Source organism: Acetobacterium sp. (assembly GCF_030652775.1).
GTDB lineage: Bacteria > Bacillota > Clostridia > Eubacteriales > Eubacteriaceae > Acetobacterium.
Window position 1 is genome coordinate 1 of sequence record NZ_JAUSPS010000086.1, and the last position, 48,788, is coordinate 48,788.

The 48,788-nt window shown below is 45.7% G+C and carries 41 protein-coding genes, 3 pseudogenes and 1 riboswitch; of the genes and pseudogenes, 32 read left to right on the plus strand and 12 right to left on the minus strand.

Annotated features, from left to right (window positions below):
- Both Q7J41_RS15465 and Q7J41_RS15470 read left to right on the plus strand, forming a co-directional pair.
- On the plus strand, positions 1–1,452 hold a 1,452-nt coding region (locus Q7J41_RS15465; RefSeq protein ID WP_304889336.1), incomplete at its 5' end, for a diguanylate cyclase domain-containing protein.
- Between the two features lie 462 nt (positions 1,453–1,914).
- Positions 1,915–3,102 carry an anaerobic nitric oxide reductase flavorubredoxin gene (locus Q7J41_RS15470; RefSeq protein WP_304889337.1) on the plus strand — a complete coding sequence of 396 codons (1,188 nt, stop codon included), beginning with the start codon at positions 1,915–1,917 and terminating at the stop codon, positions 3,100–3,102.
- An 83-nt stretch (positions 3,103–3,185) separates the two neighbouring features.
- Here Q7J41_RS15470 and Q7J41_RS15475 read toward each other — a convergent pair.
- Positions 3,186–3,398, minus strand: a pseudogene (locus Q7J41_RS15475) (sulfite reductase subunit C); the annotation flags it as partial.
- A 94-nt stretch (positions 3,399–3,492) separates the two neighbouring features.
- Positions 3,493–5,049: a hydroxylamine reductase gene (gene hcp / locus Q7J41_RS15480; protein ID WP_304889338.1), complete on the minus strand. Its 1,557-nt coding sequence runs from the start codon at positions 5,047–5,049 to the stop codon at positions 3,493–3,495.
- A 412-nt stretch (positions 5,050–5,461) separates the two neighbouring features.
- Between hcp and Q7J41_RS15485 the strand changes: the two genes are divergently transcribed.
- The 11 genes from Q7J41_RS15485 (at position 5,462) to Q7J41_RS15535 (ending at position 17,137) form a co-directional block, all read left to right on the plus strand.
- Positions 5,462–7,447 carry a GAF domain-containing protein gene (locus Q7J41_RS15485; RefSeq protein WP_304889339.1) on the plus strand — a complete coding sequence of 662 codons (1,986 nt, stop codon included), beginning with the start codon at positions 5,462–5,464 and terminating at the stop codon, positions 7,445–7,447.
- 49 nt (positions 7,448–7,496) lie between these two features.
- Positions 7,497–8,093 (plus strand): Yip1 family protein, encoded by a 597-nt coding sequence (locus Q7J41_RS15490; RefSeq protein WP_304889340.1) that lies wholly within the window; start codon positions 7,497–7,499, stop codon positions 8,091–8,093.
- 63 nt (positions 8,094–8,156) lie between these two features.
- The gene (locus Q7J41_RS15495) at positions 8,157–8,630 is read left to right on the plus strand and encodes an HAD family hydrolase (RefSeq protein WP_304889341.1); all 474 of its coding nucleotides are present in this window, start codon (positions 8,157–8,159) and stop codon (positions 8,628–8,630) included.
- A gap of 135 nt (positions 8,631–8,765) precedes the next feature.
- Positions 8,766–9,623: a proline iminopeptidase-family hydrolase gene (locus tag Q7J41_RS15500; protein ID WP_304889342.1), complete on the plus strand. Its 858-nt coding sequence runs from the start codon at positions 8,766–8,768 to the stop codon at positions 9,621–9,623.
- 91 nt (positions 9,624–9,714) lie between these two features.
- Positions 9,715–10,281, plus strand: coding sequence for a glycerol-3-phosphate responsive antiterminator (locus Q7J41_RS15505; protein WP_304889343.1), 567 nt, complete (start codon positions 9,715–9,717; stop codon positions 10,279–10,281).
- 306 nt (positions 10,282–10,587) lie between these two features.
- Complete coding sequence (locus tag Q7J41_RS15510; protein WP_304889344.1) at positions 10,588–12,087, plus strand: FGGY-family carbohydrate kinase; 1,500 nt, start codon at positions 10,588–10,590, stop codon at positions 12,085–12,087.
- Between the two features lie 31 nt (positions 12,088–12,118).
- A complete protein-coding gene (locus Q7J41_RS15515) occupies positions 12,119–13,006 on the plus strand; it encodes an SDR family NAD(P)-dependent oxidoreductase (protein WP_304889345.1) in 888 nt (295 codons plus the stop codon).
- A gap of 118 nt (positions 13,007–13,124) precedes the next feature.
- The gene (locus Q7J41_RS15520; RefSeq protein WP_304889346.1) at positions 13,125–14,582 is read left to right on the plus strand and encodes an NAD(P)/FAD-dependent oxidoreductase; all 1,458 of its coding nucleotides are present in this window, start codon (positions 13,125–13,127) and stop codon (positions 14,580–14,582) included.
- On the plus strand, positions 14,579–15,883 hold the full coding sequence (locus Q7J41_RS15525) for an NAD(P)/FAD-dependent oxidoreductase (protein WP_304889347.1): 1,305 nt from the start codon (positions 14,579–14,581) through the stop codon (positions 15,881–15,883). The genes Q7J41_RS15520 and Q7J41_RS15525 overlap by 4 nt, the downstream gene beginning before the upstream one ends.
- Complete coding sequence (locus Q7J41_RS15530; protein WP_304889348.1) at positions 15,880–16,287, plus strand: DUF1667 domain-containing protein; 408 nt, start codon at positions 15,880–15,882, stop codon at positions 16,285–16,287. Before Q7J41_RS15525 ends, Q7J41_RS15530 begins: the two co-directional genes overlap by 4 nt.
- Positions 16,277–17,137 carry a class II fructose-bisphosphate aldolase gene (locus Q7J41_RS15535; RefSeq protein WP_304889349.1) on the plus strand — a complete coding sequence of 287 codons (861 nt, stop codon included), beginning with the start codon at positions 16,277–16,279 and terminating at the stop codon, positions 17,135–17,137. The genes Q7J41_RS15530 and Q7J41_RS15535 overlap by 11 nt, the downstream gene beginning before the upstream one ends.
- A gap of 198 nt (positions 17,138–17,335) precedes the next feature.
- Here Q7J41_RS15535 and Q7J41_RS15540 read toward each other — a convergent pair whose 3' ends face one another.
- Positions 17,336–17,704, minus strand: coding sequence for a hypothetical protein (locus Q7J41_RS15540; protein WP_304889350.1), 369 nt, complete (start codon positions 17,702–17,704; stop codon positions 17,336–17,338).
- 481 nt (positions 17,705–18,185) lie between these two features.
- Between Q7J41_RS15540 and Q7J41_RS17820 the strand changes: the two genes are divergently transcribed.
- Together Q7J41_RS17820 and Q7J41_RS15545 are read left to right on the plus strand one after the other, a co-directional pair.
- A complete protein-coding gene (locus Q7J41_RS17820) occupies positions 18,186–18,308 on the plus strand; it encodes a hypothetical protein (RefSeq protein ID WP_370651028.1) in 123 nt (40 codons plus the stop codon).
- 1 nt (position 18,309) lies between these two features.
- A complete protein-coding gene (locus tag Q7J41_RS15545) occupies positions 18,310–19,647 on the plus strand; it encodes a D-serine ammonia-lyase (protein WP_304889351.1) in 1,338 nt (445 codons plus the stop codon).
- A gap of 130 nt (positions 19,648–19,777) precedes the next feature.
- On the opposite strand, the gene Q7J41_RS15550 is transcribed toward Q7J41_RS15545, so the two are convergent.
- Positions 19,778–20,986: a copper amine oxidase N-terminal domain-containing protein gene (locus Q7J41_RS15550; protein WP_304889352.1), complete on the minus strand. Its 1,209-nt coding sequence runs from the start codon at positions 20,984–20,986 to the stop codon at positions 19,778–19,780.
- Positions 20,987–21,065: 79 nt separating this feature from the next.
- Positions 21,066–21,149, minus strand: a riboswitch (cyclic di-GMP riboswitch).
- Between the two features lie 289 nt (positions 21,150–21,438).
- Between Q7J41_RS15550 and Q7J41_RS15555 the strand changes: the two genes are divergently transcribed.
- The 3 genes from Q7J41_RS15555 to Q7J41_RS15565 all read left to right on the plus strand — a co-directional run bounded on the left by Q7J41_RS15555 (position 21,439) and on the right by Q7J41_RS15565 (position 26,104).
- On the plus strand, positions 21,439–21,945 hold the full coding sequence (locus Q7J41_RS15555) for a hypothetical protein (protein WP_304889353.1): 507 nt from the start codon (positions 21,439–21,441) through the stop codon (positions 21,943–21,945).
- Positions 21,946–22,184: 239 nt separating this feature from the next.
- Complete coding sequence (locus Q7J41_RS15560) at positions 22,185–23,345, plus strand: zinc ribbon domain-containing protein (RefSeq protein ID WP_304889354.1); 1,161 nt, start codon at positions 22,185–22,187, stop codon at positions 23,343–23,345.
- Positions 23,342–26,104, plus strand: coding sequence for a hypothetical protein (locus Q7J41_RS15565; RefSeq protein ID WP_304889355.1), 2,763 nt, complete (start codon positions 23,342–23,344; stop codon positions 26,102–26,104). The genes Q7J41_RS15560 and Q7J41_RS15565 overlap by 4 nt, the downstream gene beginning before the upstream one ends.
- Positions 26,105–26,214: 110 nt before the next feature.
- Here the strand turns inward: Q7J41_RS15565 and Q7J41_RS15570 are convergent, their stop codons facing one another.
- The 7 genes from Q7J41_RS15570 to Q7J41_RS15600 all read right to left on the minus strand — a co-directional run bounded on the left by Q7J41_RS15570 (position 26,215) and on the right by Q7J41_RS15600 (position 33,590).
- Entirely contained in the window at positions 26,215–28,230 is a 2,016-nt protein-coding gene (locus tag Q7J41_RS15570; RefSeq protein ID WP_304889356.1) for a sensor domain-containing diguanylate cyclase, read from the minus strand.
- Between the two features lie 282 nt (positions 28,231–28,512).
- Complete coding sequence (locus Q7J41_RS15575; protein WP_304889357.1) at positions 28,513–29,202, minus strand: PolC-type DNA polymerase III; 690 nt, start codon at positions 29,200–29,202, stop codon at positions 28,513–28,515.
- Positions 29,203–29,389: 187 nt separating this feature from the next.
- Positions 29,390–30,448 (minus strand): DUF3089 domain-containing protein, encoded by a 1,059-nt coding sequence (locus Q7J41_RS15580; protein ID WP_304889358.1) that lies wholly within the window; start codon positions 30,446–30,448, stop codon positions 29,390–29,392.
- Between the two features lie 265 nt (positions 30,449–30,713).
- Positions 30,714–31,148 (minus strand): pyridoxamine 5'-phosphate oxidase family protein, encoded by a 435-nt coding sequence (locus Q7J41_RS15585; protein WP_304889359.1) that lies wholly within the window; start codon positions 31,146–31,148, stop codon positions 30,714–30,716.
- 107 nt (positions 31,149–31,255) lie between these two features.
- On the minus strand, positions 31,256–32,152 hold the full coding sequence (locus Q7J41_RS15590; RefSeq protein ID WP_304889360.1) for an AraC family transcriptional regulator: 897 nt from the start codon (positions 32,150–32,152) through the stop codon (positions 31,256–31,258).
- A gap of 110 nt (positions 32,153–32,262) precedes the next feature.
- Positions 32,263–33,015, minus strand: a complete 753-nt coding sequence (locus Q7J41_RS15595) for a CPBP family intramembrane glutamic endopeptidase (protein ID WP_304889361.1) — start codon at positions 33,013–33,015, stop codon at positions 32,263–32,265.
- Entirely contained in the window at positions 33,012–33,590 is a 579-nt protein-coding gene (locus Q7J41_RS15600; RefSeq protein ID WP_304889362.1) for a TetR/AcrR family transcriptional regulator, read from the minus strand. The genes Q7J41_RS15595 and Q7J41_RS15600 overlap by 4 nt, the downstream gene beginning before the upstream one ends.
- Positions 33,591–33,740: 150 nt before the next feature.
- On the opposite strand from Q7J41_RS15600, the gene Q7J41_RS15605 reads away from it, so the two are divergent.
- From Q7J41_RS15605 to Q7J41_RS15630, 6 genes are all read left to right on the plus strand, one after another.
- Entirely contained in the window at positions 33,741–34,283 is a 543-nt protein-coding gene (locus Q7J41_RS15605; RefSeq protein WP_304889363.1) for a hypothetical protein, read from the plus strand.
- 23 nt (positions 34,284–34,306) lie between these two features.
- Positions 34,307–34,957 (plus strand): EAL domain-containing protein, encoded by a 651-nt coding sequence (locus Q7J41_RS15610; protein ID WP_304889376.1) that lies wholly within the window; start codon positions 34,307–34,309, stop codon positions 34,955–34,957.
- A gap of 269 nt (positions 34,958–35,226) precedes the next feature.
- On the plus strand, positions 35,227–37,380 hold the full coding sequence (locus tag Q7J41_RS15615) for a 3'-5' exonuclease (RefSeq protein WP_304889364.1): 2,154 nt from the start codon (positions 35,227–35,229) through the stop codon (positions 37,378–37,380).
- Positions 37,381–37,591: 211 nt separating this feature from the next.
- Positions 37,592–37,888: a hypothetical protein gene (locus tag Q7J41_RS15620; protein WP_304889365.1), complete on the plus strand. Its 297-nt coding sequence runs from the start codon at positions 37,592–37,594 to the stop codon at positions 37,886–37,888.
- A gap of 29 nt (positions 37,889–37,917) precedes the next feature.
- Positions 37,918–38,160, plus strand: a complete 243-nt coding sequence (locus tag Q7J41_RS15625; RefSeq protein WP_304889366.1) for a hypothetical protein — start codon at positions 37,918–37,920, stop codon at positions 38,158–38,160.
- Entirely contained in the window at positions 38,160–40,139 is a 1,980-nt protein-coding gene (locus Q7J41_RS15630) for a S8 family serine peptidase (protein ID WP_304889367.1), read from the plus strand. The genes Q7J41_RS15625 and Q7J41_RS15630 overlap by 1 nt, the downstream gene beginning before the upstream one ends.
- A 341-nt stretch (positions 40,140–40,480) precedes the next feature.
- Here the strand turns inward: Q7J41_RS15630 and Q7J41_RS15635 are convergent, their stop codons facing one another.
- Positions 40,481–43,003: an HD domain-containing phosphohydrolase gene (locus Q7J41_RS15635; RefSeq protein ID WP_304889368.1), complete on the minus strand. Its 2,523-nt coding sequence runs from the start codon at positions 43,001–43,003 to the stop codon at positions 40,481–40,483.
- An 843-nt stretch (positions 43,004–43,846) separates the two neighbouring features.
- On the opposite strand from Q7J41_RS15635, the gene Q7J41_RS15640 reads away from it, so the two are divergent.
- The 8 genes and pseudogenes from Q7J41_RS15640 to Q7J41_RS15675 all read left to right on the plus strand — a co-directional run.
- The gene (locus Q7J41_RS15640) at positions 43,847–45,862 is read left to right on the plus strand and encodes a M13-type metalloendopeptidase (protein WP_304889369.1); all 2,016 of its coding nucleotides are present in this window, start codon (positions 43,847–43,849) and stop codon (positions 45,860–45,862) included.
- 225 nt (positions 45,863–46,087) lie between these two features.
- Positions 46,088–46,450 carry a VOC family protein gene (locus Q7J41_RS15645; protein ID WP_304889370.1) on the plus strand — a complete coding sequence of 121 codons (363 nt, stop codon included), beginning with the start codon at positions 46,088–46,090 and terminating at the stop codon, positions 46,448–46,450.
- 188 nt (positions 46,451–46,638) lie between these two features.
- Positions 46,639–46,785, plus strand: a complete 147-nt coding sequence (locus Q7J41_RS15650) for a hypothetical protein (protein ID WP_304889371.1) — start codon at positions 46,639–46,641, stop codon at positions 46,783–46,785.
- Positions 46,781–46,975, plus strand: a pseudogene (locus tag Q7J41_RS15655) (N-6 DNA methylase); the annotation flags it as partial. The gene Q7J41_RS15650 and the pseudogene Q7J41_RS15655, both read left to right, overlap by 5 nt.
- A gap of 150 nt (positions 46,976–47,125) precedes the next feature.
- On the plus strand, positions 47,126–47,311 hold the full coding sequence (locus Q7J41_RS15660; RefSeq protein ID WP_304889372.1) for a hypothetical protein: 186 nt from the start codon (positions 47,126–47,128) through the stop codon (positions 47,309–47,311).
- Positions 47,308–47,793: an N-acetyltransferase gene (locus Q7J41_RS15665; protein ID WP_304889373.1), complete on the plus strand. Its 486-nt coding sequence runs from the start codon at positions 47,308–47,310 to the stop codon at positions 47,791–47,793. Before Q7J41_RS15660 ends, Q7J41_RS15665 begins: the two co-directional genes overlap by 4 nt.
- A gap of 126 nt (positions 47,794–47,919) precedes the next feature.
- Positions 47,920–48,195 (plus strand): annotated as a pseudogene (locus tag Q7J41_RS15670) (hypothetical protein); the annotation flags it as partial.
- A 251-nt stretch (positions 48,196–48,446) separates the two neighbouring features.
- Positions 48,447–48,788 (plus strand): NYN domain-containing protein (locus Q7J41_RS15675; RefSeq protein WP_304889375.1); only part of this gene is annotated, 342 nt, incomplete at its 3' end.

Below are 48,788 nucleotides of genomic sequence, written 5' to 3' on the forward strand. Positions count from 1 at the left end.
GATTGGTCCATTCTAAAAGGACGGTCCATTCTGATTGTTGATGAAAATATCAAGGACGGAACGGCAGTGAAAAGCTTTTTGAAATCTGCAGGTGTTACCAGTACAACGGTTTCCAATGGCGTTCAGGCGATACTGGAACTGATAAAACCCGCAAATCACTGGGATGGGATTTTTATTGCCCAGGATCTCACCGATATTAAGTCAGAGGATCTGAAAATTGCCTTAGGTGCCATATCAACCACCCAAGAGATCCCTTTATTTCTGATGACGTCACAGATTTTCTTTGACCCGGAAAACAAAAATGGTGAGCATCGATTTTCAGCTTATATCAACAAACCGATTGGAAAAAACAAGTTATTATCAACGTTAACAAATATTTTAGCTGCCAAAGAATACGACTTGCTGATACAAGATCCAGAGAATCTGGAAATACCGTACCCGAAATTACAAAATAATGGTGATCGCAATCGTTTGATTGAAGAGGCGCATAACGCCTGTAGTCTGAATACGATAACAAGTGAACCGGATGAGGATCAGGCATATGTCAGAAAAAGACAACAGGTTTTAATTGTTGATGATTCGCCAATGAACACAAAATTATTAGAAACAGCATTAAGTGATGACTTTGATACGTTTGTAGCTCATTCTGGGAAAGATGCCCTGATGATAGCAAATTCAATAAATCCACCGGATCTGATTTTGCTTGATATAATGATGCCGGAAATGAATGGCTACGAGGTCTGTAAAACACTCCATCTGGAACAGAAAACTAAGGATATTCCGGTTATTTTTCTGACTGCCCTGAGTGAATCTGACAATGAAGAATATGGTCTAAAATTAGGTGCCATTGATTACATCACAAAACCTTTTAGCATCCCTATTGTCAAAGCCAAGATTAAAAATCATCTGGCCCTTAAATACTATCAGGATATTCTGAAAATCAATACCGATATCGATCAGTTAACAAAAATTCCCAATCGCCGCCGATTTGATGAAATGTTTGACATTGAAACCAGAAAAGCAAAACGGACGGGCAGTTTTTTAAGTGTATTAATGCTGGATATTGATCATTTCAAATTTTACAATGATACCTATGGTCATTTAGAAGGGGATGAATGTCTGCGACAGGTGGCGTATGCCATAAAAACAACCTTAAAAAGACCAGGCGATATGGCGGCGCGATGGGGTGGGGAAGAATTTACCTGCTTGCTGCCGGATACTGATGCCGAAGGGGCAGCTGAAGTAGCCGAAAAGATCCGGAAAACAATCATGGAATTAGGAATTGCGCATAAGGCATCCCCGGTAGCATCGGTAGTGACCGTATCCATTGGGGTAGTGACCTTAAATCAAGGAGATCAAGACGGTTATGAGCTGCTCTTAAAACATGCTGATGAAACCCTTTATCAGGCAAAGGCACAGGGGCGAAACCGGATCAATCAGTGGGTTGACTGATAACAGCAAAACGGAAAAAATGTTTGTCTGTGTTAATATAATTTTAATTTAAAACTGAGACATGATATAATTTCTTTTAAACACGATTTACACATAAAAAAAGCGAGAGTAGAGTGCTGTTTACCCGGTTCCGGTATTTCCTCAAAACCTCTTTACCTACGGGGTGATTATCTGGTTGGGTATACGGGATCATTTTAAGTCGAAATCAGGCGGAGGGAATTAGCCTTACTCACACGCTAGCAGAAAATGAAAACAATTCGAACAGATAAATCGCATTAATATAAAATGATCCGAGACTTTTGCTTCACAGCTCCTGGCTGTGCGGCAGAAGTCTTTTTTTGTCTGGCAGTTTGGACTATTGAAAAGAGTATCGATGAGAATTAAGGGTATATAATTAACTGGACGTTGGATTGAGATGCAAAGTTCATCCGTATTATGTGATGATTTGAAAGGAAATAGATAATGAAAAAACTAATAAAGAATAATGTGAGCTGGGTCGGAAAAGTCGATTGGGAGCTGCAGCAGTTTCATGGCAATGAATTTTCTACCAATCATGGCTCCACCTATAATTCTTATTTAATTCAGGAAGAAAAGACGGTTTTAGTCGACACGGTCTGGATGCCCTACGCCAAAGAATTCGTGGAAAATTTAGCCCAGGTGATCGACTTGGATGAGATCGATTATATTGTCGCCAATCATGGCGAAATGGATCACAGCGGCGCTCTGCCGGAACTGATGGAGCGAATCCCGGATGTTCCCATTTACTGTACTGAAAATGCCGTTAAGTCGTTAAAGGGTCAGTATCATCAAGACTGGAATTTCAATATTGTGAAAACTGGCGATAAGCTGGACGTCGGTAATGGCAAAGAACTGATTTTTGTGGAAATGCGGATGCTCCATTGGCCAGACAGTATGGCCAGCTATCTGACCGGAGATAATATTTTGTTCAGCAATGATGCCTTTGGCCAGCATTATGCGACCGAAAAATTGTTTAATAATTTGGTCGATCAATGCGACTTGTATCAAGAAGCGATGAAATATTATGCCAATATTCTAACTCCCTTTAACGCCATTTTGCGTAAGAAACTGGACGAAATTATTACCTTTAATCTGACCATTGATACGATCGCCACTAGCCATGGCGTCATCTGGAACGATAACCCGATGCAAATTGTCGAGAAATATGCCCTGTGGGCCGCAGATTATCAGGAAAACCAGATTACCATAATCTATGACACGATGTGGAACGGCACCAAAAATCTGGCCGAAAAAATTGCTGAAGGGATCGGCTTGACAGATCCGGACGTTGAAGTAAAAGTCTTCAACCTGTCAAAGAGCGATGAGAATGATCTGATTACCGAGGTCTTTAAGTCAAAGATCGTGCTGATTGGTTCACCGACCATCGGTGGCAGCATTCTCCACTCCATAGCCGGCTTTGTTCATTTGATGAAAGAGCTAAAGTTTAAAAACAAAAAAGCCGCCGCCTTTGGCTGCTACGGTTGGAGCGGCGAGTCCACCAAGGTGTTAAATGAATGGCTGGAAGGTGCCGGATTCGAAATCATCAACGAGGGTCTCCGCAATCAGTGGAACCCCGATGATTCTCAACAGATATCAGCCATCGACTTTGGCAAAGAAATTGCCAAAGCTTAGATTTTTATTTGCGGAATAAAAGATTAATAAAAAAACGACTTAATCGAAAGATTAGGTCGTTTTTAGTTGGTTCATGAAAAAAATCAAGTGTAGTGAATGCCGCTCCAGTAAACAGGGCCTTTGACGAAGGTGCGGGGATCCAGCTCGACGCCTTCCAGGGCCCGTTTTTTATATTCTTCAAAACCGGTGCGGTCAATGATGTAGCCGATGTGTTCTTTGCCGCCGGGTGTTTCACGGCCGATGTATTTTTTGAAAATTCTGTAGGTGTTATTGATAATTTTGATAATGGCGTATTCGGTAAATTTTCCACCGAAAGCGCATCTGCCGATTCTTTCTTGCAGACTTTCAATTTGTCAGATGATGTTAAAATTTATTTATAAAAGATACGGATTAGCCCAGTAATTTTGCCAGGTCAGCTTCTGGTGTGGTGATTGGTCCAATGTTGTAGTTTTCAACCAGGACGTTTAATACGTTTGGTGAAATAAAGGCTGGCAATGATGGTCCCAATAAGATATTTTTGATACCCAGGTGTAACAGGGTCAGCAGGATGCAAACGGCTTTTTGTTCGTACCAGGACAATACCATAGAGAGTGGCAGATCATTAACGCCACATTCAAAGGCACCGGCCAAAGCAACAGCAACCTGAATGGCTGAGTAAGCATCATTACATTGGCCCATATCCATCAGTCGTGGCAAGCCGCCAATGGTGCCCAGATCCAGATCGTTAAAGCGGAATTTGCCACAGGCCAGGGTTAAGACAACCGTATCAGCCGGTGTTTTTTCAACAAACTCGGTGTAGTAGTTACGTCCGGTTTTAGCGCCGTCACAGCCGCCAACCAGGAAGAAGTGTTTGATATCGCCAGCTTTGACTGCAGCGATGACTTTGTCAGCAACGCCTAAAACAGTGCCATGACCAAACCCGGTTAATAGGGTTTTTCCGCCGTTAATACCGGTCATTTCTTTATCTTCAGGATATCCGCCCAGTTCCAGCGCTTTGGCAATCACTGGGGCAAAATCTTTTTCTTTGCCAACGTGGATCATCCCCGGGTATTGAACCATATCGGTGGTAAAAATACGGTCAGAATAAGAATCTTTTACTGGCATAATACAGTTGGTGGTGAACAGAACTGGAGCGGGTACAGTAGCAAATTCTTTTTGTTGATTTTGCCATGCGGTTCCAAAGTTTCCTTTTAAGTGAGGATATTTTTTCAGTTCCGGATAAGCATGGGCGGGTAACATTTCGCCATGAGTATAAATGTTAACGCCTTTGCATTCAGTTTGTTCCAGCAATAATTTTAAATCATGTAAATCATGACCGGTGATAATGATAAAAGGACCTTTTTCAATGGTTAATGGAACTTCAGTTGGTACTGGAGTACCATAGGTTTCAGTATTAGCTTTGTCCAGTAGAGCCATACATGCCAAGTTGATTTCGCCGGTTTTGAGTACCAGTGGCAGGAGCGTATCCATGCCCAGATCTGAGCCCACAGCATCTAATGCTTCGTAGAAGAAGGCATCAACGATCGGATCTTTATAGCCTAAAATAGCGGCATGGTGAGCATAGGCAGCCACCCCTTTAACGCCTAACAGGATCAGGGTTTTTAAAGAACGGATATCTTCATTGTCGTCCCAAAGTTTTGCCATATCATAATCTTCAGCAGTTGGATCGAGATCCTCTTTCATTTTGTCGACACAAGCTACCAATACTTTTAAACTTTCATCGTCAAAACTGACATTGGTAACGGTGGTGAATAAGGCTTTTTTGATACAGGCATCGGTGGCTTCAGTAGCGGCTGTTTTTTTAACAGCTTTGGCTAGTCCAATACAGGCACCGACTAACTTATCCTGATCTCCTGCAACGACAGGTGTTTTACCACAGACGCCGCTGACCTCACATCCGGTTCCTTTGGCAGTTTGTTCACATTGAAAACAAAACATATCTTTCATCTTTTACCTCTCTCGTAACTTTATTTGTTAACCCGTAACAACGGGGAATAACCTTTAAAAAACACCTTCACTTATTGACTACCCTGATGAGATGAACGCTAACAATTTATTAACTAATGTTATTATTTTAATCATCAATGAATATGATTTAATCTATTCATTGATGAAATAATAGCAAATTAGTTGATTGCTATTCTGAGCCGTCGTGTTTTTCCAAACTGATGATGACATAATGGTACTACATGTTATTCGCTTTGACAGTTGCAAATGCAACATAAAACAAAAATAATTAATTTTTTATTGATGTCTTTTATTCAAATATTCTATTGATATAGAATTCCCATCTTTTATTCTGAAATCGATTGTGATATGATTTGTTTAACTAAGTTAATCATTAGAAAAGAGGAACACCATGAGTCTGAAAATGAGCAACCTGCTGGACATTGAAAAATACCTGTTGCTGGAACTGGTTTATTTTCATTTGCCGCCCCAATACAAAAATCGGATTACCCGGGAAACCCCGATGAAGCTCGATGAATACATCGATCTGATGGAGCAGTGCGGCTATTCGACCTATCCTGGTTTTATCAGCCGCTCTGAGCATGGATACCAATATAAAAAACGCCGGCAGGCTCATTTTAAGCGGATTTACGCATCCAGCGACAATCTCGGTGAAGTGGTCGTTACCGGCTATGTTAACGATAATTATGGCTCATACGGCAACACCGCTGATAAAAATAAAACCAGTTTTGTGGCCATTGCCCTGGCAGACCGTGAAAATAACGGGGCGGTTATTTTTAGCGGCTGTGAACAGATAGATCTCACCAGCATTGTGCTGGACTGGGGCGGCTGTCTAATTGCTTCTCTGGGCGTGGTCACCGGCCATCATCACAAGGCTATCGATTTTTATGACCACTACATGGCCGGGATTCTGGGGGAACGTAATATCCTTGGGCATTCCAAGGGCGGCAATCTGGCCACCTACGTTTATATCAACCGGCTTGATGAAAACACCAATGCCTATTGCGTTAACGCGCAGCCCTATTGCTGGTATACCATGACTGAAACTCAGAAGGAAGCCTTAAAAACGGATCGGTTTGAATATATTGTACATGCCAATGACCCCACCCGAAAGGCCAGTTATGTCTCTTATATCAGTCGAACAGCCCCTCTTAACCGCTATGCAACCCGGCGTTTTATTGATATTCACGGTTTTGCCGAGGTGAATTTTGACGAATTTGGAAATCTGGAAGGCGCCCGGGTTATCCGGGAAACCGTCAGCCACCTGAAATCCCGGTTTTTCAACGATTATGCGGCCGAAAAGCGCCTGACCCATGACGAATGCATGGCACGATTTCAGGAAAAACTAAACGAAATCACTTCTCTGCCGCGGTTGTTCAGCACTACCCTGGACGAGATCCTGCTGGTGACCGAGGCTCGGGCGGCGATTATCTGGTTTCGGGATGAAGATGACCGGGGTCCCTTTATTTATCCGCTGATTATCAAGAGTCCCGGCGCTGAAGATCTCTATCAGCTGAAACTGCGGCCGGGACAGGGCATTGCTGCCCAATCGGTCTTTGCAGGATTGCCACTGTATATCAAGGATTCGCGACAATACCGGCTGTCAGTTGGTAGTCTGAATCAGGCTCTGGGCATTACCATTACCTCAGAAATTGCCGTGCCGCTGGGGGTTGACGAAGCAGAGGTGTTTGGCGCCCTGGAATTGGTCAATAAACTTGACGGCGTCTTTTCGCTGGAAGATTTTGCCCTGGTCAATGACATGACGCTGGCGATGCTGGATGTTTTTAAAAAGTCCGGTCAGTCGCTAGATAATTACCGTGATTTTTCGCTATTGCAGATCCGTCAAGGCGGTAAGCGGATTTTTGCGGTGGAAAAAAACGGGTTCAAGGAAAAAGCTTTTGCATCTCAGGCAGAAAAGAACGCTTTTCTTAAAAAAATCTCGGGACTGTCATTGGAACCCAATGAACGGCTGATTTTTAACCGGATCACCTTTACCAGAGACAAGCAGGAACAGCTAAAACGGCTACGCAAACAGGAGTATGCAATTATCTTTGAGAATCCACACCTGCGGTATGCCAAAACCAAGGTCAATGCGGTACTGCGTACGCTTTTGCTCCAGCTCCGCGAGAACCGGGTAAATCTGAACAAAGTGGCTAAAATGATGGGGCTTCATGATAAACTTAAAACCCGGATCAAAGATCTCAGCGATGCCGAGTACATCCGATTGGAATATGGTATGGCTCGGATCCGGCGGCCCAAACTGGTCATCGTCAACACCCCGCCCCAGAGACTCAGCCCTGACGCTTATACAGTTTTGTGTAGCCGGTTGAAAAAAGATTGCCAAAAGAAAGCAGTTACAGTGATTGTCTTAAATTGAGTGAGAAAAATGAAAACACAGAATTCAATCCATGAGAAGGGGAGCAGAAATGAGAAATACTGTCGATTTAATCATCCATCCAAAACGGTTTTTTGAGAATTCCAGAAAGTGGGAAATTTCGATCATTGCACCGATTATTATTCTGATTTTGATCGGAATAGTTGATGGGATTGTAGTAGCCTGTCTGGTGAATAATACCACCATTTATGAAATGTTCAATCCTGAAGCCCCGGTCATATCGGCCACGACGATCTTATTTTCCATGATTATGGGCAGCTTTAGCGTTTATGCTCTTATTATTATCCAGACTGTTGTGTTTAATCTGATCATGAAAAAAATGGGTGGTACTGGTACCCGCAAGCAGGCCTTTTATATTCTGGGACTGGCCAGTTTTCCTGCATTGGTGGAGGGATTGATTTTTTTGTACTTTCCGCAGACCTTCGGGCTGTTTCAGTTTGAGAACTTTCATTTTGTATCCCTGCTGATCTACAATTTTCTCAATGTTTTCAATATCTGGGGGATCTACCTGCTGATTGTGGGCTTTGCCAAGGTCTATGATGTTTCCTATAAAAAGGCCTCAGTTCTGTATTTACAGTTTTTAATCAAAATGATCCCACTGTTTATTATTTATTTTATTGCGTCATAGCATGAGGTATCGTTGTTAAAAGGCAATCAAAAAAGAATAAGAAGAGAAATAGCGAGGTAAAATATGATAAATCTGAAAATTCCCGGTCATGAGCCCATCACGGTGGCGCATGTGACCTTTGACTATAATGGTACCCTGGCGGTGGATGGTTTTCTGGTGGCGGGGCTTAAAGAAAGACTGGTAGCTTTAGCCGAGCGGGGGGTTGCTGTGCATATCCTCACCGCTGATACCTTCGGTCTGGTCCGAGAGCAATGTCAGGATCTGCCGGTGACCATTGAGATTTTTTCAAAGGATAACATTTCAAAAAAGAAAAAGGCCTTTGTTGAAAAGATTGGCGGAGCAACCAATATAGCCATCGGCAATGGCAACAATGACCGGGAAATGTTTGCCGAAAGCCGCTTGTCGATTGTGGTGATGGGAACAGAAGGCTGCTGTGTAAAGTCGCTGCTGGCCGCAGATATTGTCGTGAACAGCCCACAGGATGCCCTGGATTTATTACTGAACACAGACCGGATGATCGCAACACTGCGAACCTGAAATCAAGTTGGACTATTCAGAGGATCGTTAATTTGAAGAAAAATAGGGTAAGTGTAAACGGAGACTTTAAACGGCCGTGAAGCTTATGTCACTTATTCAATGATAAAATCACTAAGAAAAAAAGGAGAAGTCAATATGAGAGAAGATTATATCAGTTATCAGGGCAAGAAAATATGGTATTCAGTTTATGGCGAAGAGTCGCAGCAAACGCCGCTTCTGGTGGTTCATGGTGGACCAGGATTTTTGAGCATTCCAGATGTGATTTCTGACTTCAGTGATGACCGGCCGGTCTATTTTTATGATCAGTTGGGCAGCGGGAATTCGGAAAAGGCAGATAGTAAGAACGATTATTCGCTGGAATACTTTGTCTCCGAGCTGGATGCCATGATCCAGGGCTTGCAGCTGAGTGAGTTGATTTTACTGGGACTTTCCTGGGGATGCGGTCTGAGTGCGGCCTATATGTTGGACAAAAAACCGCAGTTTGTCAAAGCACTGATTCTTTCGGCTCCCTATCTGAGCACCCCGCTGTGGGAAGAATGCGCCATGGAAAACATTTCAAATCTGCCGGAAACGATGCAGAAGATTATCATCGAAGCCGAAAAAAATCAGGAATTTGGCGCCGACTATGAGATCGCCTCTGAGGCCTATTACCGAAAATACCTCTGTCGCCTTGATCCCTGGCCAGATAGCGTGATGGACTCTTTTGGTAAACTGAATATGGATGTCTATTTGACCATGTGGGGACCCAGCGAGTTCAGTGTCAACGGAAAACTCAAGCAGTTTGATCTGATGCCGCAGCTCCATGAAATCCCGGTGCCGGTGCTCTTGACCTGTGGTGACAGTGATGAAGCCGGAGTCAAAATGGTGAAGGATTTTCAAATGGCATTTCCACAGGGATCGATGGCAGTGATACCCCGCTCAGCGCATCTCCATCATATTGAACAGCCGGTGATTTACAAAACCATCGTCAGTGAGTTTTTAAAAGATAAGTAACGCTTTAAAATTATCGATGTAAATTGTCGTTTAAAAAAATGTTGACGGTTTCATTCCCCTTGTGCTATGATCTAGGCAATGAGGAGATAAAATGAGTTGGATTGATTTTTCAGAATTTCAGGTTATTCCTTCCATCCGCAGGCTGGGTGATCTGGAAATCGCTCTAAACAGCGATGCGCAGGTTATTTTGCTCACCGAAGCCCATATTGCCAATCTGCAGGAGCTGGTCAAGCTGGTTCACGCTAAGGATAAAAAGGCACTCGTCAATCTGGAGCTGTTGGGCGGGTTTGGAAAAGACCATGTAGGTATGAAACTATTAAAAAACTATTACCATGTGGATGGGGTCATGTCAACCGACAGCGGCAAGCTGGGGATGGCAAAACAATGTGGCCTGGTAACCTTTCAGCGATTTTTTCTTCATGATTCGCGATCTTTTGAGACGGCGCTTAAAATTATTGAGTGTTCTCGGGTCGATGGCGCCGAGCTTTTACCGGCGATTATGGCTTTGGATTGTTATCAAACACTAACAGCGGTGGCAAAAATTCCGTTATTGGCGGGCGGCTTTATCCGGGATCGGGAGATGATGGAAAAGATCAAAAGATGCGGTTTTAAGGGCTTGACGGTCAGCGACAAGTCGCTGTGGTATAGTAATTTTTGATCTAGGGAATTATGATTTAAAATAAAACAAAATAGAATGTGCCGGATGGTAATTGTGTGAGTCCTGCTTAATAAATGTGATGATTGTATCGCATTTATTAAGCAGGACTTTTTTTCGTGAGAAGTGGGGTTTCAGGCGGGTACTACCCGCCCCTACGAACAGGTGATTGACGGCGTTGCATAACAAAGAACAGCGTGACGCATTATCCCGTAGGGGCGATTATCAATCGCCTGCAAACGTCAGTGTCAAACCAAACGTTGATCAATTAAATTATTCAAAATTTTAAATAAAGTTGGAGGTTACAAAATGGGAAAATATTTACTGGGTCTGGACAATGGCGGAACCATGATTAAGGCCGCACTGTATGATTTAAAAGGTAATGAGGTGGCTATTTCCAGTTCTAAAACAGCCATGTATCAGCCGGAACCGGGCTTCACCGAGCGTAACGTGGAAGAAATGTGGCAGGCTAATGTTAAAGCCATCAAAGGGGTGATCGCCAAAGCTGGCATCAACGGCAGTGAGATCATCGGGCTCTCTGCTACCGGTCATGGCAACGGCCTCTATCTGGTTCGGGCAGATGGCAGCCAGACCACCAACGGCATGATCTCCACTGATGTCCGGGGTCGGGAATATGTTATCAAATGGCAAAAAGACGGCACTCATGACAAGATCTTACCTAAAACCATGCAGAGTGTTTTTGCGGGACAGCCGACCACCCTGTTGCGCTGGTTTATGGATCATAAACCCGAGGTGCTGGAAGAAACCCGCTGGATCTTCATGTGTAAGGACTATATCCGTTTCCGGTTAACTGGCGAAGCCTATGGAGAAATTGCCGATATGTCCGGATCCAGCCTGATGAACGTCCGGGACGTGAAATATGATCGGGAGCTGCTTGAAGATATGGGGCTGGAAAGTATCTACGATAAATTACCACCACTGCGTTATTCCGGCGAAGTCTGTGGCACCATCACCAAAGAAGTGGCCGAACTGACTGGTCTGGCTGAAGGAACCCCGGTGGCCGGTGGCTGCATGGATATTCACGCCTCGGCGATGGCAGTGGGGATCACTGACGAAGACAAGATGTGCGTGGTGGCTGGTACCTGGAGCATCAACGAATATATCAGCAAGAAACCAGTAGTGGACAAGGATCTGTTTATGACCTCCATTTATCCGATTCCCGGCTATTGGATGATCCTGGAAGGTAGCCCGACCTCGGCCAGCAATCTGGAATGGTTTTTAACCGAAATCCTCCGGGACATTGACCTGAAAAACCAGGACGTTTATGAATACTCCAACAATTGCGTCAACTGTGTGGCTGATGAAGATTGTGGAGTGGTCTTCCTACCTTTCCTTTATGCCAGCAATGTCAATATCAACGCCAAGGCCTGCTTTGTCGGGCTGTCCAGTTACCACAACCGTGACAATATGCTGCGAGCCGTTTATGAAGGAATTGTCTTTAGCCATAAGTATCATATTGAAAAATTATTAAAATATCGTAAAGCCCCCAAGAGTATCCGGATCGCCGGCGGGGTGGCTAAATCCCGGGTTTGGGTACAGATGTTTGCAGATATTCTGCAGGTGCCCATCGAAGTCACCGAATGTACCGAACTGGGTGCGCTGGGCGCAGCCATCTGTGCCGGAGTTGCCACCGGCGCCTATGAAAGCTTTAAAGCGGCCTCGGATGTGATGGTGGAAATCGCCTTTACTGCGGTTCCCAACCCTGATAAGCAGGCCATGTACGAAAAGAAGTACAATCGCTATCTGAAGGTTATCAATGCCCTAGATGGGATCTGGGACGAGTATTAAGGAAGGCAGTTCGCCATTACCAAGGAATGTAATGCATCATTTCATAGGGGCGATTATCAATCGCCCGGAAACGTTGATCTCAAACAAACGCTTGCTGGCGGGTACTACCCGCCCCTACGAACCGTTCATCGACAAATATGAAAAAATGGAGACTAAGAATATGGATTTAAAAATTAATGGAAAAAACGCCATCATCACCGGGGGTTCCCGGGGGGTGGGGCGGGCGATTGCTCTGGGGCTGGCGGCTGAAGGGGTCAATGTGGTGGTCACAGCCCGAAAAGTGTCAGAAGAATTATTGAAAGTGGTGGAAGAAGCTAAATCCATGGGGGTAAAAGCCTATCCTTTGGGGGCAAGCATGAGTAACGCCGATGATGTGGGGCTGATGATGAAAGAAGCCGAAGCGCTGCTGGGCGATCTGGATATTCTCATCAACAACGCCGGGATCTGGCTGACCGGTTGGATTCAGGATATTCCCTTGTCTGACTGGGAAGAGACCATGGATGTGAATCTGACAGCGCCCTTTCTGACATCACAATATTTTGCCAAAGTCAATCTGACCAAACAGCGACCCGGGCGGATCATCAACATTAATTCCCAGGCGGCCTTTAACGGTTCCACTACTGGCCACGCTCACTACGCCGCTAGCAAGGCCGGGATGGTGGCACTGACCATTTCGATGGCTCGGGAGCTGTCATCCAAAGGGATTACGGTTAACGGCGTCGCTTTGGGGGTGGTGGACACCGACATGATCCGCAACAACATTGAAGCTAACCCTGGTTATTACGAAAGCCGAATTCCCATCGGCCGGGTTGCCCAACCGGAAGACGTGGCCAACATCGTCGTCTTTATGGTTTCGGAACCGGCATCTTATCTTACCGGCACCACCATCGATGCCACTGGCGGAATGCTGATGCGGTAGGGTGTTTAAACGGAACATGGGTTGCAAGACGGACGTCTGCGGGCGGGTACTACCTGTCCCTACGAAGCAGAATAAACAACGGCTTAAAATACACACACCATTACGAGAGGAAAAGAGAATGAATCATTACGACATCATCATCATTGGGGGCGGTATTACCGGTACCGCCATTGCCCATGAATGTTCGAAATATAAATTGACGGCCGCTCTGCTGGAGCGGGGCACTGATATCGGTATCGGGGCTACCAAAGGAAACGGCGGGGTGGTTCACCCGGGTTATGATCCGACCCCGGGCAGCTTGAAAGCGAAAATCAATGTCTGCGGTGCCAATCTTTATCCCCAGCTGGCCAAAGACCTGAACTTCGGTATTATCAATCCGGGGATCTTTGTGATCGGCTTTACTGATGCCGATGAAGCGGTGCTAAAACACAAGCTGGAATTTGGAATCAAAAATGGTGTTAAGGATCTGGCGATTATCAATGCCGAGCAGATGCGCAACCGTGAGCCCCACCTGGCCACCGACGCTAAGCACGCACTTTATGCGCCCACGGCCACGGTGGTCGATCCCTTTGAGGTGGCCATCGCCTTTGCCGAAAATGCTAAAGCCAACGGCGTGGAAATTCTGACCAGTCAGCTGGTGAGCGCAATTGAAAAAAGAGCGGACGGTAGTTTTCTGATTGTTACCCCCAATCAGCAATTTACCTGCACCTACATCGTTAACGCCGCCGGTAACCATGCTGATGATGTGGCCAGTTTAGTGGGGATTTCCGAATACCAGATGAAACCGCGACATGGCGATCTGCTGGTGCTGGATAAGGACATGATTAGTAAGCCTCAAACGGTGATGTTTCCCTGTCCCGGGCCGGATACTAAAGGGATTGCCTGCATTCCTACGGTTCATGGCAACACCATTGTCGGTTCCACCGCCACCATGATGGATGACAAGGAAGCTGTCAACAACTATGCCCCGGGGATTCAAGCTTTGATTGACGGGGTGCATAAGATTTTGCCGGAACTCGACGCCAGTAAGATCATCCGCACCTTTGCCGGGTTGCGGCCGGTGGTGCTGGACAACAACAATGATTTTTTCATCGCCGAATCGAAAACCGTCACAGGCTTTATCCACGCCGCCGGGATTCAGTCGCCGGGGGTGGCCTCGGCTCCAGCGATTGCTGAACAAGTTCGGGATCTGCTGGATAATGCCGGTCTTGAAATGAAACCAAAACTGGATTATAATCCTTACCGGGAGAAAAAGACTGTCTTTGCTGATTTGTCCATTGCCGAACAGGATGCGCTGATTCATCAGAACCCAGCCTATGGACGGATTGTCTGTCGCTGTGAAACCGTCACCGAGGGTGAGATCATCGCCGCCATTCAAGGGGTGATTCCGGCTCACACCCTGGATGCGGTAAAACGCCGAACCCGAGCCGGGATGGGACGCTGTCAGAGCGGTTTCTGTCAGTACAAAGTCATTTCCATTCTGAGCCGGGAGCTGGGGTTGCCAGTGGATGATATCTGTCTGGAAGATATAGGCTCGCAACAGCTCTGCGGATCGGTCAAGGGAGGTGTGAAATGAAACAGTTAAATTATGATGTAGTTGTCATCGGCGGTGGCCCGGCCGGCATGGCGGCAGCCTTGAAAGCCAAAGAAACGGGTGCCACCGTTGCCATCATCGAACGCAACGATGAACTTGGGGGGATCCTTAACCAGTGTATTCACAGCGGTTTTGGCCTCAGCTATTTCAAGCAGGAGCTCACTGGCCCGGAATACGCTGAGCTATTTATCAAGCAGGTGGCGGCTGTCGACATCGCCGTCTATTTAAAAACCATGGTCATCGATTTATCTGGGGAACGACAGGTTAAAGCGATGAATGAAGAGGGCATGCTGCAAATTGATGCCGCGGCGATTGTGCTGGCCATGGGCTGTCGCGAACGCACCCGGGGAGCCATAAAAATTCCCGGCTCCAGACCGGCCGGGGTGCTTACTGCTGGGCTGGCTCAGCGCTACGTAAACATCGAAAACCGTAAACCAGGGGAACGAATCGTTATTCTCGGTTCTGGCGATATCGGTCTGATTATGGCGAGACGGCTGACCCTTGAAGGCATGCAGGTTTTGGGGGTATATGAGTTGATGCCTTATGCCAATGGGCTATACCGGAACATTAAAAACTGCCTGGATGATTTTGATATCCCCTTGCATTTATCAACCACGGTCACAAATATCATCGGCTACCCCCATCTGGAAGCCATCGAAGTAGCTAAGGTTGACGAAAACTTCAAAGTATTTGAAGAAACCCGAGAAGTGATCCCTTGTGATACCCTGCTACTGTCGATTGGTTTAATCCCCGAAAATGAGCTGTCCCAAAAATCCGGAGTCAGCCTGAATCCCCGAACCAACGGCCCGCTGGTTAACGAAGCGCTGGAAACCGATCAGCCGGGGATCTTTGCCTGTGGAAATGTCCTTCATGTTCACGATCTGGTGGACAATGTTACACTGGAAGCAGAACAAGCTGGAACCGCTGCCGCCGCTTATGCTCTGCAGCAAAATATCGAGATAGGGGTTAGTGAAAACAGACCAACTGAAACCAAACCTTCCGAAATAAAAACAGCCATCCCCCTGAGCCCGGGAGAGAATGTGGGCTATACCGTGCCGGCAAAAATGACCATCCCTTCATCAAAGGAAGCCCGGATTTTATTCAGGGTGCGAAAACCCTTAGAACAGGCCGAGGTCGTGATTCAATCCGGAGCAACGATCCTTTATCAAGGCAAACCCCGGGCCTTTAAGCCCAGTGTGATGGAAGAGGTGGTGCTGAACCCAGCCGATATTAACGGTTCAGAGCAACCCATCACCGTATCAGTCCGGGAGGTGAAAAAATGAGTCATAATCAGAAAGAAATAAAAACAGAAGAAATAAAAGTTTGCTGTACCACCTGTCCCAAGGAATGCGTGATTGCGGTTCATCTAAAAAAGGGAATTCTGGATAGTGTGGAGGGAGAAGGCTGCAAAAGAGGCGAAAAATTTGCACAAAAGGAGATCACCACACCAGAAAGAACCTTAACCAGTACAGTTGTGGTGGAATGCGGCGAAAAAGCGTGTCTGCTACCGGTGAAAACGGCCGCCCCCATCCCCAAAAAAGACATGGGTCTGGCGATGGATGCCATCCGTAAAACAAAGCTCACCGGATCCTGTTTGATGGGGGATGTGGTCATCCCAAACATCTGCGGCACTGGGGTGGATGTGGTGGCCTGCCGGAGTATCAAGGAGGAAAACGATGCGTGTTAATCTTAGTAAAATACTACAAGATGCCCAAGACAATGGTTACGGGATCGGGGCGTTTAATACTCCCAATCTGGAAAGCGTCCAGGCGGTGATTGCTGCGGCAGAAAACTTGAATCAGCCGGTGATCATTATGCATGCCCAGATTCATGAAAGCCTGATCCCCCTGGAAGTCATTGCTCCGGTGATGATCCGGTTGGCTGACCAGTCAAAAGTGGAGGTCTGCGTCCATCTGGATCATGGGGAAGACCTGGGTTATCTGCTTCACGCCATGAAAATGGGCTTCACCTCGGTGATGTATGACGGGTCAAGACTGACCTATGAAGAAAATCTGACCAACACTCGGGAAATTGTTCGGGTGGCTCATTATCTGGGGGTATCAGTAGAAGCCGAGCTGGGTCGGGTGCTGCGGCCAGAGGGCGGGGGAACCCCAGATCCCGAGGAAGCAGCCCTGACTCCGGAAGAATGCTACACCAATCCCCAGAGCGCCCAAGCCTTTGTGGAGGCCACCGGGGTGGATGCGCTGGCGATTGCCTTTGGCACCGCTCATGGTGTATACGAGGCTGAGCCCTGTCTGGACTTTGAGCGGATTAGTGCGATTCACGAGCTGGTGGACGTCCCGCTGGTGATGCACGGCGGATCCGGGGTCAGTACCCCTGACTTCCGGAAAGCCATCGCTGCAGGGATTTCGAAAATTAATTATTTCACTTATATGTCGCTGGCCGGTGGTCAGGCAGTTAAAGCCTATTTCGATCAGAATCCTGGCCGAGACCTGCGCTTCGATGAAATCGCTGAGATCGGCCGGGTCGCTATGCAGGCTGATGTGGAACAGGCGATTGAGGTGTTCCGGGGCTAAAGTGCTGTAATTTCTATTATCTCATGCTTGTTCACGGAAACAATTGAATCAAACTACCATATTAAAAAAATCCATTTGATTTGAGTCTCACAGTTGTAACAACGATGATCTCATATCAAATGGATTGATGATTGCGGCGAATTATTTTCGATATTTCGCCTAAACTGGATGAGTAATAACACTAAAAATAATCAGTCGTTATTTTTTACCATCTGAATCGGCCATAAAACTATGCATATCCGTAACATTATCTTTTGACAGATCTTCCGCCTCGCTATAAATGGATTCATCAGTTTCTTCAAATGCTTTTTCTTTTTCACCTAATTTGGCAGCTTGTGTATAAACGCCGTCGGTTTGATCGGATGATACCGGGGAGTATTTTATTTGCTCATCAACTTTTGGGTTTTGATCGCCTGAATCAGCCATAAAATTGTGCTGATCTTCGGTATTCTTGCTACCTAAATCTTCAGCTTCCCCATAAATAGTGTTTTCACCACCCTGAAGAGCTTTATCTTTTTTACCAAAATCTTCGGCATCACCATAAATGCCCTTATCTTTATTTTCCATGTTTCTACCTCCTTAATAATTTTATTTTGATTAAAACGAATGATGCGTTCGTTTTAATCGGTTAGCTACTGAATCGGATCAGTTAATATTTATGAATATGATTATAGGTTACTTCTTAAACCGATTTTTATCATCGTTTAATTATTACCCCGCAAAAAAGGATTTAAACATGATTCATGAAGATATAAGAAAAAAATAATGGTAAATCTGAAATAAATTTTTCTGATTGGTCAGGAGCAGTTAAAGCGTCAGGAAAAAATATTGAGATGATCGCCTCAGAAAGCTGCCTTAATTATTTGACAAGGCAGTTTTTTTCTAGTACTGTGTAAATTATAATAGTCATATTATGGGTCGATGAAACTGCCTTGGCCTGGACAGTGCTCTTCAATTTTCTGCAGCCAATTGTGGGAAACGCTTTTATCCATGAATTTTTGCCGAGTGAGCCCCAGAAAATCTCGGTCAATATTAAATATTATTCAGTATAAATGAGATTTTGATCCACACTGGTTATCAAAATCTAAACAATTTTTATAAGTATTTTAAGGAATTTACAGGTGAAACCCCTGCTGCATATGTGCAGAATTTAATAAATAAGCGAGGTTGAAATGACCAATAAACATAATATTGAAGCGGCAGTGGCGCAGACACCCATCATCGAGCGGGTGAAAAAAGAAGAAGAACTGGTTTGGATTAATCCGCAGTATCAGCAAGTAAAGGATCCGCCCGTTGAAGCGGAATTAACGATGGCCGATATTGATGAAGCTGAATCCCGGTTATTGCGTTTTGCCCCATTGATTTTAAAAGCCTTTCCGGAAACAGTCAGTCGTAACGGGTTAATTGAATCGGAGTTGCGACGCATCCCGGCCATGAAAAAACGGATTAATGAAAAGTATCAGGCAAAACTAGCGGGTGAATTGCTGTTGAAAATGGACAGTCACCTGGCGATTGCCGGGTCGGTAAAGGCGCGCGGAGGCATTTACGAGGTTCTTAAGTATACTGAAGACCTGGCGATTGCCAATGGCAGGCTGACTATAGGTGACAACTATGACAAGCTGCTTTCAGAACAGAACCGCCAATTTTTCAGTCAGTATACCATTCAGGTGGGTTCCACCGGAAATCTGGGGATGAGTATTGGCATTATTGCTGCTGCACTCGGATATGAAGCCATTGTCCATATGTCGGCCGACGCCAAACAGTGGAAAAAAGACCTGTTATGCGATCGAGGTGTGACTGTAATGGAATACGATTCGGACTATGGCAAGGCCGTTGAGGCCGGGCGTCAATTATCTGAGCAGAACCCCAAAAGCTATTTTGTTGATGATGAAAATTCTCGAAATCTCTTTCTTGGCTATGCAGTAGCCGCCAAACGGTTGCAAGCACAGCTTATCGAACAAAATGTAACCGTAAATGCAGAGCATCCCCTGTTTGTCTACATTCCTTGTGGGGTAGGCGGTGCCCCAGGGGGCGTTGGTTTTGGTTTAAAACAAGTCTTTGGAGAACATGTACATCTGTTTTTTGCCGAACCAACCCAAGCGCCTTGCATGCTGGTGGGGATGTCTACCAGGCTGCACAATGACATTTCGGTGGTGGATATTGGCCTCACTGGACTGACGCATGCTGATGGACTGGCAGTGAACCGGCCATCCGGATTTGTCGGAGGTGTTATGGAAACTTTGCTTAGCGGCATTTTCACCGTTTTAGATAAGAACCTCTACCACTACATGCGTGACATGCTAGAAACTGAAGCAATCTTTCTGGAGCCCAGTGCCTGTGCTGCATTCACAGGTGTGATCAACCTCGGTCACTATGAGGCGACCCGACACTATCTCAGTGTCCAGGGATTGGCGGATAAGATGGCGTTTGCCAACCATGTTGTTTGGGCAACGGGTGGCAGTCTGGTTCCTGAAGTTACTCGAAACGAGTACATCAAGACCTTTCTGTAAAGACTGTGCGATACATTTATAAAAGACCAACCTGAACTAAGTAGTTCAGGTTGGTCAAAGAAGAAGAAAATCTATATCAGCAAAATTGCTTTTGCCAGATATCTTTATTCAGATAACATGATTAAATTAATTAAATAACGGGTTCTAGTTCCGGTACAACGGGGTCCGGAGTCAGTTCAACAACCGGGGTTTCAGCAGCAGGATCGGTCGCGCCATCATCAACTGGAGTTTCGGTGACTGGATCAGTCGTGCCATCATCAACCGGAGTTTCAGTGACCGGATCGGTCGTGCCGTCATCTACTGGCGTTTCGGTGACCGGATCAGTGGTGCTGTCATCAACCGGAGTTTCGGTGGCCGGGTCGCTGGTTTCGTCAACCGGGACATCGACATCGATGATTTCATTGTCGCTGTCATAGGTTACATCCAGATCCAGGATTTCAGCCAGTAGATCCAGGGGAATGAAGGTGCGGCCGCAGGTTACCTGGACACGATCGGTGATGTCCACCGGGGTGCCATCGATAGTTGCGGTCACGCCAGCAGCGGTGATTTCGATCACGGCAGTGTCTTTGGTGATGGTCAGCGTTTTGGTTTCTTCATTAAAGACTACTTCGGCTTCCAGTTTTTCAGTGATGGCCTTAACTGGAACCATAATGTCGCCGCCTTTGATGTAAACCGGAGCGTCAAATTTAATCAGCTGATTGTTGATGGTAATACTGCCGGCATCTAGGGCTTTGGCATCTTCCATCATCTTTTCAATCAGAGCCGAAACACTTTCAAACTGAGCTAGTTCTTCATCGGTATACATGGTTTTCACCACCATATAGCGTTGGTTAATGATCTGTTTGATCTGTGACTGAAGTCCGGCCAGCTCGGTTTTGAGACTGTCTAGCTCGGCTTGCAGCGCTTCTGCACCGGAAGTGTCGCCAGCCGCCAGAAGGGCTGCTATTTCGGCTTCCAGGGCGTCTTTTTCTTCAGCTAAAACGCTCTTCTGTTGGGTCAGTTCTTTTTTCTGTTCGTTCAGTTCCTGCTTGAAGACCTGTTGCGGTTTGATCGGTTTTTTTCCGGGTTTGCTTACTTCTGGGGAGGTTACTTCTTCGGTGACCCCATCTTCAACGGGTTCGGTGATTGGATCAGTAACCGTTGTGTCTGTGCTGTCAGTAATGCCGGTTTCAACCGGAACCACCACCGGTTCAGAAACCGGAGCAGGGGCGACAACAACTTCCTTTTTAGGGGATGCGTTACCGCTTGATTTGTCTGAATTCTTTGGCGCCGCCAAAGCAGTTGCTGGTGCGCAAAGCGCCAGCGCCAGGACCAAAACGAGAATTAATCTTTTTTTCATAAAAAGACTCCTTTCTTGCTGATCTCCATAAAAAAACTGTATGCCTAAAAAGGCATACAGTATCATAAACTGCGCCCTCTTCGGCAACCCGGCTGTCGTAGCAAAATGCCTTAGACCCGTGGCTTTGCGTCCCTGACTTTCATCAGGTTTGCTATTATCGGAGATGTTATTGTTTACATTGTAAAACAGATAGCCACCGATTGCAAGGGAAAATTCAAGTTTTTGAATATTCGCCAATGACGAATCTGTTTTTTTTCAATACAGTTGGCTTGCGGCTAATTCAGGTCAGGTATACTTAAAGAAAACTGAAAACAGGGGAGTCCCGCCTTAATAGCAGGTGCTTGACACCAGACTGACACAGATCCGTATTATTATGAGCTCAGAAATAAAAAAGACGCAACGAAGCGATTAACCGTTTCGCAGACGCCAAAAATCATAAGGAGATGTGTAAAATGAAACGTTTATCAAAATTACTAACCGTCCTTCTGCTGGCTTTCACCTTGGTCGGTTCCGTGGGCGTTGTGATGGCGGAAGAAAATGATTTCGGTTCGGCTGGAGCGCTGGCCGATGACAACCTGACCCTGGAGGAAATGCTGACCTATGCGATTCAGGATGAATACGCTGCCGAAGCAGAATATGCTAAAATCATTGCTACCTATGGACAGGTTCGACCGTACTCCAACATTGTCAACGCAGAAACCAAACACATTGCCGCACTGACACCGCTTTTTGAAGCCAACAGCTTTGAGACACCGGTGAATGACGCAGCCAGCCGGGTTATACTGCCAGCATCCCTGAAAGAAAGTTATGCTATTGGTGTCCAGGCTGAGATTATGAACATTGACATGTACAACCGTTTTCTGACTCAAGAATTGCCAGACTCCGTCCGCACCGTCTTTGAATCACTAAGAAAAGCATCCGAAAGCCATCTGGTTGCCTTTCAGCGTAAAGCTAAATAATCAGTCCGAATTTTCCGGTACCTTTAAAAACTGAATAAAAACCAAACCGAAAAAAGAGAAAGGGCACTGACCTTTCTCTTTTTTTTGCTTTGTTTATGGGGCACCAATCCTTTTTCGAACTGGCATTTTATGTTACAATAGGCTTAATAAGGATAATCGACAGGCATAATGAGAGACAGTGAAAGTTGTGGAACCTGACCTGAGGCTGATCGGATACAGTTATATAAAAGGAGAAAAAGATGACACGATATTGTAGAAATTGCGGGAAAGCGCTGGATGGTGAGTGCAAGTTCTGCGTGCATTGCGGGGCTAAAATCATTGCAGCTGAGGATCTTGAGCAGTCGCAAAGTCCGATTGCTCAAGATGAAAACGTTTGCTCGTTTTGCGGTAATCCACTACGGGATAACCTGAAATTTTGCACCGCCTGCGGAAACCCGGTATCATCCCGGAAAATAGACACGACTGAAAGAGCAGGTATCAACCCGGCTTTTAACCAGAAAAAAGATGCCATTTTCGGCATTATGGCGACCCTCCCGGCTGGTAATGCCACTCAGATCATTCCTTCCGCTGCGATGGCGACCGACTGGTCTGGGGAGATGGTGCTTCAGTCTGGAATGGATCTCTTTGGCAATGCCCGGATCCTTGCCGCAGTGCCCGGGATGACCCAGACCTTGAAGGGTGGCATCAAAGGTTTGGGCAGCGGCCTCAAAGAGACAATCACCCATCCGATAAAGCTGGTGCCGGCATTGGTGCTGGCCATGTTCTGGTTGCTGCAGCTATTGCTCCCCAGTTTGGGGGTGTCTATTCCCTTCGGTGGATTTTGGGGCTGGCTGACCTTCGCTCGGGGCGGCCTCACCGGCGGAGTCGCCGGGATGATCGGTGGGATGCTGGGCAAAGGGGTGTTTGCCGGGATGGTGACGGCGCTGTTGCTGCCGCTATTCTCCGGTAAAAATCCGATCAGCAGCGGCAGAACAGGAATCCGGCGATGGATTGATGCGCTGCGGCCCAAAGACCTGGCTGGGGTGTCGCTGCTGCTGTTGGGGTGGGGCATGGGTCTGATCGCCAATCGTTTTCTGACCGGCACCAATTCGCTGCAAAACAGCATGCTGGGGATTGTCATGACCCTGTCGTTGCTGCGGATTATCGGCAGTCAAAGTGGCTTTGTTACGAACCTGGCCACCGCTCTGGTCAAGCAGACGCTGGGCAATCGTCTTAGTGAAGGACTGCTTCCGGCGGCCAACCGGTTAATCGCCGGCATGGCCGCCGGTACAGCGCTGGGGGTGCTGCTTTCACCCCTGCCGATTACCTGGCTCGATTACGCCCTGGGCGGCCTGCTGGCCCTGATTGGGCTGGTGTTGCTGATTCTTGAATCCCAGCAAAAGGAGGGCCAGCGGTCATGAGAAAAGGACGCTTACATCAAACAAAATTGTTTAAAAAAATGCTGATGATTTTTACGTTGCTGCTTTTTACCTCCAGTTTTTCCCCGGTACAGGCGGGTGTTCAGGAAGGAAAGTGGGTGCTCTCGGATGTCGTCGTGCAGGACCGTACCAATGATCTCAATCAACAGTATCAAGACTCAGGATCCGATAGTTACGTCCGATATGCTGACCGAAAGGTGACGATGTATCAGGGGGGGGCTAACTCAGACGGCAATAATATCACCAGTTTTAATTACAGCAGTGAGATTGGCTGGGAGGAACCAGCGGCTGAATTCAGCTCCGAAAAAATCCGCGAGATCAAGCTGACTGTCACCGGCAGCGTCACCGGCATATCAGATGGACAGCAATACGTGTCAGATAACATTATGTCGGCGCCACCCGGTCATGAGGTGCCGTATTTGTCAATTGCCTACCATCTTATCGGTACCTATGCACAAAATGGCTACTTTACAGATGATGCCGGCAATTGGGACATGACAATGGCAGACGCATCGGGTGGCGCCATCACCAGTCTTTCAAAAGAACTGTCGATTGATGCGGATAATATGCGGGCGATCCCGGGGGATCGGCTCCAGTTTGTCGTCCAGTCCAATCGTCTCAGCGTGGCTTATGTCTATGTATTCGACGGGACGGGCGGGTTCCAGAGCATTACCACCGATGCCAGTGAAGGCGCCGGAGAAACACCCTTCACCGTGTCAACTGCCATTGTGATCGGTCTGGTCGGGCTGGGGGCGGCGCTGGCCGGGGCGGCCGGGGCGGCCACTACCAGTGGTAATGCAAATAACTCCGCTGGTCCGGATGGTTCTGCAGATGAGGAACCCGGTTCCACCTATCAGATGATTGTCTACAAGGACTTCGGTAACAAGATTCGTTATGATCAGCCGGCGGCCTTTGTCTATGCCCGGATGGCCGAGATCAAGGCCGACGGCACCGAGGTTGCCCGGCCGGATCTGACCGAGCGCATTCAGATCGCTTCGGAAACCGCCGGGCTGATGGTGGGCAACCCCACCCTGGCCGGGGACTATATGGGTGTCGCAGTGGCAGCAGAGTCTGCCGGCGGCGGCCGGGCAAACCCCCGGGAAGGGGTGATTGGCTTCAAGTTTGTCGGCAAGGGGGGCGTTTTTTTGAACCACATGCGCTTTCAGCTGGTCGGGGAACCGCTGGTAGCCCTCGATGGTGAGAAGCTCTTTGTGCTGGGCACCTCCGGCCGGACCTTTGAGTTGGGTTATGAACTGGTCGATTTTATGAAAGAACCGACGGTAAGCGTCACTGTGATGCAGGACGATCCACCCTTTACCGTGGATCTGGGAACCACCCAGAACGTCAACGAAGCAGCCAAAAGGGTGATCGTCGCCACCGACTGTGATGTTGAAAAACCGGTTGAAGTCTTCTTTGATTCTTTTGCCTGTGAGATCATTGCCGAAAACGACAAGGAATATGCCCGGACCGTTTTTTACGTGGTGATGTGCTACGAAGGGATTTTGCCGGACTTCCTCGGAAAACCCCATGAAATTAGGGCTTATCGGGTTAGTCTGGAAGATGACGCAATGGTAGAAACCCTGTTTGATGTTAAATTGGGACAATGGAGCGAGGACGAGAAAACCCTAGTCTTTGTGGCACCACAACAGCTTGATGTTTTGCTGACTGACGAAGCGGGTGTCTTTGAACGGATCGGTATCGATATCCGGCGGGATGAGGACTTTGTCCGTAACGACGCCGTCCGCTACATTGCCAAAGCCGCGACCAATCTGCCGGCCGAAAACCCGATTCCAGGAACGATGGAGCTGTCCGCTGTGTTAGCGGACAAAACGGTTGAAAATTCAGTCAAGATCGAGATGATCCCGGACATCGAACTGTTCAAAGCCCAATATGAGGCTAATTTCGAAAAGGAATATCAGGTCTGTAAAAAGGTGATCGAAATCTATATTCCGTCGCCGTTTAAAGAGCGCAAGCTGGCCGAACTGGAACGGGCCCGATCGACCCTGGGGATTGCCGATTTTCGGATCTTCCGTCGTCAAATCTGGAGTTATGCGCAAACCTGCGTGATGCAGGAAAAGGCCTCCTATCTCCAGGATGAGGCCTGGTATGACGAGGCCATTGCCACGGCAGAGCTGATGGTCTACATCGGCGATATCGCCTTTGCGTTGGCGATGGGACCCATCGGCGGCCCGATTGCAGGGTTTGTCGCCGACCATATCAAGAGCAGCTTTATTGAGGTCTGCACGCTGTACATCGAAGGGTCGAATAAGAGTTTCTGTGAGCTGCTCTGGGATTATGCCGGCAAGCGGTTTGAACAGAGCGCCGGATCGGCCGATGGTCTGATTCCGGTTCCCAAGGCCACTGAACCCGGCAAGCTGGCCTTATGGCTGGCCCTTTACACCCTTTACCGGATTGGCTTTCATATGCAGTTTGACAAGGATGACGGCGGTAATGCCATTGGCCTCTCGGAAGCGATCAAACGGGGGCTGCTGGATTTTGTCGGCAAAGGTGCCGGTACCTTGCTGGGAGATTATCTGACCGAACAGGGCAAGGGCCGCTGGGTGGAAAGGATCTCGGTTACCGATGCCGACCAGAAAATCGTGGACGATGTGGTTTCCAAGGGCGCCAAAAAAGGGCTGGATGCCCTGGACAAGGCAGCTGGCAAAGCCGACGATCTGGTGGGCGAGGCAGTAAATGTACTGCTGGCCTTTTTGGAAAAACTCAGGGCTGGCCTGAGCTGACGACAACTTGAGTTATGGATTAAGCTAAAAATCGAGGTTTTACGCTGCAGTCAATTTATAACCATAAAAAACGGCAATATTCAGCTTTTTGAATTCCAGAATTATTTTTCTTAGCGCAGAATCGTGTTACGGCCGGATTTTTTGGCCTGGTAGAGGAGCCGATCGGCGGTTTCGATCAATTCACTGATGCTGGTACCATCCCATTGGGCGATACCGCCGCTGATCGTCAAATCAACAGAATCGTGATAGAAGTGGGTATCTTTGATTTTGGTACGGATTCGTTCGGCCAGCCGGTAGCCCTCGTCGAGGGTAGAGTCCGGCATCACAATCAGAAATTCTTCACCACCATAGCGCCCCAGAAAATCTGTCTTGCGCAGGTTTTCCATCATGATCTGCACGGTTTCGACCAGCACCTCATCCCCGGCCTGATGGCCGAAGCGATCGTTGACAGACTTAAAATGATCTAGGTCAATCATAATCACCGTGAAGGTGGCATATAGCAAGGGGGTGTTGGCGTGGATATCCTCCAGAATGCCAAAGATACAGCCCCGGTTGCAGGCGCCAGTGAGGGCATCAGTATGGGACTGTTCCAACAGGATCGACTCCTGCTTTTTCAGGTTGAGATTGGATTCTTCCAGTTTTTTGAGGATCTTTTTTGTTTTGCTAATGTCTTTGGCGTTTAAAATATAACCGATGACGGATTCATCCTCGTCCCGAAAGGCCGAGATCGAGGCGATCACGCTGGTTTTTTGGCCGCCACCTTTGACTATTGTTCCTTCCAGATTTTGCAGATGGGGGGTAGTCGTCAACTTTTCCTGGATCTCGCTGTGAGAATAACTGATGTCAAAGAGGATCGCAATCGGTTGGCCAATAATAGTGTCGCAGGGTTTCCCCAGAAAAAGTCGGGTATACTGGTTGATCCGGCGGATCTTCAGATCATGATCCATAATGATCAGAATATCGCCCACCGAATCGATGACGTTTTCCAGATATTTTTTGGTCACTAGGGTGGACTTCAGTTTCTGGGACAGATCGTTGAAGGACTGCGCCAGCTGGCCCATCTCGTTGGTGCCGGTGACCGGCATCTCAAAATCGAGATTGTCACCGGTAACCGTTTTGATCCGGTTAGTCAGGCGGATCAGCGGTTCGGTGAGGGTTCGGGTCACCAGAAAATAAATCAGCAGCAGGCTGAACACCGTGTAGACCAGAAAGACCAGCATCGCCGAGATCCGGGTACCGTTGATCTGGCGGATGATAGCGTCGTAATTATAGGTAATGGCTATGACTTTCTGGGAGTCGTTCATGCCGCCAGGAAAGGTGTTCGCATAAATATATTCCTGATTAAGCAGCCCATTGTCACCAAAGATTGAGTGGTCGGTACCGCTGGCAATAACCATGTTGATGATGGCGATTCTGGCGGGGTCAGTTTCCGCCTCGCCGTTGCCCAGAATGATGCGGTTTTTGTCATAAATCATAATATCGGCGATTAAGGGATTGTTGTCCTTGACGGTTTTCTCCATGTCGATGTAGTTAAGCTGCGTAACATACTGGGAAAGAGCACCCGCGGAGATGCCTACCTCCAGCACATAGCGATGGTTTGCGGTGGGGATATAGCCCCATTTGCGGAGTTCGCCGGTTTTTAGGTCAGTCGTGACATGGGAGATCTCCGGGTCATGACCCAGCCGCAGTGCAGTGAGGGTCTGGTAAAAATCCGGTACGGTTTTAAAATCGATGCCCATGGCGGAGGGGAAGGTAGTGCGGATAATGACCCCGTTTTCATCGATGATATAAAGATCAAGCTTGTCCTCGAAGGTCTGCTTGATGGCCTCCAGATCGATGGCGGAGACATCACCGCCCCGGGCTTCGTATTCAGCATAAAACTGTTGAAGACTCTCGGCCATCATGTCATCGTAATAGGTGGACACCAGTTCATAGCTCTTTTCGGTATTGATGATGGTGTCGACGATGTTGATCCGGGACTGGTTGACGGCCAACTGCGTATTGTTCAAGATGCCATTTCGGATGCTGTTGTAATTAATCACCGCAAAAAGAAAATAAATAGGCGTGATGATGCAAATAAGCAATATCATCACCGAGTATTTAATGGAAAGATTGCTAAATTTCATGATTACCTTCCTTTCCTGATGCGAGCATATTTAAAAAGAGCCAGTTGTGCGGGTCGACTGGCACCGGATAGAATGACTGGTTAGAATTATAATAAAAGAATTATAACATAGATACCCATTTTTGGTGTGATTATGAACGAAAATGAATAATTAGAACAGTAATGGAAGATGAATTCTATTGGAAGAATGCTGCACATATAGGTGCCAGCTTTAAAAAGGCCGGCGGCGCCAAAGCAGCCGCAGCCTCTATTGATGGGAAAATTATAAAATAGCTGGTTGGAATTATAAGGAAATCCGGGCAAATTGGTCAATGGGGGCGGACAGATTTTGACATTTCTTTTTATAGGGGGAGTGTTTGAGATTAAACTCCGTGGCCAGGATCAGGGTATCCAATTCTTCCACACAGGCAATTGAACCGTCATGATACTTCAGCGATTGGTAGAGATTATTGCTGACCAGACAGTCGGAAAGGGCTCGGTGGGCATTGGTGTTCTGGATGGCACATTTTTCACACAGGGAAGTCAGCTGATTATTGAGCACTGAGCGCTGACGTTCTCTGAATAGCTCCCGGATATCGATAAAATCATTGGTCAAATCATGTCCGATATTGGTTTTGCAGTGGTCATATAAAAAATTTACATCTGAATTAACCTTATGGCCAATTAAGATATTGTCACCGGTAAAGGATACAAAAGCATCCAGCACCGTTGCAACGGGTTTGGCATCGCTAAGCATGTGATTAGTGATACCGGTCAGATTGCTGATATAGGAACTGATGGGGTTATTTGGTTTGATCAGCATCTGAAAAACAGAGGTGATTTTATTGTCACGAACCTTGACAGCGCCGATTTCAATAATTTCGCAATTCCTGGGACTGAATCCGGTGGTTTCGATATCAATGATCACGTAATTATCCGGAAATTCAATCAGGCTGCTACCCTTTTTTTCTCTAAGTGTTCCATATTTATTCATTGACTGTTCTCCTAACAAGTTACTCTCTTTCTGTAGAGGGTCGTTCTTAATTGCTACTGCGTTATATTTATAACCAATTCAATGGTGATTATTCATAACAAATCAGGTAAATGATAAAAAATAAAAAAAAACTCAATTCTGCCGACCCAGAATTGAGTTTTTTTATTAACGTTACTTTAGCAATTGCTTATTTATGTTCTTTCAGGTAGTTGGCCGACCGTTCTTCGGCGTTCGCACGGATATTGAAATAGTAGAACGGAAAATCAAAGGTGTGGAAAACGCCCCGGCCAAAGATGCCGCCGCCGGGTGCATATTGATCGACACTAACCGTGCTGCAGATCAGGACATTTTTGGTGTTATCCACCTGGGCATCAGCAAAGTCCATGACCTTAACAGGGGTGCCATCGGCATTTTTGACCACGGACCCATCGGAATTTAATTGCAGGGAACCGAGATTATCAGAGGCCGGCGCAACCGTTTCTTCGGTAGTCCAGCTGATTGGGTTGATCACACGGGCGGTTGGTAGTACCACGCCATCAGTTCCTTCAATGGTGGGAGCCTGGGTGTTGTAGGAAATAATAACCCCGGTGTCGCCAGAGCCGCTGGCAAATTTGAGGTTAGGGTTAGCGGCCAGGTAATCATCAGTGATGGAATAACCAAGCACATAGGCGGCTACCATCCGTTTGTAAACATCCGGGTGTTCTTTCATATAATCCTGAAGGATATAGATCATTACGTTGGAACCCTGGGAATGACTGGCCAGAATAAAGGGTCGGCCATTGTTGTAATGCTCGATATAGTATTCAAAGGCGGCGGTAGCATCAGTCAGCGGCACACCTTTAACAATGTCCTGCTGTTCCTCTACGTCCATGGACAGGGTGGAGCCGGCGTCATCCTGACGGTAGTAGGGAGCAAAGATATTGGCTGAGGTTTCAAAGGCGGTGGCCTGCCGGTCAAAGGCTAGTTTGGACTGCTGAAGCATGACCGGATTGTCAATTTCGCAGATAATCGGATCATCGGCATTCACCTTGGCCCAGGCGGAGGGGTACAGGTAGAACATATCTACATCTTTGGTTATTTCAGCTGGAACATTCAGCCAATGTGCACTTTGACTGTAATCAGTGGGTACGATGGCATCCGAGGTTTCAGTCTGGGCACCATCTTTTTTAGCGGTGGTGCATCCGGCAACCGCTAGACCACAGATGATTACTGCCAGGGAAATCGATAGGATTATTTTTCTTTTCATGTTGTTCTCCTTTGTTTTAAATTGTAATAGTATTTAACGTTTTCAGTATAGAGGAAAATGCGTAAAAAGTATAGAGGCTTAATCATAAAACTAAGGGAAAATACTTCTGATTATGAAAATTACTGGAATTTGTGTAAACAATGTTAAGACGTTTCGATTTCAGACTAACCAAAAATGAGATGGATGAAAAAAGCAAACGTAAAAAAACCGGGTTTAACACCCGGCTTTGCGTTGGACAGTTCTAGTTGCTTTTTTATTAACCTTATTATAAGGCAATATCCACTTTTGGTGCGAAATTGGTATCCATTGTCCAGGTCACGCCGATTCCATCAGTCATTCTGAAGACTGCAAAGGTCTGATAAAAATCTGACAGCTCGCCGCTTTCCTTCCAGGGTTTTAAAAAAGTCCGGCTGGGATGGCTGGCAATTTCGTCTTTGAGAGCATTGTCATTAACAATTTCCAGTTGTCCCCGAACCTGCAACTGCCGTCCGGTCTTAAAATCATTGAAACAGCATTCTACCTTGGGGTTTTTACTTATCTGCGCATAGACGTCTTTCATCGTGCCAGAATGAAAGACAAGCCCATTTTCATCGGCTCTGAAGAGTAGCATCCCCCGGACTCGGGGCTGATCACCGTCCGTGGTAGCCAGATAAAACGCCGGATTCGAACGCATCAATTCTAACATTTCCTGTTTGTTCATTTTAATCACCTCATCATAATTTTGGTCTTAATTTCTTATGAATACTATATCGATAAATTAAGATGATTACTTTCAAAATACATGCATAGCTTTGCAAGATCCTGCTGTTATGATTTTTGATAGAGCTGCTGGTAGTCGGTGGGGCTGAGCTTGGTATGCTTTTTGAAAGTGGCAGAAAAATGGGCAGTACTGCCAAAACCGCAATCCTGGGCGATTTGAGTCATGGTTTTTGATCCACTGCGCAAAAGCTTCTGCGCCTTCTTGATGCGGAGTTCCAGAAAAAAGTCGATAGGCGAAGAACCGGTTTCATGTTTGAAACGTCGGGTGAACTGGGATGGGGAGAGCCCCATCTTCCGAGCCAGGGTTGCGACGGTCAGCTTGTCACTAAAATGATCTTCCATATAGTCGATGACCGCTGCCACATCAAGCCTTGTTGCCATCGGCTGACCCAGTTCACCCCCGGGATATACCCCCCGCAGCAGGCCATGGGTGATCAGTTCCGCCAGTACATTGAGGTAGGGTTGGGTACCTCTTTGAGAATGGTCACATTCATCGATGAACCGTTTGATGTCGGTCATGGTATCCGGTGCCACCGGAAATTGCTGCCAGAAATAGGGTTGGGTCGGTTCCGTAGCGCAGTAGTTCTGGCGCAGTCGTTCATAAAAATCCCGATCGATGAAAAGCGCCGCATAACGGGTGAAGGTATCGGTTTCTTCTTCCTCATGGGGAAGATCTGGTGATAAACAGGCGCCCAGATAATGCCCTTCTGGCAGGTGGATAGCAGTTTTCAGGAAATTCTGTTCCTCTGAAAAAAAGACGACAAATGAGTAGGAGGGGTGGGTATGTCCGGCTCGGATGGCGTATTGACAAAAGCCTACGCTGGGGATGAAAATTCCCAGCTGATCGGATACAAAGGCATCAACATATTGCAAATCTGCTTCAGAAACCGTGCCGACCAGTTCTTGAATCTTTGCGAGCTCATTTTTAGAAAGGGATTTTTTCATCGTGGTCACCTTTATTCTTTGTTATCATTTTGCAGGCATTTAAAACACCTAAAATTTAAAAGACTATGGTCTTTTGAGAAGGCTGGATGTTCTATCCGGAAATCCAGGCATTAAGCGACGGACTCCACTTTTTCAAACTGCAGTTTGCGCCATAAGAACACGCCATATAGACACAGGATGAGCGTCTGAACCATCAGTAGCGTCATATTTAAAGTAGTTCCCGCCTCCAATGTGATATTGGCAATAAAATCGTGGAGACCATGCCATACAATTACCGGAATAATGCTTTTGGTAAGCACCACAATTTCAGCACAAATCAGACCAAACAGCCCGGCAAAAATAATCAGAATTATTACATAAAGGGGGTCGCTGCCGCTGAGGGCGGTAAAGGCATGGCCGATGCCAAACAACAGCGAAGAGGCAATGATCGCATATTTCACGCCTTTTGTCTGGAGAATTTTAAACATTAGGCCGCGGAAAAACAATTCCTCGTTGATTCCGACCACGGCGGCAAAGATAAATAAAAGTCCGACTTGTGAAAGCGAAAGACTGAGATCAAAACCATTCAGAAACGGTAGCAGCTCAGCAACTAAAAGCGGTAGAAAATAAAGAACAACATGACTGCTGTTAGGGTCTGGTTTCCTAAAACCAAAGGCCTCAAACCCAAGTTTTGAATGAGCTACCAGTAGCAACCCCAGCAGAATTGAGATCCCAAAGGATAGCGTTTGAGTAATCAGCATCTGAGTCTCACTAAGCCCTGAAACAACACTGATGACGCCAGCGGCAGTGGCAAAAAAAATCGGTAGTAGTCCCAAAAAAATGGCGCTGCGCAAAGGGTGTCGGCTTGAAAAAAATAATCTCATGATTGTTCCTCTTCTTTCTTGGTAAATAAATCTAAATAGCCTTTAAACGCATCCATCAGGATTGCTTCGATTTCCTGATGACTGAATTGGCAGTGATTGGTTGCCACCAATGAGGCAATCCCATGGGTTAAAAGCCAAATGTCGACAAAGAGTTTTTTTGAATGTTCTTGATTTAAACCCGTCATTCCGGCAATGAGCTCGATCACTTCCTGATTATCGTCCCCGGAAATCATATCCATGGGGTTGTCAACAGCAATGGATTCGGACATAAACAACAGTTTAAAGAGATTTTTCTCTTCGCTGGCAAAACGAATGTAAGCCAGGCCCATCCCTAAGAAGGGAATGCGGTGATTCATGCCCGCCAGCATATAGGTATTATAATAATCCTCAACTTTTTGATATAGTGCTGTTTTTAAGTTATCCATATTCTGAAAGGTCCGAAAGATCGGCTGAATCGAACAGTCGAGTATCTTGGCGATCTCTCTGGCATTTAAGCCTTTGATACCAGATTTTCTGGTAATTTCCAGCGCCACATCCAGGATGGCGTCCTCTTTAATTTTTATTTTAGGCGGCATTGTATGCGTTCCTTTCAAAAGTATTGCATAATACGTAACGTGTGATACATATCAAGCGATATTTTATATTCTACAGGCTGAAAAGGAATTTGTCAATAGCAAAAAGCGCCTGGAAAGTGTAGAGGTGGATGATTTGAAAAGAATTAAACCATGGTGGGGCATGACAATACCAATCATGTCCTTGAAATAATCGGGATGATGATGAAGGACAGCTTTCAGTTCTGTCCCGATTGCGACCGAAAAATGAATCGAAAAATCAGACACCCTGGCGATTTCAGCCTTTATCACTCCCGCAGCAATGTGATGACGTTTTTAACCGAAGCCGCCCTTGTCGACATCCAGGATCAATTGGAACTGTTTGCCTTGCAGATAAAAAAACCGATCCAGTTTTCAAAATACACCATTGCCATTAAAGCCCATATTGATGTTATTTTCACTGATAATTACAAAGACCATGAAACCTGCGATGAAGTCTATGAGATGATGAATTATATGGCCTTAAATAACAATGCCACTGCTGACACAATGATTCATCAATTAAATCAGGATGTCATCAATCGCAAGCTCCGCTATTCAACGATTGAAAACATCCTCATCGACGCCATCGAGCATGACGGGTTTGTAATGGTGTACCAGCCGATTTACCATGCCAAAAATAAAAGTTTCTTTCAGCTGAAGCGCTGGTTCGCTTAACCGATACCACCACGGTTGGTTTTATCTCCCCGGAAGAGTTTATTCCCATTGCCGAAAAGAAAGGCATGATCATGGAACTGGGGGAAATTGTCTTTGATAAAGTTTGTGCTTTTGCCCAGAAAGAGGCACTAAAGGATCGGGGCATCGAGTACATTGAAGTGAATCTTTCTGGAATTCAGTGTGTCCATCCGGATCTTCCCAGTCAGTTACAGGATATTATAAAAAAGTATGACATAACCCCGCGTTTTATCAACCTGGAAATAACCGAAACCGCCTTTGTGGAATCTGGTGAAATGCTCCAGGAGAACATGCTTAAATTGAGACAGATGGGATGCAGCTTTTCTATGGATTATTTTGGCACCGGGTATTCCAACCTGTCACGGATGGCCGAAGTGGTGTACGACCTGGTAAAATTGGACAAGAGTCTGATCTGGCCCTGTTTCGACCAGGAGAACAGTGGCAAAAACAGTAAGGCCACTGCCATTCTGGAAAATGTCATCAAGCTCTTACTACAACTAAACGTTAAAATTGTCGCCGAAGGGGTGGAGACCAAAGAGATGGCGACCTACCTGAACAACTGCGGGGTCACCAATTTACAGGGGTACTATTATTCCAAACCGATTAGCGAAGAGGCATATTTAGATTTTTTAGCCACAGATCAAAGCTATTTATAAAGTTGTAACAGATGATGAGAAAACTAAAACGTAACGATTGAATAGGCTGCAAGACCGCTTTATAAAATAATGAACGATGGCGGTAAAGGACTGCTTTTCTATTTTGGATTAAGCTGGTGTGATGATAGGGAATGCGTTTCCAGCAAAAATAAATCCAGATAATATGTCATTCCAAAAACTAAAAGACTGTTCGAAATGGCAAGGTTATGGTAAACTACCAAGCGAAGCTTTGCATAGGAATAGCCGGTTTAGATAAAGGGGTAGGTTTAATGAATAAAAATAACAACGACTGGTGTATTGAAGAGCAACGATTGAAGGAGACCTTGCAAGAAGCCAGCCTTCAACTCGATGATGCGATGAAAGCGAATGAGAAAAACCGGGAAATGATTCGAGAGGCAAAAAAAGAAATCCGTGAAAATACTTCCCATGGGATTGGCAGTCTCTGGGGGTCTGATGGCTTTGAAGCGCTGGTTGAATTGAGTCAGGCGATGGCTCCGGTGACCGAGCGAACGGCCCTTTATGAATTTACCGAAACTAAGATCGCCAAGCTTCGGGGCATTCTTGACACGCCCTATTTTGCCCGGATTGATTTTTGCTTCAGTGAGGGAGGGCATACCGAACCAATTTATATTGGCCACCATTCGCTTAAAAAAGAAAACGCCTATAAAATGCTCATCCATGACTGGCGCTCACCAGTGGCCAGCGTTTTCTACCGTTATGCCCCCGGGGATGCCTGGTATGATGCACCGGTTGGTCGGATTGAGGGCAAACTGCTGTTAAAACGCCAGTTTGAAATAAAAGATGGCCATCTGGATTTCTTTTTTGATGCCGATCTGCAGGTCTTTGATGATTTTCTCAAGAAGCTTTTGTCCAGCAATACCTCCCCCAAAATGAAAACCATTGTGGAATCGATCCAGCGGGATCAGGATCTGGTCATTCGGGATATGGAAAACGACCTGTTGATTGTTCAGGGGGTGGCTGGCAGCGGCAAAACGTCAATTGCCCTGCACCGGGCCGCCTATCTGATGTACCAGGGTTTATCAGATCGCCTTCAAGGCCGGGAAATTATCATCGTCTCGCCGCATAAACTTTTTGAGCAGTACATTGCCAATGTGATTCCCGAACTGGGGGAAGAAAATGTGAGAACCGTCATCTTTGATGATATTCTCAAAGATCTGATCAACCGTAAATTTGAGACAAAAAACATTTTCCTGGAACGCATTTTGTCAAATGGCCCTCAGAGCCAGCTAAAAAATGACAGCATGGCATTTAAAGGATCAGCAGATTTCATCAAAATCCTCGATCGTTTCATTGATGACATTCCCCGGCACTTTATGAACATCCGGGATATCCGCTTTAAAGATGAGACGATTTTTACCCGGGCCGAAATAATCAGCCGTCTGTGCACCAATCCTGACACGCCCATGAAAACCAAGCTGGGCTATCTGGAAGAAGCGATCAATGAAACCGTCTACGGAAAATGGCGTCGCCCGCTTAAAAGTTTGGTCCGCAATGAAATGATGCGCTTTGCCGAAATCGATGCCCTGAATCTGTATCAGCAGCTTTTTGAAACGAAGGGTTACTTTTTTAAAGCGGCCGCAGGGATTAAGCTGCCGGCTACCATTGATAAAATGCTGGCGGTGACTAAACGAAATCTGGCCCACAAAAACCTGAACTACGATGATGCCGTTGCGTTGGCGTATCTGAGCTTTCGGTTGTTTGGTGCCAAAGAATATGCCTCCATCAAACAGGTGATCATCGACGAAAGTCAGGATTATTATCCCCTCCATTATGAAATATTGAATCGGCTGTTCTTAAAATCCAAGTTGACGATTTTGGGGGATATCAATCAGACCCTGCAAAAAAATGAAGATATCAGCTTTTATGAAGCGATCGCAAAGCGACTGAATCGCAAGAAAAGTGCCCTGGTGACGATGAACAAGAGCTACCGCTGTACCAGTGAGATTTTGCGTTTCAGTAAAAAATTCATCAATGATGCCATCCCGGTGGAGAGCTTTAACCGCAGTGGGGAAGAACCGATTTTGCTGGGTGCTGCTGATACCGAAAGTCTGGTTGAAAAAGTTTGTGAAGTGGTTTGCCAATGTGAAAAGGCCGGATACCAATCGATCGGGTTGATTTTAAAAACCCAGAAAAATACCATGGTGCTTTATGAGGCGTTAAAGCAAAAAATAACCGTTAATCTGATCCGGCATGACACGATGGCTGAGATTGAGGGCGTTTCGATCATGCCGGTGTACCTGTCAAAAGGTCTGGAGTTTGATGCCGTGTTGCTCTGTGATATAAGCGCCGCAAATTATCACAGTGAGGCTGACAAACGGCTGCTTTACATTGCCTGTACCCGGGCCCTGCATCGGTTGTATCTGCTATGGGAAGGTAATCCGAGTCCCCTGCTAACTGATTAAGGGGATGCAACGAGGGCTGCCGTGGTTTCGGTAAAGTCGGAGGGAGGGCTTAATGGTCATCACTTCGGCTTTTTTTTGCCCAAACGGCGATAAAATCTTTTCCTCTGCACCATTAAATGATAAAATGGCGATACGGTGGGTGTATTGGCCAATTACATGATTGTGAATACCTCAGTTAAAACAGACACGGGATTTTATCCATATACAGGCGATGAATGCTGCGCTAACGGCGCAGACAGGGATTAATCCTTACAAATATCAGACCTTTGAATTAAAAATCAGCCTTGATCTGGAAATTTATACAGCCATTTGCCGGCTGATTGTCCCAGCTGCTCTTAAATTCGACCAGTTACACCGAGTAACCCAGAACGTCTTTGGTTGGGATGATTATCATCTTTATGATTTCGCCTTTTTTAATGGGCCGCAGCGCAAACCCGTGGTTCGGTTAGTTCCCTTTGAGGAAAATCTGGAGTATGATGCAGATGCGATTCTGATGGCCAGTGGTTAAATGATGAACCTTACGTTGCCATTCATCGGGTGGCCAGTGCCGGCAATATAGCCGGACTGACCGAGGCGATTTTCGACTGGTGTGAAAAAATCTGTCAGAATATTCGGGTTGATACCCATCGGAACAACCGTATCATGCAACATGTTCTCAATAAAAATGGTTTCACCTATTGTGGCCTGATTTATCTCAAGGATGGGGCCGAACGGCTGGCTTACCAGCGTGTCGGAAAAAGTGAGATAGGAAGGGAACATGATAAGAAAGAAGGTAGGTAATGAAATTTAAGAAGCGTATTATTTGTCTCATCGTGGTGTTAATCCTTTCCGTTTTGCCAATAGCGGCGGTCACCGCCAATCAAGGCATCCAGAGTTATAATCAAGTTGATACTTTGGATCGTGATGCTAATATTGATGACGAAATTGTTGTGATTTATCAAAATCAAGGCACGATTAAAGATCTGGGGCTGACCACGAATCAGATCGAAGCCGGAGAAAAACTAGGTGATCAGGTTGATATTTTAAAGGTCAAAGATTCCAATCAAGTCGATACACTGGTTTCAGAACTGTTAGAGAATCCTAATGTGTTGGTCGCCCAAAAAAATACGTACCTCAAATTAACAACCCTGCCAAACGATGAATTTCTATCCCAAGCATGGCAATTTGAAGGCATCGGGGCTGATCAGACCTGGGATCAGGTTAATAATAAAGAAACCATCGTCGTGGCGGTCATCGATTCTGGTCTTAATATCAACCACCCGGATATCGTTGGCAAGACAACCACTGGTTATGATTTCGTCACCGGACAAACGGAGACAGTCGATGTGATTGGCCATGGGACGGCGATGAGTGGTTATATTGCGGCAGTTGCTAATAATGAGATTGGGATTGCCGGAGTGACTGGAATCGCAGATATTATAATCGCCCCTTATCGGGTTGGTGGGAAAACAGAAGATGATTACAACGTCGACCTCGGTTATGCCTGTGCCGCACTTTATGCAGCAGCGAATCGACCAGAGGTACGGGTCATCAATATGAGTTTTGCCGGAGATGAGGTGTCACCAGTTCTTGAAAACGCCGTTGCTTATGCGGCCAGTAAGGGAAAAATTTTAGTGGCGGCTGCCGGTAATGATGGCAACGACCCGGTTACGGGTGGAAATATTGAAATTCCTTCTGCCTATGACAATGTCTTATCAGTTGGCGCAATCGATCAGGATAATGTGATTGCTGATTTTTCCCAGCATAATGAGATGGTTGATTTTTGTGCGCCCGGGGTTGATGCCCTGACCCTTTGGGGTGCTGATGAGTATATCTCCGGTTCCGGGACATCGGCGGCGAGTCCGTTAGTAGCGGGCGCCTGTGCTGTTTTAGTGGCCGCAGATGTGACGATTACACCGGCTGAGGTCGAGGCGATTTTAAAAGATACGGCTATTGATCTGGGTGAAACAGGCCGTGACAATTACTATGGCGATGGTCTGATTCAACTTGATCAAGCGTTGGCTCAGGTCACCCCGAAAGAACGCTTGACCGTCGCTGATTTTAGTACCAATGTATTAACGGGTCAACCAATTAATACACCCATTGTTTTAAATGCCGTCGCCAGCGGTGGAACAGGGGCATACAGCTACGCCTTTTCTTATGATTTAAATGGTGAATCCACGATGATTCAGGATTTCAGTAAGGCCGATACGGTCACTTTTATTCCTAAAGTCCCCGGGATTTACCGATTTATGGTAGAGGTCAAAGATGCCGATCATGAGGTGGCACAAGCAGATATTATTAATTATGTCATCGAAGCCCCGATCATAATGACCTATCGCACGCAGGTTCAGAATATCGGCTGGCTGCCGATCATGACAAATGGTGAAGTTAGTGGCACTGCGGGTGAATCTCTGCGCTTAGAAGCGATTGAACTCCATGCCAATGCCAGCGACTACGATATTGGCGTTCGCTATAAAACTCAGGTGGAGAATAACGGCTGGCAGGATTTCGTGGAGAATGGCGCATTAAGCGGCACCGTCGGTGAATCGCTGCACTTGGAAGCCATTAAAATTGAGTTAACCGGGGCGGATACTGATCTTTTTGATATTTACTATCAGGTTCATATCCAGAATATCGGTTGGTTGGATTGGGCCAAGAATGGCGAGCCGGCCGGTACCGAAGGTTATGGTTATCGGATGGAAGGGATACGGATTCAAGCCGTGTTAAAAGGAAGTGATGCACCGGGGAACGTGGCGAGCCCTTATGTTAAGAAATAATGATTTTGCGTTCGTTTATAATTGATTAAAGCTGCTCAATGGGTTCGGGTAAAATGCATGTGCTGAAAAAAGTAGTTATTCTAAAGAATTTATCGACACCGGGAGCAGCCTGATTATACCAAACGCTAGTCTCAATAAAAAATGGGCGAGGCGGAGATCCTTACCAAGCCGGTTCAGCCTCCGCCTGTTCCAACATTTTCAGGGTAATCCGATCGTTAATGTTTCCGATTGAATTAAGTTAGAAGCAAGTGGGTACAAGACGGTTAAATTCCCCGTATCGTATTGAGACTAGCTACTAAAAAGGGGAATTTGATTCGTCCATCGAGTTTGCATTGGAATGATCATTCGAACGTCGGCAAGACGGTATTCACAAATATTTCAATAATTTGGGGGTCAAATTGAGTGCCAGAATTCTGTTTCAGTTGTTCAATGGCGGCTTGTGTAGGCATTGCTTTTCGATAAGGTCGGTCACTGGTCATTGCGTCATAGGCGTCTGTGATGGCAATAATCCTTGCACCTAAGAGGATTTCACTTTCCCGTAGACCGTTAGGGTAACCTTTTCCATCCCAGCGTTCATGATGAGAGAGGATCAATTCGGCAATGGGGGCAAGTTCCGGGGCTGACATGGCAATTCGATATCCAATTTCGGGATGTTTCTTCATAATGATCCATTCATCTTCGGTTAATTTTCCGGATTTGCTTAATATCCGATCGTCAATCCCTATTTTCCCGAGATCATGGAGCATCGCAAATAATTCCAATTTGTTAAGATCTCTCTGGGAAAGATGAAGCGCTAAGCCAATTGCCTTGGAAAATTGGATCATGCGCTGTCCGTGTTCTTCGGTTTCTTTACTTTTTTCAAACATCGTTGCTTTAATCGATGCGACGATCGAACTATGGGCGCTTTTTCGTTCCAGCAGCTTTTGTTTATACATATCCGCTTCGGCTTCTTTGACGATGTCAAAAAAATTGATGCTTTCGAGTGCTTTTGTACCAAAGCCTAAGGATAAACTGATATAAGGGATCTCAGGGTTCGGATTACGGTTGGAGGCTTCACAGGCTTTGCTGATGCGCATAACGATATCTTCAGCGGTGGTGTTATCGGTGTTCGGCAAAAGAATGCAGAATTCATCGCCGCCAGTTCTTGCTAAAATGTCGTTTTCCCGGCAGCAGCTTTCGATAATCATTCCAGTTCGGATAATGAGTTTATCACCTTCCGTCAGTCCAAAAGCATCATTAATCAGTTTGACGCCATTAATATCGCCGATGATGTAGGAAAGGGGGAGTTGTGCTTCGGTATTAATTGTGATCAAACTATTTTCAAAATACTTGCGGTTATATAAACCGGTTAAATAATCGTGTTCGTTTGCATATTGAATTTCTTCTTCCTTGTTTTTACGATCGGTAATGTCGATGATCAGGCCCTCAAGAGCCTGAACCTGTCCGCTTTCATCATAAAGGCACTGGCCCTGCTCGTACACCCATTTTATTTCCCCGGTCGCAGTGGAAATTTCATATTCTCCTCTAAATATTTCATGTGTATTGACGCTGTGTGACCACTGATCCCACACGGTTTTCTGGTATTTGGGCAGAATGAGTTCATTAAAGGCAATCGCTTTGTTGTCCACAAGGGCTTCGGGCTGGTAGCCGGTTAGTTTGTAACAGCCATCTGACACAAACTTCATGGTCCAATCGATATCATAATCGCATCGATAGGCGATTCCCGGCAAATTGCTGATAAATACAGCTTTACTCCGTTCGCTTTCGATCAGTGCATTTTCAGTTTTTTTGTGTTCGCTGATATCATCAATAATACACAGATGATGATATTTACTCTCATGGTCGATTTTTAATGGTGCAATGGTCATTTTCACAGTGCACATTGCCCCATCTGGTTTTATATAACGTTTTTCAATAGAATAGCCATCAATTACACCGTTGTTGAATTTTTCAAAGTAATCAAGGTCTTTTTTTAAATCATCGGGGTGGGTAATTATCGTCCAATTCAATGTATCCAGATCCTCTTTTTTTCTGTCAATAATGCGTAAAAAAGTAGAATTCATCATGGCGATGGTCATATCGGTATTAACAATTGAGATACCGACCGGTGCCTGTTCAAAAATAGTTCGAAAAAGCAGCTCACTTTCCTGTTGTTTTTTGCTCACCACCAACAGTTTGCTTTTTTCCTCGTTCAAAGCGATGTTTTTCAGAAAAACGATATAAAACGAGAATAGAATCAGAAATAGACACAGCATGAAAATAAATGCCAGCAAGCTGTTGTAGATCGCCATATTGTACCAGTCTGCTGAAGGATAGTCCATCCCAAAAGTTGCAATAACTTGGCCGGTTTCGTTATCTTTTAAGGGGACAAGAACACTGGTCCAGGTACCCCATCGATCGGTAGTTGGTTCGGTTATTAAGGTATTCCCTTCATCGAAGATCTGAAAGAAAGTTTCAGTAGCTTCGGTATATTCTTGGCCGGGTGGAGAATAGTCGCTGGAATTTTCGGGTTCTGAATCCGCAATAAAATAGAGATGGTTATTTTTCAGCGTATAAATATAAGCAAATCTAAAGTTGGTGTTCAGCGCAGTAAGACTTTTTAAACTTTCTTTAATTTGCTGATATTCAGGTTTGTTGATATCATCCGGTATCACTTCAAGCTGATCGAGCGGGATCAACTGAAAACCGGCAGCAGCCGTTTCGACGGTTAACATGGCCTCATCTTCTGTTTCCTGAAGACTTATTATCCAGGTATATCGAATAAAAAACAGACTAAAAATAATGAGACTGATAAGGCAAAATCGAAATACTGTTTTGGGATTGATTCTTTGTTTGAGGCGTTGAAATGTTGGTGTCTGTTTCATAAAACACGCTCCTTAAAAGTATATGTCTTTCAATATAACGCAATTTTAACCCAGCTTCAAAATTCAGCTGAGACATTAAACAAAAAAATGAAATTTCTCAAAAAAAGTTAATCGAAAAATGCGCCCAACATCTAAGCATAATGAACATATAAAATAACGAAAAACAGACAAGAGGATCATACCACTATGATAAACCAAAACAATCCGTCTGAACAGATAAATATTGTATTTCTCGGATCGAGTTTTAGGGAGATGCTGAGATGCAATCGCTCGATGTTTCAGAAAAACATCGTGAATTGGGGTTCAGCGAACTTTGGTTAAGCAATGCCATCATAGGAGGGATTGTAAAAAAGATGCGTAATGCCAATTACCTCTTAACAGTGGGTTTTATATGCGCAAAACCACTCTTGCCAGTCACTTTCCTATTAGCGGCTTGATGAGGTAAATGGCTGCTTTGAAGGGGCGAACTAAACGCTACTGTGCTCAATGTGAGATCGCGTGGGTGGAACAATGGGATCAGAAAAGATCTTTTTCAGTTTAATTGAATTTTTAACTACAATTTCCATTAAGCGTGAGATATAATAAAATATATTTAAAAAGAGGAACGAGCACACTGGCTGTCTGGTTCAATAGTCTGCCATGGGGACGTTTTTGTTTGTCCGGTCTTAAGTAGAAGCAAGTGGGCTTGTGAAATTTAAAAAACCTAGGTGATTGTTGAATAAAAACAATGTGAACGATGAGATGTTACTAAAATCGCATTCAGGGTGAGGTTAGTATTTTAACCAAAATTATATTCAGCCACAAATCTAACGGGAGACACACTAAGAGAACAGAGGAGATGAAATGAAAAAAAATAAGGGGAGAAAAAAAATAGCCCTGATCATGGTTTTTTTATTGATGATCAGCTTAACCGGCTGTGCGAGTTCAACGACCGGAAAAACGGTTAAACTGAGTGTGTCCGAGGACTATTATGGCGCCATTAATTATGACTTGCTTCAGGATAAGACGATCCCGGCAACCGAAGGTGAATGGACCTACTTCTATGAATTGGACGAGCAAACATCAGTCCAACTCCAGGAGATTGTCAGCGAATTGTCTAATAGTGGGGAAACCTATCCCAAGGGCAGCAGTGAGCAGAAAATAAGCGATTTGTACGCCTGCGCCACTGATCTCGACAATCGCAACGCTCAGGGCCTGACTGCGGTGACACCCTATCTTGAGCAGATTGAATCAGCCCGGAATCTGGATGAGTATCTGGATGGACTGATCGCCTTATCGGGCATCGGTGAGACCAGCCTGATTCGTTATGGTTATTATCAGGATGATATGAATTCGGATACGATGATGATTGCCTTTGAGTCGATGGATGACTTGATCGGCAAAGAATACATTGAAAATGATTCAATGCAGGAATATTGTGACGCCTATAAGGTGTACATCCGGGAGATGCTGATTCTCAGCGGCGAGGAAAAAGGGGCCGCCGGGGCAAATGCTGAAGCAGTTTATGCCTTTGCCAGTGAAGTGGCCGCACAGGCCTTGCCGCCAGAAGCGTTTTATAACCCGGATAGCTACTATAATGCCTACAGCTATGATGAATTGCTGGCGCTATACGCCAATATCAACATGCCGAAGTATCTGGAAGCGCAGGGGCTTTCCCGGGAGGATCACTACATCGTGATGGAAGTGGCTGCGGCCAAACAGATCAATGCACTGTTTACCGAAGAAAACCTGTCGGTGCTGAAAGAGTATACAAAATTTGTGGTCTTAAATGATCTGGCCGACTATGCTCCAGTTGATTATCGGGATCTTAAACTCGAGATGGCCATGAAACTGGATGGCTCAACCGAGAAAAAAAGTGATGTGCGGCTGGCCTTTGATGAGGTGTCAACGTTTTTGGAATGGGAATTCGGAAAGATCTACGTGGCAAAATACTTTGATGAAAAAGCCAAGCAGGATGTTAAAACTATGGTGGCAACAATTATTGAAGAATACAAAAAAATCATCAACGCCCAGGATTGGATGAGCCCGGAGACCAAACAGAAAGCCATCCTGAAGCTGGACACCATGGATCTAAAAATTGGTTATCCCGATCAGTGGAGTACCATCGGCGATTATCTCAAGGTGACGCCGCTGGCAGAAGGTGGTAATTATCTGGACAATGCGATTGAACTTCAGAAGGCAGCCCGACAATTTGACTACGATGAATATAAAAAGGGTGTTAACCGGGAGCAATGGTATATGCCCCCTCAGACTGTCAATGCCTATTACAATCCGGCCAATAATGAGATCGTCTTTCCGGCGGCCATCTTGCAGGCCCCCTATTTTGATGCAGATCAAAGTAATGGCAAAAACCTGGGCGGGATCGGTGCGGTTATTGCCCATGAAATCAGTCATGCCTTTGATAAAAACGGCTCGTTATACGATGAAAAGGGCAATTATAATATCTGGTGGACGGATGCCGAATACCAGAAATATGACGCTTTGTCACAGAAAATCATCGATTATTATGGGAACTACACTATTTCGACCGGCGATTCGGTTGATGGGACCCTGACCCTGTCAGAGAACATTGCTGATTTGGGGGCCTTGACGGCGGTCACGGCAGTGGCCGAAAAACAGGGCCAATCGCTGGAAGATGTTTATACCAACTGGGCCACAATCTGGGCCAAAGTGTCGACCCCGGATCTGGAAAAGAGTTATCTGATAACCGATGTTCATGCCCCAGCGCTGGTTCGGGTTAATGCCGTGCTCAGTTCAATCGATACCTTTTATGAAATCTATGGGATTAAAGCAGGCGATAAAATGTATGTTGCACCGGAAGATCGGGTGGCAATCTGGCAGACGAATGCGGCACAATAACCTTTTATTCGGCACTCCTTTTGGCATAAAAACTTGCTGTATTGCCAATTGCGTAAAGTCAAATGATCAGCAACGCAGATTTCCTGTCGAACGTGCAGAAATCTGCGTTGCTTTATTATTGGCTTAAACCAAAAGCAAAACAGCGCTTTTGAAAAACCAGATTTAATGCTACAATGCCAAATATAAAATGAACAAACTAAGATTTTAGTCGCAAAGGAGAAAATTATGAAATTAGCATGGGTAACGGTCACCGTTAAGGATATGGATGAATCAATCCGGTTTTATACCGATGTTGTTGGTTTGACAGTTGACAGCCGCCGGCCAGCCGGACCAGATATTGAATTGGCTTTTTTAGGGGATGGCGACACCAAGCTGGAACTGGTTTGCAATCGGACCATCCAGGAGTTTGGAATCGGAACCAGTATTTCTCTGGGGTTTGAAGTTGACTCGCTGGACGAGACCATGGCAGCTTTAAAAGCCAAAGGCATTGCTCTGCACAGTGGCCCGTTTCAACCGACACCATCGATTAAGTTTTTATTTATTACCGATCCCAATGGGTTGAAGGTTCAGTTTTTGGAGCATGTCTAGCAGGCAGAAAAGAAAGAATGTCAACAAAATTAGTGATCAGCCTCCCGGTTCGCTTTTTACAGCTCACAGGCCTTAATCCTGTGAGTGTATTTTTTTGCCAAATATCGATATAATCTTTCCCTCTATGCCATTAAATGATACAATAAATCCATTCGAACCGATTACACAGGCATTGAGGTAAAGGTCAGATGAAGTCAAAATATGCTTTTTTAACCGATCACTTTCCGGCGCTGGCCGGGATGGGCAGTCTGGCCGAAGACTATCTGTATACGGATGGTAATTCCTGCCTGATCAAGCTGTGGGCCCCAGGGCAAGCAGGATTTTCGAAAATATGAAGCCTTCAGCGGCTGCGAGCTGGTTCATGACACCCATCGGCTGGCTCTAATGAACGCCATTCTCCACGATATTGAAGGCGAGATTCTGCAAACGGACACCCTGTTCAACGCCGATAAGGCGATGAAAAAATTTGATGTAGTACTGACCAACCTACCCTTTGGTATCAAAAAAGGCGGTGAGCGCAGCACTACTGCAACGGGCTACTGACCCATCTTGGCGAAGAAACCAGCTGTCGGATTCTTGTTAGCAGCTGGTAGCCAGGCACACTTAATGTTTTGATGAGCATTTATGTTGTCTGGGCTTTGATTTGAAGTATTTATAGTTTAAAAGGAGTTATCAATGTTTTCACGAACCTGGCATGGGATTGTGCCGCTTAAAATGCGGGCGGCGTTTGAACAATACGAATATCAAACCGGTGTTAAAGATACCCTGGCAATAAAGGGCAATATGGGTGCTTTTTTGAAAATTGTCGAGCAGGGTGATTATGCTCACTTTTTTCTCTGTACAAGGAGAAAAACCCGATGAAATGCGCAAAAAATCAGATGACAGCCATTACCTATCATAGCGGGGATGAAACGCTGCTGGATGAAATTCAGGAGCTTTGGGAAGCGTTAAATCAACATCACCATCAAGCCGCCGTGAATTTTAAAGCTCATTATGAAACGTTTACTTTTGAAATGCGTAAAAAAAATCTACTCCTAAAGGCCAAAAATGGGCAGTTGCGAATTGAGATTGCAGTTGATCCAGAAACGGTCAAAAATGTCGGGTACTGTATTTCCCGGGTCGAATTTTCCGGTGATGCTGAAATGGAATCCTTATATGTGCTGGAAAAATATCGGGGGATGGGCCTCGGTGAAAAGCTGCTAAGCAATGCCATTACCTGGATGGATGAGATGGGGGCGCACTCTAAAACTGTGTCGGTGGCAGTGGGCAATGAGAAAGCCTTCAGCTTTTATGAGCGTTTTGGTTTTTATCCCAGAAAAACACTACTGGAACAGATAAAATAGTATGCTGGGCTTTGGTGCCTGGCCAACCTGTCTTAAATAAATTTACCAGCAATCATTTTATAATCCGGTTCACGGTAAACTACGGCTTTCTGATCGTGATCACTATGAGCTAAAAAAAAAGAATTTGAGATGATGCGTAAATGTTCGGGACTGGGATTCAAAATGTCAGAACCGATCAGTTTCGGGGTATGCAATAGAGATCAGAATGTTTATATTTTGTTAACCTGGATTGAAGGTGAAGACCTGGAATTTGCCCTGCCTAAGCTAAAAAAGGATGTGCAATATGCATTAGGCCGGGAAGCAGGTTGCATATTAAAGAGCATCCATAGCCTTAAAGTACCGGATGACCAAATCCCGACACATACTAAGATTCAAAAGAAAAGAAAGCAGCTGCAAAAATAAACAGGATCAGTTCCATCACTCGAATGAGTGAAAACAATAATCGTTGATTCATAAATTATTACTTAAACAAGGAAAGGATGTGAATAATCCTGGTTTCTATTAGCCAACAGGAAATACATATTGGGGTTGGCAACATCCGTTTAACCCGGATTACGATCCTGTGACGCTATCGCTTGACCTTCCGGTTAAGTGAAGATCCTGAACATCTTGCATGCTGTGCGATTTGTGATGGGTTAGAAACCGGGAATAGTGTGAACGAGAACAATATTGCTTTATTGATTGATGTCGACAATGTTAGTGCCAAATATGTAAAAAGCATCTTTGAAGAATTAAATGCTTTTGGAACGGTGTCAATCCGACGGATTTATGGTAACTGGAAAAAAACCTATGGCTGGAATGAAGATATTTTACTGGAATACTCAATTCAGCCGATTCAACAATTTGATTATACTAAGGGAAAAAATGCGACCGACATGGCTATGGTGATTGATGCCATGGACATGCTGTACTCGCATAATATCGATGTGTTTTGCATTGTCACCAGTGACAGTGATTTTACCAAATTGGCCATGCGATTAAGAGAATCACAAGCG

Coding starts and splice junctions, on each gene's coding strand:
- Q7J41_RS15470 (WP_304889337.1), top strand. CDS start 1,915: ATGAAAAAACTAATAAAGAATAATGTGAGCTGGGTCGGAAAAGTCGAT.
- hcp (WP_304889338.1), bottom strand. CDS start 5,049: ATGAAAGATATGTTTTGTTTTCAATGTGAACAAACTGCCAAAGGAACC.
- Q7J41_RS15485 (WP_304889339.1), top strand. CDS start 5,462: ATGAGTCTGAAAATGAGCAACCTGCTGGACATTGAAAAATACCTGTTG.
- Q7J41_RS15490 (WP_304889340.1), top strand. CDS start 7,497: ATGAGAAATACTGTCGATTTAATCATCCATCCAAAACGGTTTTTTGAG.
- Q7J41_RS15495 (WP_304889341.1), top strand. CDS start 8,157: ATGATAAATCTGAAAATTCCCGGTCATGAGCCCATCACGGTGGCGCAT.
- Q7J41_RS15500 (WP_304889342.1), top strand. CDS start 8,766: ATGAGAGAAGATTATATCAGTTATCAGGGCAAGAAAATATGGTATTCA.
- Q7J41_RS15505 (WP_304889343.1), top strand. CDS start 9,715: ATGAGTTGGATTGATTTTTCAGAATTTCAGGTTATTCCTTCCATCCGC.
- Q7J41_RS15510 (WP_304889344.1), top strand. CDS start 10,588: ATGGGAAAATATTTACTGGGTCTGGACAATGGCGGAACCATGATTAAG.
- Q7J41_RS15515 (WP_304889345.1), top strand. CDS start 12,119: ATGCATCATTTCATAGGGGCGATTATCAATCGCCCGGAAACGTTGATC.
- Q7J41_RS15520 (WP_304889346.1), top strand. CDS start 13,125: ATGAATCATTACGACATCATCATCATTGGGGGCGGTATTACCGGTACC.
- Q7J41_RS15525 (WP_304889347.1), top strand. CDS start 14,579: ATGAAACAGTTAAATTATGATGTAGTTGTCATCGGCGGTGGCCCGGCC.
- Q7J41_RS15530 (WP_304889348.1), top strand. CDS start 15,880: ATGAGTCATAATCAGAAAGAAATAAAAACAGAAGAAATAAAAGTTTGC.
- Q7J41_RS15535 (WP_304889349.1), top strand. CDS start 16,277: ATGCGTGTTAATCTTAGTAAAATACTACAAGATGCCCAAGACAATGGT.
- Q7J41_RS15540 (WP_304889350.1), bottom strand. CDS start 17,704: ATGGAAAATAAAGATAAGGGCATTTATGGTGATGCCGAAGATTTTGGT.
- Q7J41_RS15545 (WP_304889351.1), top strand. CDS start 18,310: ATGACCAATAAACATAATATTGAAGCGGCAGTGGCGCAGACACCCATC.
- Q7J41_RS15550 (WP_304889352.1), bottom strand. CDS start 20,986: ATGAAAAAAAGATTAATTCTCGTTTTGGTCCTGGCGCTGGCGCTTTGC.
- Q7J41_RS15555 (WP_304889353.1), top strand. CDS start 21,439: ATGAAACGTTTATCAAAATTACTAACCGTCCTTCTGCTGGCTTTCACC.
- Q7J41_RS15560 (WP_304889354.1), top strand. CDS start 22,185: ATGACACGATATTGTAGAAATTGCGGGAAAGCGCTGGATGGTGAGTGC.
- Q7J41_RS15565 (WP_304889355.1), top strand. CDS start 23,342: ATGAGAAAAGGACGCTTACATCAAACAAAATTGTTTAAAAAAATGCTG.
- Q7J41_RS15570 (WP_304889356.1), bottom strand. CDS start 28,230: ATGAAATTTAGCAATCTTTCCATTAAATACTCGGTGATGATATTGCTT.
- Q7J41_RS15575 (WP_304889357.1), bottom strand. CDS start 29,202: ATGAATAAATATGGAACACTTAGAGAAAAAAAGGGTAGCAGCCTGATT.
- Q7J41_RS15580 (WP_304889358.1), bottom strand. CDS start 30,448: ATGAAAAGAAAAATAATCCTATCGATTTCCCTGGCAGTAATCATCTGT.
- Q7J41_RS15585 (WP_304889359.1), bottom strand. CDS start 31,148: ATGAACAAACAGGAAATGTTAGAATTGATGCGTTCGAATCCGGCGTTT.
- Q7J41_RS15590 (WP_304889360.1), bottom strand. CDS start 32,152: ATGAAAAAATCCCTTTCTAAAAATGAGCTCGCAAAGATTCAAGAACTG.
- Q7J41_RS15595 (WP_304889361.1), bottom strand. CDS start 33,015: ATGAGATTATTTTTTTCAAGCCGACACCCTTTGCGCAGCGCCATTTTT.
- Q7J41_RS15600 (WP_304889362.1), bottom strand. CDS start 33,590: ATGCCGCCTAAAATAAAAATTAAAGAGGACGCCATCCTGGATGTGGCG.
- Q7J41_RS15605 (WP_304889363.1), top strand. CDS start 33,741: ATGGTGGGGCATGACAATACCAATCATGTCCTTGAAATAATCGGGATG.
- Q7J41_RS15615 (WP_304889364.1), top strand. CDS start 35,227: ATGAATAAAAATAACAACGACTGGTGTATTGAAGAGCAACGATTGAAG.
- Q7J41_RS15620 (WP_304889365.1), top strand. CDS start 37,592: ATGAATGCTGCGCTAACGGCGCAGACAGGGATTAATCCTTACAAATAT.
- Q7J41_RS15630 (WP_304889367.1), top strand. CDS start 38,160: ATGAAATTTAAGAAGCGTATTATTTGTCTCATCGTGGTGTTAATCCTT.
- Q7J41_RS15635 (WP_304889368.1), bottom strand. CDS start 43,003: ATGAAACAGACACCAACATTTCAACGCCTCAAACAAAGAATCAATCCC.
- Q7J41_RS15640 (WP_304889369.1), top strand. CDS start 43,847: ATGAAAAAAAATAAGGGGAGAAAAAAAATAGCCCTGATCATGGTTTTT.
- Q7J41_RS15645 (WP_304889370.1), top strand. CDS start 46,088: ATGAAATTAGCATGGGTAACGGTCACCGTTAAGGATATGGATGAATCA.
- Q7J41_RS15650 (WP_304889371.1), top strand. CDS start 46,639: ATGAAGTCAAAATATGCTTTTTTAACCGATCACTTTCCGGCGCTGGCC.
- Q7J41_RS15660 (WP_304889372.1), top strand. CDS start 47,126: ATGTTTTCACGAACCTGGCATGGGATTGTGCCGCTTAAAATGCGGGCG.
- Q7J41_RS15665 (WP_304889373.1), top strand. CDS start 47,308: ATGAAATGCGCAAAAAATCAGATGACAGCCATTACCTATCATAGCGGG.